Consider the following 56,484-nt stretch of genomic DNA (forward strand, 5'->3'; position numbering starts at 1 on the left):
CAGCGGGCTCTGGGTCAGCGGGGTCCGGGTCAGCGGGCTCCCGGCCGGGCCGTGGCGGAGGAGGGCGAGCGGGACGCGTGCTGCGCCCCTGCCCCCGGGCGGGAGGGAGAGCGGCGTCGGTAACGGGAGGGCGGGCGGCGGCGGTAACCGGTCAGAGGCCGGCGGTCGTGGGGAGTCGATCACCCGGTTCACGGTGTCGTGAGGCGCGCACGCACCACATCGGACCGTCAGGGACATTCGCCTCGGCACCGGTCGACCGCGGATGTAGACCCCTGGTCGGATGCCGGGCCGAGGGCTGGCGGTTACGCTCTGATCATGCAGGTCACCTCCCCCAGCCCGCTGCTGAGGCGGCTGCCGCCCGGTGGCTGGGTGGTCCTGGCCTGGGGCGCCGGGCTGGCGATCACGTTCCTGACGCGGCTACGGCTGCCCGGCGAGTGGTACTCCGCCGAGCGCCCGGCGGCGCAGTTCTTCCGGCCGGAGGGCCTGGCCGGCATGGCGGTGGCCACCGCACTCGCGCTGGCCGGGGGCGCTCTGCTGCGCCGCCGCCCGCTGCCGGCTCTGGCCCTGCTGCTCGCCGCGTCCGTCGTCGGCACGACACCCCTGGGCGTGGCGGAGATCCCGCTGCCCCAGTTCCTCGCGGCGGAGATCGCGGTGTTCTTCATCGCCATCGGACGGCCGCGCGCGACCGGCGTCGCCGCCGTTCTCACGGCCCTCGCCGTGCTTGGCGGGTATCTGGCGGTGCGGGTGCTGTGCGGGTGGCCGATCGCGGCGTCGTCCGAGACCGCCGTGGCCCTGACGACCGTGATCGCCTGGCTGCTCGGCAACTCGGTGGGCGAGTCCCGTGAGCACGCAGAGGAACTGCGCGCCCGCGCCGCGGCCCAGGCGGTCACCGACGAGCGGCTCAGGATCGCCCGTGAGCTGCACGACATGGTCGCCCACACCATCGGCGTCATCGCGCTCCAGGCCGGCGCCGCGCGGCGGGTCATCGACACCCGGCCGGAGCGGGCACGGGACGCGCTCGGGGAGATCGAGACGGCCGGCCGCCAGACCCTGTCCGGGTTGCGCCGGATGCTCGGCGCGCTGCGGAGCCCCGAGCCGGGACGTTCACCGCGGCCGGCCCTCCGGGAACCCGGGCCGGATCCGGCGTCCATGGAACCGTTCCTGGAACCGATCCCGGATGCGGGGCTGGGCCTGGCCGACGTCGAGCGGCTGGCCGCGAGGACGACGGACGCCGGGGTACGCGTCGACGTGCACTGGCGGGGCGAGCGGCGCCCGCTGCCGCCGGAGATCGACACGTCGGCCTACCGCGTCGTCCAGGAGGCCGTCACCAACGTGGTGCGTCACGCCGGTACGACGTCCTGCCGGGTCTCGATCGACTACCGGGACGACGAGGTGCGCGTCGAGGTTCTCGACGACGGGCGGGGCGGCGGCAGGGTGGGGGCCGGCTACGGCCTGGTCGGGATGCGCGAGCGGGTCGGGCTGCTGCGTGGGTCCTTATCGGCGGGACCCCGTCCGGGTGGAGGCTTCCGGGTAGAGGCCCGGCTGCCGGTTTCCGCGGCGGTTCCGTGACCGTCCGCGTGCTGCTCGCCGACGACCAGCCGCTGATCCGCGCCGCCCTGCAGATGGTCATCGCCGACGCGCCCGGTCTCGACCTCGCCGGAGAGGCGGGCACCGGCGCGGAGGCGGTGCGGATGGCGCGGGAGGTCGGGCCCGACGTCGTGGTGATGGACATCCGCATGCCGGAGATGGACGGCATCGAGGCCACCCGCCTGATCACCGCGGGCTGCGGGGCCCATGTCCTCGTCCTGACGACGTTCGACGACGACGAGCACGTCTACGGGGCGCTTCGTGCGGGGGCGTCCGGGTTCCTGGTCAAGGACATGGCCCTGGACGACATCCTCGCCGCGATCCGGGTCGTCGCCGCGGGCGAGGCCCTGATCGCCCCGCGCGTGACCCGCCGGTTGATCGAGGAGTTCGCGGAGCGGCCCGCGCCCGGTTCGCGGCCCCCCCGCGTCGCGGGGCTCACCGAGCGGGAGACCGAGGTGCTGACCCTCGTCGGACGCGGACTGTCCAACGCCGAGATCGCCGCCGAGCTGTTCATCAGCCCCGCGACCGTCAAGACGTACGTGACACGGCTGCTGGCCAAGCTCGACGCCCGCGACCGCGTGCGGCTCGTCATCATCGCCTACGAGACGGGCCTCGTGTCCCCCCGCCCGTGAGCACGCGAGCGCCCCGACGAGTGAAGCGGGAAACGCAGCGGCCCGGCGGGGGAGTGGTTCCCCTCGCCGGGCCGCTGCGTGCCGGTCAGGTCGTACCGGTCGGGTCGTGCGTCAGTGGAGTTCCTTGCGCTCGCCGGCGCCGACGGCGGCGTGCTCCTCCTCGTGGTGGCCGTTGTGGTGGCCGTCGGTGAGCGGGACGTGGTCGGTGCCGTACGCCTCGCTCATCTTGGTCCTGAGCCGGCCGATCGCGCTGCGGGCGCCCTTGGGCGGGATGCCGTCGCCGTCCGCAGAGCCGACCAGCATCGGGATCTCCTTCTTGCCGCGGATGTGCTCGGCGATGTCCTCCGCCGGCGGCGTGTGGACCTCGATGTACTGGCCGTTCGGCATCCGCTTGATGACGCCGGACTCCACGCCGTGCGACAGCACCTCGGCGTCCTTGCGCTGGAGGCCGATGCAGATCCGGTAGGTGATCCAGTACGCGATCGCCGGGCCGATGAAGACGGCGAACCGCCCGACCCAGGTGGTCGTGTAGAGGTCGATGTGGAAGACCGACGAGATCTCGTCGTTGGCGCCGAGCAGCCACAGGATGCCGTAGAACGTGATGGCCGAGATGCCGATCGAGGTGCGGTGCGGGTTGTTGCGCGGCCGGTCGCACACGTGGTGCTCGCGCCGGTCGCCCGTGACCCACTGCTCCAGGAACGGATACAGCGCCAGGCCCGTCATGATGATGCCCATCGGCACCAGGGCCGGGATCAGCACGCTGAACGTCACCGTGTGGCCGAGGAAGTTGATCTCCCACGCCGGCATGAGACGGAGCGCGCCCTCCAGGAAGCCCATGTACCAGTCGGGCTGGGAGCCGGCCGAGATGTTCGCCGGGTTGTACGGCCCGAACAGCCAGATCGGGTTGATCTGGGCGAACGTGCCGAGGAGGGCGATGACCCCGAACGTGAACAGGAAGAACGCGCCCGACTTGGCCATGAAGGCCGGGTAGAACGGCGCGCCCACGACGTTCTTCTCGGTCCGCGCCTTGCCCGGCATCTGCGTGTGCTTCTGCACCCACATCAGGATCATGTGGGCCGAGATCAGCGCGAGCAGGATGCCCGGGATCAGCAGGATGTGGATCGTGTAGAACCGCGGGATGACGTCGTGGCCCGGGTACTCCCCGCCGAACAGGAAGAACGAGATGTAGGTGCCGACGATCGGGATCGACTGCGCGACGCCCTGGGTGATCCGCAGGCCCGCGCCGGAGAGCAGGTCGTCGGGGAGGGAGTAGCCGGTGAGGCCCTCCAGCAGCGCCAGCGTGAGCAGGCCGACGCCGATGAGCCAGTTGAGCTCACGCGGCTTGCGGTAGGCGCCGGTGAAGAAGATGCGCAGCGCGTGCGCCGTCATGCCGGCCACGAACAGCAGCGCCGCCCAGTGGTGCATCTGCCGGACGAGCAGGCCGCCGCGGATGTCGAAGCTGATGTGCAGGGACGAGGCGTACGCCTCCGACATGCGGACGTCGTACAGCGGGGCGTAGTTCCCCAGGTAGTTGACCTCGCCCATGCTCGGCTTGAACCAGAACGTCAGGAACGTGCCGGTCAGCAGCAGGATGACGAACGAGTAGAGCGCGATCTCCCCCAGAAGGAACGACCAGTGGTCGGGGAAGACCTTGCGCAGGTTGCGCTTGAGGAAGTTCCCCGCTCCCAGCCGGTCGTCGAGGAACGTCGACGGGCCCGTGATGGCCTTCGGAGGAGCGTTCATCACGCCTTCTCTCTTACTTCAGCTTCGGCGTCGCCGCGCTCCCAGAAGCTGGGGCCGACGGGGACCTTGAAGTCGGACTTCGCGACGAGGTACCCCTCCTCGTCGATGCCGAGGGGCAGCTGCGGCAGCGGCCGGGCCGCGGGGCCGAAGATGACCTTGGCGCCGTCGGCCGCGTCGAAGGTCGACTGGTGGCACGGGCAGAGGATGTGGTGCGTCGTCTGCTCGTACAGCGCGGCGGGGCAGCCCACGTGGGTGCAGATCTTGGAGTAGGCGACGATGCCGTCGACGGTCCAGTTCTTGTTCGTGCCGGACTTGATCTCCTCCGGGCGGAACTTGAGCAGGATCAGCGTCGCCTTGGCCAGCGCGTTCAGGTCCTCCTCGTAGCCCTCGGGGACCACGGAGAGGATGCCGCCGGGCGAGTTGAAGTCGGCGGCGCGGATCGGCTGGCCGGTGCCCTCGACGACGAGCCGGCGCGGCTTGCCGCCCTTCATGGGCTCTCCCCAGACGGTGTGCCGCAGCGAGGTCCCCGGCAGCGGGCCGAGGTCCTTCAGCAGCACCAGCGGGGCGAGGCCGAGCGGCGCCGCGGCCAGCAGCAGCGTGCGGCGCAGCAGCCTGTGCTTGACGAAGCCGCTCTCGTCCGCGCCCTGGAGGAAGGTCTCCTTGACGTATCCGCGCGTGTCCGCGTCGGAGGCCATCAGGTGACGCTCCTGGACGAGGTTGTACTTCGGCATGATCTGCCGCACCCACACCGTGACGCCCGCGCCCAGCGAGAGCAGGGCCAGGGCCAGGGTGCCGCCGAGCGCGTAGTTCGACGCGGCCGTCTTGTCGATCGTGCCGACCTGGAAGATCACGTACGCGGCGATGAAGGCCGCGCCGGCCAGGAAGGTGATCAGGAAGAGGAACGCGACCATGCGCTCCGCCTTGCGGACCTTGACCGGGTCCTGGGGGATCACGCCCTCGACGCCCGCGGGCACGTGGATCGGGTCGTGCTCCTCGATGGGCGCGTCGGCGGGCGGCGTGCCGATCACGCGCGTCGGCACCCGGCCGCTCTCGGGATACTCGTTCTGCTCTGTCATGCCTGCGCCCGTCGCTTCTTCGCGGTGATCCAGATGGAGGCCAGGATCAGGAGGCTGAGACCCACGACCCACGCCACGAGGCCCTCGGTGACGGGGCCGATGCGGCCCAGGCCCGAGCCGCCCGGGTCGACCTGCGACCTGACGTGGGTGATGTAGGCGATCATGTCACGCTTCTGCTCCGGCGTGATCGTGGAGTCGTTGAACACCGGCATGGCCTGCGGGCCGGTGACCATCGCCTCGTAGATCTGCGTCGGCGTCGCCGGGTTCAGCGGCGGCGCGTACTTGCCGTAGGTCAGCGCGCCGCCCGCGCCCACGAAGTTGTGGCACTGGATGCAGTTGGCCCGGAACAGCTCACCGCCCTTGGCGGGGTCGCCCAGCGCGGGGTTCACCTGCTCCTCGGTCGGCCGCGTCGGGCCGCCGCCCAGCGACTGGACGTACGCCGAGAGCTGGTCGATCGCCTGGTCGGTGGCCCAGTCGGGCCTGGGCTTGCGCGGAGCCTGGGGGCCCGCGTCGGCGGCCGGCATGCGGCCGCTGCTCACCTGGAAGTCCACGGCGGCCGCGCCGACGCCGATGAGCGTCGGGGCCTTGTTTGAGCCCTCGGCGTTGAAACCGTGACAGCTCGCGCAGTGCGCGACGAAGAGGCTCTTGCCCTCCGCCGCGTCGTCGGCCTTGCCGGACGCGATCGCGGCGTCGGCGGTGCTGCCGTTCGGCGCGGCGAGCGCGTACCCGCCGCCGAGCAGGCCCAGCGCGAGCGCCACGACGGCGACTCGCGCGAGGGGATGGCGCCGTCGGGCGGTGATGGAGTTCACCGAAATCCCCGTTCCGATCATTTGATGATGTAGATGGTCGCGAAAAGGCCGATCCAGACCACGTCGACGAAGTGCCAGTAGTAGGACACGACGATCGCGCTGGTCTGCTGCTCATACGTCAAGCGCTTCGCGGCGTACGTGCGTCCCAGGATGAACAGGAACGCGATCAGACCACCCGTCACGTGCAGACCGTGGAAGCCCGTGGTCAGGAAGAACACCGAGTCGTACGGGGTGTGCGAGAGGACGTGGCCCTCGCGCGCCAGGTTCCCGTACTCGTAAAGCTGACCGCCCACGAAGAAGGCGCCCATCAGGAAGCTTACGACATACCAGAATCGCAGCTTCTTGACCTGGCCTCTTTCCACAGCCCACACGCCCAGCTGGCACGTGACACTCGACAGGACCAGAACGGTCGTGTTGAAGGTCGCGAACGGGACTTCGAGGTGCGCCTCGGGCCAGTGCGTGCCCTGGCCGAGGCTGACCGACCGGATGGTGAAGTACATCGCGAACAGCGCCGCGAAGAACATGAGCTCAGAGGACAACCACACGATGGTGCCCACCTGAACCAGGTTCGGCCGGCTGGACCCGTGCGGTCTCGTCGTCGTAGTAATTGCGGATGCTGTCGCCACGCCCAGCATTATTGCGGCTCTCCAGGTCGGGTCGCCCCACGACCCCCCGCTAGGGTCCGTCCGCGCCCGCGGAACGGGCATGCCATGGCAGGAGCCCCGGGGCTGCGAGCCTGGCAGCCGCGCCGGTAGCATCACGATGACCATACCCCGCGATTCGACAGTGAGCGTGTAATGAGGGTTCTCGTCTACAGCGACGACGCAGGCACCCGGGAGAAGGTGCGGTTGGCCATCGGGCGGCGCCCCGCCGCTGACGTGCCCCTCGTCGAGATCGTCGAGTGCGCGACCCAGCCGGCCGTGCTCAGGCACCTCGACTCGGGCGAGATCGACGTGGCCGTGCTCGACGGCGAGGCGGTTCCGGCCGGCGGCATGGGAGTGAGCCGTCAGGCCAAGGACGAGGTGCACGACTGCCCGCCGATCCTGCTGCTCATCGCCCGCAGGGACGACCGCTGGCTGGCCAACTGGTCCCGCGCCGACGCGGTGGTCGCGCACCCGCTCGACCCCGTCGTGCTCGCGGAGGCGGTCGCCGACCTCATGCGGCGCCGCCTGAGCGTCACCCGGGCGCACTGACCGCTCTTCCGGCGTTCCAGCCGGGTTTTGCCGCAAGTTTTACCCGGTTTGTACCCGGCGCCCTCTCCGGCCTGACATCTCCGACCTGACCTCGACATATCGCGGAGCCCACGATGGACACGCGCACCACCTGGCCCTCGACGCTGAACGCCCTGCTCGCGGGTGAGAACCTGACGGCCGACGAGACGGCCTGGGTCATGGGTGAGATCATGTCGGGGGCGGCGACCCCGGCGCAGATCGCCGCCTTCGCCGTCGCGCTGCGGGCCAAGGGCGAGACGGTCGCCGAGGTGACCGGCCTCGTCCGCACCATGTTCGAGCTGGCCACCCCGCTCACGGTCGAGGGGCCGGTGCTCGACATCGTCGGGACCGGCGGCGACCGGGCGCACACGGTGAACGTCTCGACGATGGCGGCGATCGTCGCGGCCGCCGCCGGAGCGAGGGTCGTCAAGCACGGCAACCGCGCCGCCTCCTCGCTGTGCGGGGCGGCCGACGTGCTGGAGCGCCTGGGCGTCGCGCTCGACCTGGCGCCGCAGATCACCGCCAGGGTGGCGGTGGAGGCGGGCATCGCCTTCTGCTTCGCGCCCCTCTACCACTCCGCGCTGCGGTTCACCGGCCCGCCGCGCAAGGAGATCGGCGTGCCGACCGTCTTCAACTTCGTGGGGCCGCTGGCGAACCCGGCGCGCCCCGCCGCCCAGGCGATCGGCGTGTTCGACGCCCGGATGCTGCCGGTGATGGCCGGCGTGTTCGCCGAGCGCGGTGTGTCGGCGCTCGTGTTCCGGGGCGACGACGGCCTCGACGAACTGTCGACGGCCGCGCCGTCGACGGTCTTCGTCGTCCGGGAGGGCACCGCGACCCAGACCGTCTTCGACCCGGCCGACCTCGGCATCCCCCGTTCCGAGCCGGGTGACCTGCGCGGCGGCGACGTGGACTTCAACGCCGCGGCGGTGCACGACCTGCTGCGCGGCAAGACCGGGCCCGTACGGGACGCCGTGCTGCTCAACGCGGCGGCCGGCCTGGTCGCCTACGACGGCCCCGGCGACGACCTCGTCGCCGACCTGCGGGCGGCGTACGCCCGGGCGGTGGAGGCGGTCGACTCGGGCAGGGCGGCGCAGACCCTGGAGCGGTGGGTGGACCTGAGCCGCACGCTCGGCTCCTCCGGCGCCTGACCCCGCTGTCCGGCTGACCGTTTCCGGCCCTCTCCGTCGCTGGAGGGATGACGCGTCCGCCTGTGTGGGGACGTGCCGGGTTCCGCCTGAGCCGTACCGTTCGGGCATGATGCGCCTGTTCATTGCCCGAGCCCTCCGCCGCTGGGCCGTCCTCACCCACGGCAGGATGGCCTCTCTCGTGCCCGTACGCTCCGCCGGCCTCCGGCCCGGTGGTGTGGGTCCCGGCCGCGGGACGGCCGAGAGACGGGGACGGGAGACGAGCGTGGAGGGCGCGGCGTCGGTCGCGCGGGAAAGCGACCTCTGCCCGGATGAGGCCGCGGCGTGGGAGCGGCTGCGCATCGCCTCGGAGCTGCACGACCTGGTGGCGCACGACCTGAGCGTGATGACCCTCGGGGTGGGCGCGGGCCGGGTGATCATGGACAAGGACCCGGAGCGGGCGCGGCAGACGTTCCGCGACGCCGAGGAGTCGGGCCGCCGGGTCCTGTCCGATCTGCGGCGCATGATCGGCCTGCTCCGCATGGACGGGCTGTCCCGAGGACCCCAGCCGGGGCTGGGCGAGCTGCCGGACCTGCTGGACGACTTCCGGGCGAGCGGGCTCGCCGTCTCCCTCACCGAGACCGGCACGCGGAGCGGGGGGCCGACGCTGGAGCTGTCGGCGTACCGCATCGTGGAGGAGGCGCTGGGCAACGCCCTGTGGTACGGCATGGCCCGCACGGCGACGGTCACGCTGCGGTGGCTGCCCGCCATCCTGGAGGTCGCCGTCCACGACGACGGGCTGCCCCGCGACAGCCTCGTCGGCACCTGGGAGCGCGCGGCGCTGTTCGGCGGCTCGGTGGCCGAGCATCCGCTGCCGGGCGGCTTCGAGGTCCGCGTCCGTCTCCTGCGCCCCGCCTGACCACGACGGTGGCCTGGGGAGGCTCAGTCGGCGTCGCTGAGGCCGATCGAGAAGGCCGCCTCCAGGTCGTGACGGGAGTAGGTCCGGAAGGCGATGTGGGTCTCGGTGTGCCGCACGCCGGTCACCTTGTTGATGCGGCCCGGCACGACCTCGGCCACCTCGTCGTACCTGGCGACCCTGACCATCGCCAGCAGGTCGAACTCGCCGGTGATCGAATACACCTCGCTGACGCCGTCGACCTCGGCGATGGCCTCGGCGACCTCGGGAATCCGGTCGACATCCGCCTTGATGTGGACGATCGCGGTGACCATTCGGGCCTCTCCTGCTGTATCGCGCCTTCGCTGTCCCACCCGACCCTAGTGCCCTCGTCAGCGCGCTCTGTTTCGGGCCGGTACTCCGATGTCACCGGGCTGTGGCGTGGGCCGGACACGGCATCATGAAGGGCGTGGACTCCTCTCTCGACACCCTGCCGAAGATCGGCGCACCGGCGACGCGGGCCTTGGCCAACGCCGGTTACACGGCCCTGCGTGACCTCGCGGGGGTGCCGCGCGCCGAGCTGGCCAAGCTGCACGGCATGGGCCCGAAAGCGCTTGGGATCCTTCAAAACGCTCTGGAGCAGCACAACCTCAGCCTGGGTTAGTCGATCGACGACCGCCGCGTCCGGCGGCCGACCGGAGCCTCCCGCGGCCAGAACCGGACCAGGAACCGCTCCCGCGGATCCGCCTCGTTGTCCGCCCACGTGTGCACCCGTACGTTCCAGGACCGTCCCGGCTCGCCGAGGAGCAGGAATCCGTCCCGGACATCCGTGTACGGCTCCATCGCGCAGATCTCTCCGGTCTCGGACCGCAGGACGCGGGAGACATCCGTCCACACCTCGCGCGGGTCCTCCGGCTCCTCGTCCCACACTTCGAGCGCGAGGCTCACGAGGTCGTCCTCCGCCGAGAGCGTGAGCCAACCGCTTTCGGGCGACTCACACGGGCCGGGGGAGAGCGACACGTCCACGACGAAGAACGTCCCGTCGTGGACATCCACCTCGCAGTCGCTGCGGGCGACCAGGGGCACGTTGATCACCTTTCTTGTGATCGGCCTGGGGGGTGGCTCAGGCCGGGGCGAATCCGAAGATGATGTGGCCCTCCTCGTCGGGTAACCGGCCGAGCAGGGTCGTGCGGCCGGCGACGGTGCCCGGCTCCGGGCCGGTGATGTCCAGGGTGGCCGCCGCCCACCAGTTCGTCTTCGCGTCCCAGGCGGTCGTGAGCAAGGACCTCTCGTCGTACCAGCCGACGTTGCCGTACGGCCGGTCGGCGTAGAGGCGGTTCGCGGGGTACGCGCCGAGCAGAGCTCCTCGCCGTGCGTCCCAGACGCAGACCTGGTCGTCGTGAGGGCCTCTGGGACAGTGGGTCACCATTCGCTCTTCCGACGGGGAGAAGGCCCCCATCCCGTACTGCCCGAGCAGCCCGACCCGTTGGAACGCCTGTTTCCTCCGGCCCCGGACGCTGAAGAACCCGACGTCGAGCGGATCTTCCTGCCCGAAGTTCCCGGCCACGCTGCCGTCCGGTCCCCACTGATAGGGGGCGGTGGCGCCCAGAGCGAGAACCGTGGGCTTCATAGCGGGCAGGCCCGCCAGCACGGCGCTCGCCCCGCGCGGATAGGTGTACTTCCCTCGCGCGTCGACCGGCGCCTCCGTGAAGAGCAATGTCGTGCTCGTCCTGTTCCATTGCGGGTTGGTGGCGAACACGGTGGCCGGCACGTCGATCACCTTCTTCTTCATGCCTGCCCGGTCCATGACGACCACGTCGGCGCCGGGCACCGCGCGCATGTCGACGCCCGCGATCCACCTGCCGTCGGGAGAGACCGCGACGTCCAGGTAGTCGCTCCCGAAGCCCACGGGAGCCGCGAAGCACCGGAGATCGGGCCGCCACAGATAGGTCCGCGGATTCGGGCGGTCCCCTCTCGGAGGCTCGAACCCGATCACCGTCGTCGGCCCGGTGAGGTCGCGGAGCAGGCTGATGCGGGACTCGGGGAACCGGGTGGCCCGGCCCGGCCGGTCGGCACGTGAGAGTTCGGATCCTCCCGGTTCGGCGGCCGGGCACGCGCCGGTGGCCGAGAAGCGGGCCGTCACCCTCGGGAGGAGGGAGACGGTGATGACGACGACGGTGACGACGACGAGAGCCGTGGTGACGACGGCCGCCCGTCGCGTGAGGCGCGGGCGGGTTCGACGGGGGACCGGTTCCGCTCTCGGAGGCGGGATCTCCGAACCCTTCGGTGGCGCCTCCGCGGGACCCCGGTAGGCGCGATTCCGTCCCAGAACGAGTGCGCCGCCGTCGTCCCGGGTGCTGAGGTGCGGCCGCGGCAGACCGCGGCCGAGCATCTCCCGCCGCAGGGCGGCGAAGACGGAACGGACGTCGAGGTACGGTCCCGCTCCGGGGATCCCGTTCTCCAGAGCCGAGATGAGGGCTCCGCTGAACGCCGTGTGGCGGTCGCCGGGATTCGCGCGGGCCCGGGCGTAGTCGGAGGTCGCCGTGAGCACGCAGGCGCCTTCGATGGGCGTCTGATGCGCGAGTTCCCGGTCCTCCTCCGAACCGTCGAGGTAGGCGTCCGAGTGCGCGCGGCCGGAATAGCAGCAGTCCAGGATGACGACCTTGCGCCGCGAGCCGGCGCCGCGCACCGCACGGCGGATCTCCTCGTACGGGAGCGCCGTGAAGTGTTCCCGTCTCTTCGTCCCCGGGAGGGCGAGCAGGAGGCTGTCGTCGTCGTCCTCGTCCAGAAAGCCGTGTCCGACGTAGTAGACGACGAGGGTGTCGGTGGCCTGGCCCGCCACCTCGTGGATCCGGCTCAGTATGGCGTTGCGGCCCAGCCCGCGCGTTCCGTCCAGGATCGCGACATTGCGGCCGGGGATGCCCCAAATCATCTCATCGCAGAAAAGGGTCTTCAATCGGCGGAGATTGGTGGGTGCGGCGGGAATTCGTGCGAAGTCCACAAATGAGGAGAATCCAATAAGAATCAGACGGGACCGCGCGGGATCAGGTATCGCCACCCCGGGGCCCCTCGAGCGTGCGTACGACCCGTTCCAGCTCTTCCCTCGAACCGCCCCGCAGTTCGACGCGCACCCCGTTCTTCTCCACGGAGACCGTCCATTTCGTGGACCGGCCGTCTCTCCAGGCGGCGATCGAGACGAGTAGCGCGCCGAGCGCGCCGGCGCTGTCGACGACGGCCAGGATCGCGTCGAGACCGGGGCCGAGCTCGTCGGCCGCCGGGGGATCGCTGTCGCAGGTCGACAGCTTCGCCAGCCGGCCCAGATCGGGATCGCGTCTGAGTGCTCGATAGAGGGCCCTGGTCTCCGCGCCGGTGTCGGCTTCGACCCGAATGAGCAAATTCGTCATAGCCGACGACCCCCTTTTTTCGTTTCGCGCTCCGCTCACACGGCTTCAGGAAATGAAATGTATCAAGACTTGACCATGCCTCGAAACGGCCTCGACGATGAGCGGTACGGACCATAGGGCCGACGACGTCCGGACCGGAGGGAAAAGAGGGTGCGGGCGCCCGGCGGAATCCCCGTAGCCGTTCTCCGGAAATCCGCCGCCGTTGAACTTCTCGCGTCATCGGAGATCGCGGTGACCCGGGGCGTGGTCCCTGGACCGGGGCGAAAGCTCAGCGCAGGGGGCGGCCCTCGCGGCGGTCGCCGCGCAGGTGCGGGTAGGCGCGCTCGATCCGGCCGACCAGCCGCCCCGCGCCGTACGCCGGGAGGCTCCAGACGCCGTCGACCTGGACCAGGCGCACGCCGGGGGAGTCGAGCCACCTCAGCACGCACTCGGTTTCCTCGGCGCTGGCGGCGGGGGTCGGGCCGGGGCCCGGCGTCACCGTCTCCGCGGTGGCGACGAGGGCGTCCACGTACGGCGTGGGGTGGGCGCCCCGCGGCATGACGCCCGCCGCGCCGAGCCTGCCGTACCGGATGACGTGGATGTCCCAACCACCGCCGAAGGCGGGGCTGGCCGCGACCATCTGGGGGATGCCGGTCAGCGACCGCAGGCGCTGCATGCGCGCCGCGGTCCGGACGTAGGCCGCGAGCCGGTCGCGGTCGACCGCCGCCTCCTCGTACCGCTGCTCGTCGGCCAGGCGCCGCATGCGCGCCTCCATCGCGGAGAAGACGGCCTCGGCGTCGTGCTCCATCGCGTGCCGGGCGCGGCCGGCGTGCCGGGAGTAGGTCTCCTCGCTCTCCCGGCCCTCGCAGGGCGCGCCGCAGCGGCCGATCTCCGCGAGCGCGCAGGCCGGCCGGCGCACCCGGGCCGACAGCCGTTCGGTGCACTGGCGCAGCGGCAGCGCCTCGTGCATCGCCGTGCGCGCGTCGTCGGCCGTGCGGCTGCTGCCGAACGGCCCGAGATAGGCCGCTCCGTCGTCGCGCACCTCCCGGACCACGCTGAGCCGCGGGAACGGCTCGTTCGTCAGCTTCAGCCAGACCACCCGCTCGGGGAAGCGGGACCTCCTGTTGTAGCGGGGCTTGGTCGCCCCGATCATCCGCAGTTCGCGGATCTCCGCCTCCAGCGCGGTGGCGCACACGATGGTCCTGACCCGCTCGGCGATGCCGACCATCTCGCGGATGCGCGAACGCGTCTCGCTCGCGGTGAAGTAGCTGCGCACGCGATTGCGCAGGTTGGAGCTCTTGCCGATGTACAGCGCCTCGCCCCTGGCGTCCTCGAAGACGTACACGCCCGGCGCGCCGGGCACGCCGTCGGCGAGGTGGCGTTTTCGCTGCTGCTCGCGCGTGGGGGCGCGCACGAAGCCGCGCAGATCCTCCAGCGTGTGTACACCGAGCGAGCCGACCCGGGAGATGAGGCCGTGCAGCACGTCGACCGTGGCCTTGGCGTCGGCCAGCGCCCGGTGGCAGGGCTCGGTGGAGCTGCGGAAGACCCGCGCGAGGGTGGCGAGCTTGCAGTTGGGGGTCTCGTCGCGGGTGAGCACCCGGCGCGCGAGGTCGGCCGTGTCCACCACGGGGTTGGCCGGGGGCGGGTAGCCGCCCGCCTGGCAGGCCGCCTTGAGGAACGACATGTCGAACGGCGCGTTGTGCGCCACCAGCGCCGCCCCCGCGATGAACTCCAGGAAGCTCGGCAGCACCTCGGGGAACTTCGGGGCGGCCATGACCATCGCGTCGGTGATGCCGGTGAGCACGGAGATGAACGGCGGGATCGGGCCGCCGGGGTCGACCAGAGTGGCGAACTCGCCGATCACCTCGCCGCCGCGGACCTTCACCGCCCCGATCTCCGTGATGGCGTGCTCCGCGGCCGATCCGCCGGTGGTCTCCAGGTCGAAGACGACGAACGTCACCTCCTGCAGGGGAGTGCCGAGCTCGTCCAGCGTGCCCTGTACCGCGTCCACGCCAAGACCATAGAGATTCCGACCGACATTTGCCTTCCGGGGCGGCCCGGCCTGGCCGGACCGCCCGGGGCGGGAACTAGCCGAAGGTCACGACGAGGCGGCCGTCGGAGGCGAAGGACCAGCGCGGCGTGCCCCGGTAGGAGGAGCAGCGGGACCCGTTCGAGCCGGACCAGAACTGGTTCGAGCCGTCGGAGTTGCCGACGATCTTGTCGTTCGATCCGCTGCCGCTGCGGCACGAGGTGTTGTTGCGGAACACCGAGGTGCCCGCGTCGAAGGAGAAGTTGCGCTCGGCGTTGTCGACGCTGACGTTGTCCGAGATCGTCATCGTGCCGAGATTGCGGTTGTAGGTGAACCCGTGGTGGCCGTTGTGATAGGCGATGTTGCGGCGGATGACGTGGTTGACCCCGATGTCCTCGCCACCGAGCTTGTAGCCGTTGCGGTCGCCGTTGCCCGCCTGGCTGCCGTCGGTGAGGGTGCCGTTGTTGTAGGCCAGGGAGTCTTCGATGGTGACCGGGCCGATTGCTCCGGTGTCCGTCTTGGTGTAGAGGTCCCAGCCGTCGTCGATGTTGTTGTGGGACACGTCGTAGCGGAAGACGTTGCCGTTGCCCACGGTGAGCTTCGCGGCGAAGCCGTCGGCGTCCTCGCCGTCGGAGTCGGCGTTGTCGTGCGACTCCGAGCTCACGACGAGGTTGTTGGACGGCCACTGGGCGCGGGGGGTGTCGGAGGCGATGCGGCCGAGTTGCAGCCCGGTGTCGCGGTTGAACCGCGTCACCGTGCGCTCGATGATGTTGTTGCTGCCTCCGACGTAGATCCCGTTGTCTCCGGCGCGCTGGACGACGACGCCGTAGACGTGCCAGTACGACCCGTACAGCGCGAGCCCCCGGTTCGACGAGGACTGGCTCTGCGCGGAGAAGTTCAGCACCGGGGTCTCGCCGGGGTAGGCGGACAGCTTCTTGCGGGCGCTCGACGTGCCGTTGTTCCCCGCCGCGATGGTGACCGTCTGCGAGAGGTTGTACGTCCCGCCGCGCAGGTAGATCGTCCCGCCTGCGGCGACGCGGGTGATCGCCGACGCGAGCGTCGTCGGGTCCGAGATCGTCCCGGACGCCCCGGCGGCGCCGCCCGGCGACACGTACAGCGCGGAGCCGGACGGTCCCGTGGGCGTGGACGTCGGTGTGGACGTCGGGGTCGACGTGGGCGTGGAGGTGGGCGTGGAGGTGGGCGTCGAGGTCGGGGTAGACGTCGGCGTCGCTGTGGGGGTGACCGTGGGGGTGGCCTGGGGAGTGCGGGTGGGGGTCGCGCTCGGGCTGACGTTGACGGTGGTGCAGGTCTCACCGTTCAGGGTGAACGCGGTCGGCTTGGGGTTGGAACCCGACCAGGTGCCGTTGAAGCCGATCATCACCGAGGCGCCGGTGGCGATGGCGGCGTTGTAGTCCATGTTCCTGGCGGTGACGTTCTGCCCGCTCTGGCTGTAGGTGGCCGACCAGCCGACGTCGACCTTCTGGGCGGGGTCGGGGAAGGCGAACCCCAAGGTCCAGCCGTTGATCGCGCTGCCCAGGTTCTGGATCGTGATGCTCGCGCTGAACCCGCCCCACCACTCGCTGTAGGTGTAGGTCACGGCGCAACCGGCCGCGGCTTGGGCGGGGGCCGTGGCCGCCAGCGCCGACGCGGCGAGGGCGACCGCCGCCGCCCCGGCGGCCAGGCGAGCCGCGCGGGCCCGGGGGATGGTGAGGCGCATCGAATCTCCTGAGTGACGGGTGACGCCGTGTCGAGGCCCGGGAGGCGCCCGCCCCGGCCGGCGACGGTGACGGCCGGGGCGGCTCCCCGTCGCCGCGGGGCCGCGTCCGAAGTGCCCGTACCGTAAAATTCACCGAGGAGTTAGTCAACGCGTCAAACTTATTCGCCGCCGTACGCTGCGGCGACGCGTGAAACGAACGGCCCGTTCTTTCATTCCGCACGGCGCCGTACGCTCCGCGCGGCTCCGTACGCTCCGCGCGGCTCCGTACGCTCCGCGCGGCTCCGTACGGCCGGAAGCGGACGGGCCCGCGTCAGGCTCGGTGCCCGGAGGAGGCGGCGGGAGAGGCCGGCCACTCGCGTGCCAGCATCGCGTAGACCAGTTCGTCGCTCCACGCGCCGGCGAAGAACTCGTTCTCGACCAGACGGGCCTCCAGGCGCATGCCGAGCCGCTCCATCAGCCGGGCGGACGGGATGTTGCGCGCGTCGCAGTTGCCGTGGATCCGGTGCAGCCCGACGCCCTCGAACCCGATGCGGAGAACCTCGCGGGCCGCCTCAGTCGCGAGGCCCAGGCCCTGGTAGGAGGGGTTGAAGACGAATCCGATCTCGCCCTGGCGGTGCTCCCGGCTGCGCAGGAACAACGTGAGATCCCCGATCACCGGGCCTCCGCCGGTCAGCGCGGCGGCCACGCTGAGCGCGTCGCCGTCCGCGGCGAGGCTCGCGCCGGTGATCTTGCGGTCGAGCGCCGCCTTCGTCTCCTCCCGCGTACGGGCGTCCCAGTAGAGATACCGCGTGACCTCGGGAAGCGATTGGAAGGCGTGCAGGTCGTCGAGGTCCGCCTCGGTGAAGGGGCGCAGGACCAGCCGGGGGGTGATGATCGGGTACGGCGGGGTGAACACGCCGCCGAGCGTACGGACCGGACCGCACGCGCGCCAGCGGACGGCCGCCTGGCCCGGTGACAGATCTTGAACAGGACATGGACACGGTGCGACGGCCGTACCCTTGAAGAAGGACAAGAACAGAGGACTGTCTCGCAGATCTTGCCGTGTGAGGGGCGCCGGGTGGGCGCGCCACGAGGCCCGGCCTCGTGGGAGCCCGCTCCCGGGCCCCCACACCCGGGGGCGACAGCTCCGCGAGGCGCCGCCGGGCGATCCCGGCAGGCGGCAGGTCTGCAGGACACGGCCGAGGAGCGACGAGATGAGTTCAGCCGGTGAAGGCCTGTCTCGTCCGTTGCCGGAGCAGGTCCGCTTACACGTGGTTGAGGTCGCGGCGCAGGTGCTGGGCACGATGCCCGCCGCGTCCGTGCCGCCGCCGCTGCGCGGCATCGCCAGGTTCGACCCGCGCAAGCGCGCCCGCCTGGGCAGCGCGCCGATCGCGGCCCAGCTGGAGAACGACAAGGAGTTCCGCGAGCAGGTCGCCGAGGCGCTGGAGGCGGCCTGGCCCGAGCTGGTGGCGAGCCTCGCCGAGGGGACGGTGCCGCCGGCGGCCGAGCCGGTGCTGGTCGCGGCGGCGGCCTACCTGACCCGTCCGCCCGGCTGGCCGGACCTGGTCGAGCAGGCGCGGACCGACCTTGAGCAGGCCGCCGCGGCGGGCACGCAGCGGGAGCAGGCGGAGACGCGGCTGCGCGAGCAGCTCGCGGCGCAGCGCGCGTCCGCCAAGGAGGAGATCGACCGGGTTCGCGAACAGCTCAAGGCGGCCCGCGCGGAGAACTCCGACCTGAGGCGCAAGCTGCACGACGCGCGTGAGCGGGTCAAAGCGGCCGAGGCCAGGGCGGCCGAGCTGGAGGCCGAGACGGCCGAGGCGCGGGCCAGGGTGGCGAGCGCCAACGGCGCCGCGGAGACCGAGCTGCGCAGGCTCAAGGAGCGCCTGGCGGACACCGAGCGGCAGCTGGAGGCCAACCGCCGCGCCGCCCGCGAGGGCCGGAGCATGGAGGACGCCCGCGTACGGGTGCTGCTGGACGCCCTGCAGGACGCCGCCGCGGGGCTGCGCAAGGAGCTCGGCCTGCCGACCACCATCAGCAGGCCGGCCGACTACGTGAACGCGGTCGTGCCGGGCGAGCCCGGCGTGACGGCGGTGCCCGCGCGGGCGCTGGCGAACGACGACCCTCAGCTCCTCGACCAGCTCCTCGCGCTGCCCAACCTGCACCTGATCGTCGACGGCTACAACGTGACCAAGACCGGCTATCCGACCCTGACCCTCGCCGACCAGCGCGCCCGCCTGCTCACCGGGCTGGGCGGCCTCGCCGTGCAGGCGCGCGTGGAGGTGACGTGCGTCTTCGACGGCGCCGAGCTGAACGGGCCCGTGCAGGTCTCCGCGCCGCGCGGGGTGCGGGTGATGTTCAGCGCGCCCGGCGAGATCGCCGACGACCTCATCCGCACGCTTGTGCGCGCAGAGCCGCCGGGGCGCGGCATCGCGGTCGTCTCCTCCGACCGTGAGGTGGCCGACTCCGTCCGCCGCATGGGCGCCCGGCCGGTGCCCTCGCTCCTGCTGCTGCGGCGTCTCGGCCGCGGCTGATCCCGGCTGATCCAGTACGGCACGCTCCGTGCGGAGACCGATTCGGTGAGTGATGACTGCCGCGAATAGCTGCGAATAGGTTGAAGCGTCAAGATCGCCTAGATAGAGTCGCGCCGCAGGTTCGTTGATCCCGAAGGGGGCCCGAGTGCGAGGGCGTGTGCCGGTGGCCGCTGGGTTGGCCGCCGTGGTCCTGCTGACGCCGCTGGCGGGCGCGCAGGCCGATCCGAAACCCACCCTTGCCCAGGCCAAGGCGAAGCTGAACCGGCTGAACGCGCAGGCGGACAAGCTCGTGGACCGCTACAACGCGGCCGGTGAGAAGTGGAAGTCGGCCAAGAAGAAGTATCTGGCGCTCAACGACGACTACAAGAAGCAGAACGCGCGGGTCGAGGCGCTGCGCTCGGGGCTGGTGACGATGGCGGTCAGCAGCTACCAGGTGGGCGGTATCGGCACCTGGGGCGTCTTCTACAACCCCGACCCCGACACCATGCTCAGCGGTCTCGCCACGTACAACCACATCTCCGCCGAGCGCATCGGACGGCTCCAGCAGTACGAGGGCGCGATCCAGGGCCTGAAGGACCGGCGCGACGAGACGAAGGCGGTCTACGCCGAGGCCGCCAAGGTCAGGAGCGAGCTCGCCGACGAGAAGAAGAAGGTCGACAAGCTCGTCAACGAGCAGATGAAGCTGCTGCGCTCGCTCGGCACGTACAACCCCGGCAATCCCAACAGCGCGGGCGTCGCCTACAAGGGCTCCGCTTCGGGCAACGCCCTGTCGGCTCTTCAGTTCGCCTACAAGCAGGTCGGCAAGCCGTACCGCTACGGGGGCAGCGGGCCGGACTCCTGGGACTGCTCCGGCCTCGTCCAGGCCTCCTGGGCGGCGGGCGGGGTCGGCCTGCCGCGGACGAGCTACGAGCAGTGGGCTTGGGGCGCGAGCCGCCGCGTGTCCCTCGACGCGCTCCAGCCGGGCGATCTGCTCTTCCACGCGGGCTTCGGCCACGTGGGCCTGTACGCGGGAGACGGCAAGGTCGTCCACGCGCCGCAGACCGGCGACGTTGTGAAGATTGTCACACTCGCGGAGTATCACGCGATCGGCGCCGTCCGTCCCTGACGGCCAAGGTGATCTTTGTTCCGGTTGGGAGCTAAGTGCCCAATTTGGGCGCTGCGGTGCCTGCTGTGAGCAGAGTCACACTTAGCCTTATGTGACGTGGGTAAGCTGCGGTTTCTCCCGCGCCACCTTCGTTATCCGATCTTTATGCGCCGGGACGGCTTTGCCGAGAGCCGCCGGATCTCGGTAGCTTCTGGGCCGCGGCGAGCACGCCTCGCCGCGGCGAGCCCGGTCCGGCCGGCCGGGCCCGCGTCATCCACCGTCGCCGGCGCCGTCCGTCTATTCACTCCCCTCAGGGGATTTCCGGGCGCCGGGGACCTGCCGAGTCCGTGCAGTCAGGAGGCACGGAGCCGGGGAACCATCGACCTTCTTCGCGAAGGTCCGGGGTGAATCGGCGCGTCCACGCGCCGTAGGGCGACTTCCCCGCCCGAACCCGTCAGCTAACCCGGTAGGCGTACGCGGAAGATCCAAGGAGAGATCCTGTCTACCACCCCCGCTAGCCTGTCCCGTCTTGCCCGAATTGCCCTTGGGGGTGCCGCTTTGACGGCATCCGTGGGAATCGCCGGCGCGCAGCCGGCGGCGGCCGACTCGGTGACGGTCACGGTCACGAAGGTGACCACGGAGACGAACACGAGGTCCGCCGCCACCGGGGCGGCCAAGAAGGCCGCGAAGAAGGCGACCAAAAAGGCCGCCGTCAAGCGGAAGAAGCTCAGCAAGGCCACGCTCCAGCTGGCCAAGGCGCAGCGAGCGGTCAGGACCGCGAGGAAGCACATCGGCGACCCCTACCGCTACGGCGCCAGCGGACCGGGCGCGTTCGACTGCTCGGGCCTGGTCACCTACGCCTGGCGCAAGGCGGGCGTACGGCTGCCGCGCACGACGTGGTCCATCCGCAGCGCCGTACGGAAGAAGGTGTCCTGGGGCCACTTCAAGCCCGGCGACCTCATCTTCACCAGCGGCGGCGGCCACGTCGGCATGTACGTCGGGCACGGCAGGATGATCCACGCCCCGCACAGCGGCACGCGGGTCAGGATCGACAAGCTCGACTCCTACCGCAGGGCGACCTTCGTGGGCGCCGTACGCCCCGGCGGCTGATCCGTCCCCCTCGCCCGGTGCCGAGCCCGTTGTCGCCGGCATCACTCCACGGCTCCGTCCTCCCGCACGGGTGGGCGGAGCCGTGGCGTTCTCCGCCGGCGGATGGGCTGGCGGCCCGGCTGACGGCTCGGCGGCGCCTGGTAGCGTGCTCGCGTCAGGTCCCGCGGGCGGGACGTCGCTGGACGGCTCGAACGCCGGTGGAGACCCGGTAAGACCCCTATGTGGCACAGGCCGGCGAAGCAGGAAGCCGCGGAAGCGCCGCACGCGCGGCACAGGCCGGATCTCCGGCGTCCACGCCGAAGCGCACACGCTCGTGACTTCGGCCCCCGCCGGTTCGTGTCCGGGGCCGTGGTGCTGGCCGCCCTGCTGGCCGGTTCGGCCGCCGCGGCGCCGCCCGACCCCCTCTCGCCCCTGCTGTCCCGGGCCCGCGCCGCCGTGCGCGAGCAGCCCGGCATGTGGACGGGCGCCTCCGTCGCCCGCGGTGAGCACGCCGTCGTCGTCGGCGCGCCGCGGCGGCTGGTCACCGAGATCGCCCGGCTGGCCGGCCGCGCCGACCGTACGGTCACGCGGGTCTGGGGAGCGCACGGCGGCGCGGTGGTCCTCGTGCCCCGCACCGAGGAGCAGGCGGCCCTCCTGGCCGCCCCGGCGGTGGTCGGCGGTCTGGCGGCGGTCGCGACCGGCGACCGGGTGATCGTGCAGCCCGCCGCGTTCGCCCGCCTGTCCGCGATCGGCCGCCAGGTCGTCGTGACCCACGAGCTGACGCACGTCGCGGCCTCCGGGCCGCGCGCGGTCCCGATGTGGCTCCTGGAGGGCTTCGCCGACTACGTGGGCTACCTCGACAGCGGCCTGCCCGTTCACGCCGTCGCCGCCGAACTCGCCGCGGACCTGCGAGCCGGCGGTGGAGCCGGAGCGGATGCCGACAGGGAGGCCGGCACAGGGGCCGGCACAGGGGCCGGTGCGCCGCTGGCCCGGCTGCCGGAGCCCGCGGACTTCGCCGCCAGGCCCGCCCAGGCCTACGAGGAGGCCTGGCTGGCCTGCCGTTACGTCGCCGCCCGGTTCGGCGAACGGCGGCTGGTCGCCCTCTACCGCGCCGCGCTGCGCGAGGACGCCGACACCGCGCTGCGGAACGTCCTCGGGCTGACCACCGCCGAGCTGACCCGCCTCTGGCGGTCCTCCGTACGGGCCGAGCTGGCCCGGCCCTGATCGCGGTCCTGATCCCGGTCCTGATCCTGGGGCGGGCGGGAGGCGGGACGGGCCTGCGAGAATGCGTTCCCGGGCGGGCCGCGTGGCCGTGGGCCGTCCGCCGCACCGATACCGGGGGTGAGGATGGCGAACAGGACGTTGATCGTCACGAACGACTTCCCGCCCAGACCGGGAGGCATCCAGGCGTTCGTGCACGGCCTCGCCTCCCGCAGGCCGCCCGGCTCGGTCGTCGTGTACGCGCCGCGGTGGAAGGGGTGCGAGGAGTTCGACGCCCGCCAGCCGTACGAGGTGGTCCGTCATCCCTCCACGCTCATGCTGCCGACGCGCGCGGTGGCGGGCAGGGCGGCGGCGCTGGTCGAGGACGGCGCCACCGTCGTCTTCGGCGCCGCCGCGCCGCTCGGCCTGCTCGCCCCCGCCCTGCGTGCCGCCGGCGCGGCGCGGATCGTCATGCTGACGCACGGGCACGAGGCGTCCTGGGCGCGGCTGCCCGGCGCCCGCGGCGTGCTGCGCCGGATCGGGGCGGGCGCCGACGTCGTGACCTACCTCGGTGAGTACACGCGCCGCCTGCTCACCCCGGTGATCCCCGCGCCCCGGCTCGTACGGCTCGCTCCGGGCGTGGACACCGGCGCCTTCCGCCCCGGCGCGGGCGGCGAGCGGGTCCGGGCGGCGCTCGGCCTGGGCGACCGGCCGGTGGTCGTCTGCGTCTCCCGGCTGGTGCCCCGCAAGGGCCAGGACGTGTTGCTACGGGCCTGGCCGCTCGTCCTGCGGCGGGTGCCGGGAGCGGTGTTGCTGTTGGTCGGCGGCGGCCCTTCCCGGCGGTCGCTGGAGCGGGCCGTCGCCGGAGCCGGGCCGCGCGGGTCGGTGGTGATCACCGGGTCGGTCCCGTGGGCGGATCTCCCGGCCCACTACGACGCCGGAGACGTGTTCGCCATGCCGTGCCGCAGCAGGTTCGGGGGGCTCGACGCCGAAGGGCTCGGCATCGTCTATCTGGAGGCGTCGGCGACCGGCCTGCCGGTGGTCGCCGGTTCCTCGGGGGGCGCCCCCGACGCCGTACGGCACGGCGAGACCGGCCTGGTGGTCGACGGAAGATCGCACACGGCGGTGGCCGACGCGCTGTGCGACCTGCTGGCCGACCCGGCCCGCGCCCGCGCGATGGGCGAGCGGGGCCGGGCCTGGATCGAGGAGGAGTGGGGCTGGGAACGCGTCGCGGCCCGGTTCGCGGCACTGCTGTGACGGCCGCCGTGAGGGCCGCGCGCGGGCACCGTGCCCCGTGGCCGACCGTTGGGGCCGTGGCGAGGGCCTCAGCCGGTGAAGACCTCGACCAGCAGGAACCCGTTCAGCGCGCTGATCACGGCGGCGACGGCGACGCCGGCGGCGGTGGTCGCCCGGTGGTTGACCAGGTCGCCCATCAGGGCGCGGCGGGCGGTGAACACGACGAGCGGGACCAGGGCGAACGGGATGCCGAACGACAGCGCGACCTGGCTCAGGACGAGCGCCCGGGTGGGGTCCGTCCCCACGGCCAGGATCGCCATGGCCGGAAGGATCGTGACCAGGCGGCGCGCCAGGAGCGGCACGCGGCGGCGCAGGAAGCCCGCCATGATCACCTGCCCGGCGTACGTGCCGACGCTGGAGGAGGCCAGGCCGGAGGCGAGCAGGGCGAGCGCGAACGCGACCGCCGCCCCGGGGCCGAGGACCTCGCCCAGACCGGCGTGGACGGCCTCCAGGCCGCCGAGGTCGCTCCCGTCGAAGGTCGCGGCGGCGACGGTGAGCATCGCCATGTTCACCAGCCCCGCCGCGCCGAGCGCGACGGCGATGTCCACACGGCTGGCCTGGAGGGCCGCCCGGCGCTGGTCCCAGGCATCGCCGCTCCGGGTGAGGGCTCGGGGCTGCCCGAGAGCCCCATGGTGCTGGGTGACGGCCCCGGGTTGCCGTAGGAGAGCCCCCTGGTGCTGCGTCAGAGCACTGTGCAGGTAGACGACATGCGGCATGACGGTCGCTCCGACGATCCCGGTCGCCAGCAGCAGGCTGTCCGGCCCGGCGAGGCGGGGCACGAAGCCGCCCGCCACGCCCGCGAGGGACCCCGACAGCATCACCTGGTAGGCGAAGCCGGCCAGCACCACGGCGAGCATCGCTGCCACGGTCACCTCGAACCGGCGGCGACCGCGCGGCGCCAGCAGGAGCAGCAGCGAGGAGACCAGCGCGGTGATCGCGGCGGCCGGCAGCAGCGGCACGCCGAACAGCAGGTTCAGCGCGACGGCCCCGCCGATGAACTCGGCCAGGTCGGTGGCGACGGCGACCATCTCGGCCTGCGCCCACAGCAGCAGGCTCACCGGCCGCGGCAGGTGGTCGCGGCACAGTTCGGGCAGGTTGCGGCCGGTGGCGATGCCGAGCTTGGCCGACAGCGCCTGCACGAACATGGCCAGCACGTTCGCGACCGCGATCACCCACAGCAGCATCGTCCCGTAGCGCGCCCCGCCGGACATGTTGGTCGCGAAGTTCCCGGGATCGACGTACGCCACGGCGACGACGAACGCGGGGCCGCACAGGCCGGCCAGCCGCGCGAGGCGTCCGGGTGACGGCGGCCGTCCTGCGGCCGTGACGGCGGTGACAGGGGTGACGGCCTCGACGGTCTGTACGGACCCGGAAGACCCGGGCTCGGGCTCGGGCCCGGACCCGGGAGCGGGCATGGGCGTGCTGCGGCGGTGGTCGGGCAAGGAAGCCTCGCTGAGGAGAGGTCTGGACGGAGGCGGCGCCTCGCCCGTCCCGGCGTCGCGCCGGAACGGGCGAGGGCGGAACGGGCGTAGGCGGGACGGGCGGGTCCGCCGGGAGGCCGGGCGGGAGCGGTCCCGGCGTCAGGTGAGCTTGTCCTTGAGCTTGCCCATGGGGCCGACCTCGGTGCCGAGGGCGGGGCCCTGCGGCTCGCCCATGCTGCCGTCGTAGGTGTCGTACAGCTTCGGGTCGGGCGGCGGGGCCTGCGCGAGACCGCCGAGCGGTTCGGGGTTGAGGAGATAGGCGAACTGGTGGCGTCCGTCGGGCTGCGGCCCGCTCGCCCAGCCGCCCGCCTGCGCCTCGATGCCGTCGGAGAGGTCCCAGATCGTCTCCGCGTGCTCGGCGTGCTCCTCATCGAACAGGTCGTCGGGCACGACGACGTCCTCCAGGCCGTCCGACTGGAGCTCCTCGATGGCCTTCAGCCACAGGTTCTGGTGCAGGGTGTCGCGGGCGAGGTTGAACTTCAGCATGTCCTTGACGCCGGGGTCGTCGGTCATGTGGTAGAGCCGGGCGGTCTGCAGCCGGCCGTGCGCCTCGGCCGCGACGTTGGCCCGGAAGTCGGCCAGCAGGTTGCCGCTCGCCACGATGTAGCGGCCGTTCCAGGGGTATCCGTTGCTGTCGGCGGGCAGCGGGCCGCCGCCGGCCACGATGGCCTGCTGGGGGTCCATCCCGCCCAGCACCGCGCCGACCACCGGGTCGGTGGTGGCCATCTTCGTGACCGCCGTCGCGGGCGCGCCCTCCAGCAGCCGCGCGACCATCGTGGCGAGCATCTCGACGTGCCCGATCTCCTCGGTCGCGATGTCCATGATCAGGTCCTTGTACTTGCCGGGCATCCGGCAGTTCCAGCCCTGGAACAGGTACTGCATCGTGACCGTCATCTCGCCGAACGCGCCCCCGATCAGTTCCTGGAGCTTGCGCGCGTACACCGGGTCGGGCTTTTCGGGCTTGGCCTCGAACTGGAGGTGCCGGGTGTGCCGGAACATAGGACTCCTCGCGTCGGAAACCGCAGGGAGCCGCAGGCCTTGTACGGGTTAAGGGCGCGACCCCGCCGATGCGGTCGGTGTTGGGCGGTGGGCCGGGGGGTCACGCATGAATCCCAACACGGGCCGCAACAGGACAGCAGGAGCGACACCTAACGAAGGACCAATGGTTGGGCTCAGTGGGTGTAGAGCTCGTCGATCTGCTTGGCGAAGTCGCGCATGACGAGGTTGCGCTTGACCTTCAGCGACGGCGTCAGGTGGCCGCTCTCCTCGGTGAGGTCGGTTTCGAGGATCACGAACTTCTTGATCTGCTCGGCCTTGGAGACCAGCCGGTTGGCGCCGTCCACGGCCTGCTGCACCTCGGCGAGGATCTCCGGGTCCGTCGCCCCGACCTCACTCTTCCCGTTGGCCTGCTTCCACTGCTCCAGCGCCTCGGGGTCGAGCGTCACCAGCGCCCCGATGAACGGCTTGTCGTCGCCGACCACCATGACCTGGCTGACGAGGCGGTGCGCCCGGATGGCGTCCTCCAGCGGCGCGGGCGCCACGTTCTTGCCGCCCGCCGTGACCAGGATCTCCTTCTTGCGCCCGGTGATGCGCAGGTAGCCGTCGTCGTCGAGGCTGCCGATGTCCCCGGTGTGGAACCAGCCCTCGGGGTCGACGGCCTCCTTCGTGGCCCGCTCGTTGTTCCAGTAGCCGTCGAAGACATGGCGGCCCTTCACCAGGACCTCGCCGTCGTCGGCGATGCGGATGCTCACCCCGGGGAACGGCTTGCCGACCGTGCCGATCTTGTTGGCGCCCGGGATGTTGACCGTCGAGGGCGCGCTGGTCTCGGTGAGCCCCCAGCCCTCGAACACCTCGATGCCCACGCCGCGGAAGAAGTGGCCGAGCCGCTCGCCGAGGGCCGACCCGCCGGAGACCGCCGCCGTCAGCGCGCCGCCCGTCGCCGCCCGCAGCTTGCCGTACACGAGCCGGTCGAAGACCGCGTGCTTCAGCCGCACGCCGAGGCCGGCCCCGCCGGAGCTCTCCGCCCTGCTCCACTCCACGGCGGCCCGTACGGCGGCGTGGAAGATCTTGCCCTTGCCCTCGTCGGTGGCCTTCTGCTCGGCGGCGTTGTAGACCTTCTCGAACACCCGCGGCACGCCGAGCAGGAACGTCGGCTTGAACTCCCGCAGGTCGGGGGCGACGTTCTTCATGTTCGGGCTGTGCGCGAGCACGGTGTGGGTCTCGATCAGGACGATCTGGATCAGCCGGGCGAAGCTGTGCGCCAGCGGCAGGAACAGCAGGGCCGCCCGTCCCCGCACCTCGAACAGAGCCTCCAGCGGCCCCTGCGAGACGTTGCGCGCGGTGAAGAGCAGGTTGTCGTGGGTGAGGCGGCAGCCCTTGGGCATGCCGGTCGTGCCGGAGGTGTAGATGATCGTGGCGAGGTCGCGGCCGCCCCGGCTCGCCCTGCGCTCGGCCAGCGCGTCGTCGCCCACCTCGGCCCCGAGCCGCTCCAGCTCGGCGAACCCGCCGCCGTCGATCCGCCACAGCGACGGCAGCCCGGGCACGGCCTCGCGTACGGTCTCCTCGTGCGCGGCCGTCTCCACGATCGCGGCCTTCGCCCCGCTGTCGGTCAGGATCCACTTCACCTGGTCGGCGGAGGAGGTCTCGTAGACGGGCACCCCGACCGCGCCGGCCGCCCAGATCGCGTAGTCGGCGACCGTCCACTCGTAGCGGGTGCGCGACATCAGCGCGACGCGGTCGCCGGGCTCGATCCCGGCGGCGATCAGGCCCTTCGCGACGGCCGCGACCTGGTTCCTGAACTCCGCGGCGGTCACCGGCGTCCACGGCGCGCCCGCCGCCGCCCCCTCGTCCTTGCGGCGGACCACGACGGCGTCCGGCTCGTCCACGCCGCGCTGGAACACCACGTCGGCGCAGTTCGCGGACGGAGGCACGTCCACCAGCACGGGAACGCTGAACTCGCGCACGGTCACTCCTTCGCGCACGGCCCCGCGGCCTCGCCGGACAGCGCCGGGACCGCGTGCGGACCATCACTCTTTGGGTCTCACTGGACGCTACCGTCCGAAGTTACGCAGGGGTAGATCCGTCACCCAGGCGTTATCCGGGGCGTCGTCCGAAGCGTCATCCGGATCGAAAACGACGCTATCAGGGTCCCTGACACCTTCCCCGGCGCGGCGGGCCGGACACCTTTCCGTGACTCGAGCGGTGTCCGGTAAAGCCGCCGTTATCATCTCGTCATGCGAATCCACGTCGTCAGCGACGTCCACGGCCGGGCCGACGCGCTCGCCCGCGCGGGCGACGGGGCCGACGCGCTCGTCTGCCTCGGCGACCTGCTCCTCTTCGTGGACTACGCCGACCACTCCCAGGGCATCTTCCCCGAGCTGTTCGGCGCGGAGAAGGCGACCGAGTACGTCGGGCTGCGCACGGCGGGGCGCTTCGACGAGGCGCGGGCGATGTCGGCCGGGCTGTGGGCGGCCCTCGGCGGCGACCCGCGCGAGCACATCGAGACGGCGGCCCGCCGCCAGTACGAGCGGATCTTCTCGGCCATGCCGACGCCGGCCTACCTCACGTACGGCAACGTGGACCTGCCGCGCCTGGGGACCGACCACCTGCGCCCGGGGCAGCGGGTCCTGGACGGGGAGGTCGTGGAGATCGGCGGGCTGCGGTTCGGGTTCGTCGGCGGCGGCCTGCGCACGCGGTACCGCACGCCGAACGAGATCGACGACGAGGAGTTCGCGCGCAAGGTCGAGGCCGTCGGCGAGGTGGACGTGCTGTGCTGCCACATCCCGCCGGCCATCCCCGAGCTGCTCTACGACGTGGTCGCCCGGCGGTTCGAACGGGGGAGCGAGGCCACGCTGGAGGCGATCAGGAGGACGCAGCCGCGGTTCGCGCTGTTCGGCCACGTGCACCAGCCGCTCGCCGGGCGCGCCCGGGTCGGCCGTACGGAGTGCGTCAACGTCGGCCACTTCCGCGGCCGCGGCACGCCGTTCGCCTTGGAATGGTGAAGTACGGTTGGCCACATGGCTGATCGCACTTCGTCGAGCATCACGATCGGCGCCGGCCGGTCGACAATCATGGCCGTCATCGCCGACTTCCCCGCGTACCCGCAGTGGGCGGGCCAGGTGAAGGCGGCGGAGGTGCTGGAGACGGACGAGGACGGCCGTGCCACCCGGGTCCGTTTCGTTCTCGACGCGGGTGTGATCAGCGACGAGTACGTCCTCGGCTACGACTGGGACGACGACGCGGGCGTGAGCTGGCGGATCGTCGACGCCGGCCGGATGGTCTCGGGCCTGACCGGCAGCTACCGCCTGACCGGGAACGGCGGCGGCACCGAGGTCACCTACGACCTCGCCGTGGACCTGAAGGTCCCCATGATCGGCATGATCAAGCGCAAGGCCGAGAAGGTCATCGTCGACACCGCGCTGAAGGGGCTCAAGCGGCGCGTCGAGGGCCGATGAGGGTCCTCCTCTTCACGGGGAAGGGCGGGGTCGGCAAGACCACCGTGGCCGCCGCGACCGCCACGCTCGCCGCCGGTCGCGGGCTCAAGACGCTGGTGGTCTCCACCGACACCGCGCACTCGCTCGCCGACGCGCTGGGCGTGCCGCCCTCGGACGCCCCGGTCGAGGCCGCGCCCGGCCTGCACCTGCAGCAGGTGGACACCCAGAGGTCGCTGGAGCGGCACTGGGGCGGGTTACGCGACTACGCCCGGGAGGTGCTGGCGGAGCTCGGCCTCGACGAGGTCACCTCCGAGGAGATCACGGTCCTGCCCGGCGCCGAGGAGGTCATCGCGCTGCTCGAACTGCGCGAGCAGGCCCGCTCCGGACGGTGGGACGTGATCGTCGTCGACTGCGCGCCGACGGCCGAGACGCTGCGCCTGCTCGCCCTGCCCGAGGCGCTCGACTGGCACGTCAACCGGCTGCTCCCGGCGGGCCGGCGGCTGCTCGGGGCGCTGTCGCCGGTCATCCGGCACGTCGCGAAGGTGAGCGTGCCCCAGGGCGAGGTCATCTCGGCGGGCGAGCGGCTGCACCGGGGCCTGCTGGAGGTGCGGGCGCTGCTCGCCGGCGACGACGCGTCCGTGCGGCTCGTCCTCACGCCCGAGGCCGTGGTCGTCGCCGAGGCCCGCCGCACGCTCACCTCCCTCAGCCTGTACGGCTACCGCGTCGACGCGGTGATCGCCAACCGGGTCTTCCCGGCCGAGGGCGCCGACGAGTGGCGGCGCCGGTGGGTGGAGGCCCAGGCCAGGCAGCTCGCCGGCGTGCACGAGTCGTTCGCGCCGCTGCCCGTCCTGACCGTTCCCTATCTTCCGGGCGAGCCCGTCGGCACCGACGCGCTCGCGCGGGTCGGCGAGGAGCTCTACCGGGACCGCGACCCGTTCGCGCGCCCGGACGTGGAGCCCCCGCTGCGGATCTCCGGCGACGAGCTGTCGCTCCGCCTGCCGCTCGCCGACCGCGACGACCTCGACCTCGCCCGCAAGGGCGACGAGCTCATCGTCACCGCCGGTTCGCACCGGCGCGTCATCGCCCTGCCCGCGGCCCTGGCCAGACGGGAGATCTCCTCGGCCGCGCTCCGGGACGGCCGGCTCCGGGTACGGTTCGAGGCAGGAGGGGCGAGATGACGGATTCGAACGACAGCACCGCCCGCCGTCAGGACCCGGTCGGGTCCGCGGCGGAAGAGGCGATGAAGCTGCTTGACGCCGTGCAGCGGCGGATGGGCCGCGAGTTCGGCAAGGGCCTGGTGAAGGGCGGCGTGAGCGGCATCGGGTCCGCGTTCGGCGGCGCGAGCGGCATCGGGTCTGCCTTCGGCGGCGCGGGCGGCGGGGCGGGCCGGTCCGGCGACGTGTGGAGCGAGGCCGTGTCGGAGGACCACGACGAGTACGTCTGCCGTGCCTGCCCGGTGTGCCGGGTGATCGCCGCGCGCCGGGAGGCCGGCGGGGACGTCACGGGCCACCTGATCGCGGCCGGCGGTGAACTTTTCGCGGCGTTCCGGGAGGCGGTCGACGCCCTGCAGCGTCCCCCGTCGCCGTCCCAGTCATCGTCCCAGTCACGGCCTGACGGGGAGCGGCGGTCCGGCGAGTCCGCGGTGGAGCACATCGATCTGGCGTGACAGGGCTGTTAACGGGACGCGTCGGCGGAATTGCCACAACCCTGCGCGATCGGCTTCAATCAGCGCGGCGTAGCGGATCGGGCGGAAGGACGACAGCATGGCGCTGACCATCGGCGTGGACGTCGGCGGCACCAAGATCGCGTTCGGGGTCGTGGACGAGAACGGCGGCATCCTGGAACGCGGCCTGCGGCACAGCCCCGCGGGCGACCCCGAGAAGATGGCGCTCACGATCGCCGATGTGGTGAACGAGCTCGCGGCGCGGCACGAGGTCGAGGCGGTGGGCATCGGCGCGGCGGGGTTCGTCGACGAGACCCGGTCGGTGATCCGGTTCGCCCCCAACCTGGCCTGGCGGGAGGAGCCGCTGCGCAAGAAGGTCGGCGAGCTGGTCGGCCTGCCGGTCGTCGTGGAGAACGACGCGAACGCCATGGCCTGGGGCGAATACCGCTTCGGCGCGGGCCGGGGCGAGAGCCACGTCGTGTGCGTGACCGTGGGCACGGGCATCGGCGGGGGCATCGTGCTCGGCGGCGACCTCTACCGCGGCCGGTGGGGGATGGGCGCCGAGCTCGGCCACATGCAGACGGTGCCCGGCGGACGCCCCTGCGGCTGCGGCAACGACGGATGCTGGGAGCGGTACGCCAGCGGCAGCTCGCTGCTGGCGGACGCCAAGGCGAACGCGGAGGCCGACCCCGCCGCCGCCACCCACCTGCTGCGGCTCGGCGGCTCGGTCGAGGGCATCCGGGGCGAGCACGTGACCGAGGCGGCACGACTGGGCGACCGCGCGGCGCTGGACGCGTTCGAGTCGCTCGCCGACTGGCTCGCGCAGGGCCTCGCGGACCTGGCCGCGATCCTCGACCCCGGGTGCTTCATCCTCGGCGGGGGCGTCTCCGGCGCCGCCGACCTGTTTGCCGGCCGGGTCCGCGACGAGTTCGCCGCGCGGCTGACCGGCCGGGGCCACCGTCCGCTCGCCGACATCCGGGTGGCCGAGATGGGCCCGTCCGCCGGCCTGGTGGGGGCCGGTGACCTCGCCAGGCTCCGCTGAGGACGTGCCGGAGGACGCGGCCGGGAGCGTGCTGCGAGTCGCGACCTACAACGTCCGCGGGCTGAAGGACGACCGGAGGGCGCTGGCCCGGGTGATCAGGGCCCTCCGGCCGGACGTGCTGTGCCTGCAGGAGGTGCCGCGCCTGCCGGTGCGGCGGCACGGGCGGCCCGTATTCAGCCGCGCCGTCCCGGTCTCCCTGACCGCCCTCGCCCGCGCCGCCGGGCTGTCGGTGGCCGCCGGAGGCCGGCTGAACGGGACCGCCGTCCTCACCTCCCCGGCCGTACGGCTGCTGCGGGGCGAGGGGCGGCGCCTGCGGTGGTTCACCGGTCTCGAACGGCGCGCGGTCGCCGTGGCGGTCGTGGAGAAGGGCCGGGACAGGTACGCCGTGTGCTCGGCCCACCTCGACCTCCTGGCCGGGGCGCGGCTGAGCCACGCCGCCGAGATCGTGCCGATCCTGGAGGGCGCCGCCCGGGAGTTCGGGGCCGCGCCCGTGCTGGCGGGCGACCTCAACGAGCCTCCCGGCGCCCCGGTCTGGCGCCTCCTCGGGGCACGGTACGCCGACTGCTTCGCCGCCGCGCCTGACGCCGGAGGTTCCCGTACGGCCGCCGGCGCGGCTGAGGGCGCCGGGGAAGGCGGGCGCGGCGCGACGTTCCCGGCCCGCGGCCCACGGGTGCGCATCGACGCGATCTTCGCGGGGCCGGGCCTGACCGTCCTCTCGTGCGGAGGGGCAGACGTGCCTCCCGGTGACCTGACCGCCGCCAGTGACCACCGGCCGGTCGTCGCCGAGATCGCGTCCGGGCATCACGTGGGGCATCACATGGGGCGTCGCTGAGGGCCCGGATTCGCGACCTGTGCGACGGAGAGGGCGCCGTTCCCCTTACGATCGTTGCCATGACCCGACGCCGCATCCGGCGTGCGGTGCCGTTGTGTGTGCTGTCCGCCGGTCTGCTGGCCGGCCTCCTCCCGTGCGCCACATCGGTCGCGCACGCGCAGACAGGCCCCGAACAGACAGGCCCCGAACAGGCAGGGCACGCACAGACAGGGACCGGCCCCGCCCGGCCGGAGCGAGGCCCGTCGGGAGACGAGGTCGCCCAGGGCCCCGGGCTCCCCACGGGGCATCTCAGGACCGACGCCTCGCTGTCCGACGTCGCCGGCCTCTCGGCCGAGGACGTCTGGGCGGTGGGCCAGCAGGAGGCCTGGGACTTCTGGCGCAACCGGGGAGTCATCACCCACTGGGACGGCTCCTCCTGGGGTGAGGTGCCGATCAGGGGCGACGCCACGGGCGCCGGGCACCTGCGGTCGGTCGCCGCCGCCTCCGCGGGGGAGGTCTGGGCGGTGGGCGACGGGCACGACGGCCTGCCGTACCTCGCGAAGGGGTCGATCGACGGCTTCGACCGGGTCAGCGTGCCGCGGCTGCGCACGGGTGACTGGCTCGGCGGGATCGCCGCGTCCTCCGGCCGGGTGGCCGCCGTCGGCAGCCGCGACGGCCAGGTGTTCCTGCTGAGCAGCGGCGGCGCCGGCAAGGGGACCGTCTGGAAGACCGGTCAGGGGCCCGGCGGAGCCCTGTACGGCGTGGCCCTGGCGGGCAAATCGGACGGCTGGGCGGTGGGCGACTCGGGCGACGGCCCCCTGGCGATGCGCCTGGCCGGCGGCGGATGGAAGCGGGCCGACCTGCCGCGAATCAAGGGCGGCTTCCTGCGGGACGTCTACGCGGAGAGCCGCAAGCGGGCGGTCGCGATCGGCGGCGTCTACCGGGACGGGAAGATCTCCCCGCTGGTCCTCGACTGGGACGGCAGGCGCTGGAAGCGGGCGAAGCCGCCGGAGCGGCACGCCGAGCTGTACGGCGTGACCGGCGACGGCGAGGGCGTGTTCTGGATCTCCGGCTACGACCCCGCCCGCCCGGCGGAGGGGTTCCTGCTCCGCTACGACGGGGAGCGCTGGACCAGGCTGCGCGGCCAGACGTCCGGCGCGGACCGCAAGGTGCGGTTGCAGGCGGTCACCCACGTCGGCGAGCTGACCATGGCCGTCGGCCACATGCTGGACGGCACGGACGGCAAGGAGCGCTACACCGACCTCGTCGAGCGGTTCGGCCCGCCGCACGCACTCGCCGCCCGGTAGGGCGCGACGTGGCAGGGGCAGGGGTCAGACGACCGCGCCGTCGTCCCAGCCGGAGTCGGTGGGCGGGCCGTCGCCCATCCGCACGACGAGGACCACGAACCCGGCGATGAAGGCCGCCACGGCGGCGAACACGATCCAGCCGTCCCTGGGCCAGTCGAGCAGGGCGGCCAGCAGCAGATAGGCGGGGCCGCCGAACAGCGCGAGCCACGACGCCCGCGTGATCGCGTCGGCCTGGGGGAGCGGCGGCGGGGGCGGCGGGACGTAGTGGTCGTCGTCCTCGCTCACCGCGACGGGGGCCGTCCGGCCGTCCGCCTCGTCCGGGCCCTCGCCGGCGTCGTCGTCCCGGGCGGTGTCCCGGGCGGTGTCCCGGGCGCCGTCGCGGTCGTCGTCGGCGCCGTCATGGGCACCGGCGGAGCCGTTGGCGGCGCCGGGGCGGGGCTCCTCGGTCACGTTCTCGCGATCAGGCCATGGCTGATCGGCCGAGGCGTCCTCGGCTTTTTCATTGAACGAGGCGACGATCTGGCGCCAGACCTCGTCCTCGTCACTTTGCGGTGTCACGTCGATCCCTGGTCACAGGTCCTTCGTCAAGGGTACCGAGGCGTGGGAGCGGATGAACTCCAGGCTCCCCTCGAAGATCGCGGGCGCGTCGTTGTCCAGGGTGGCGACGTGATAGCTGTCCGTCAGCTCCCTGACCTCCAGATTGTCCCCCAGCCTCGCCCGGAGGAACGCCACGCTCGCCGGCTTCACCACGTGGTCGTCCCTGCTGTGGAACACCAGCAGCGGCTGCGTCACCTCGCCGATGTCCCGCTGGACCAGCTTCCACAGCCGGGGGAGCGTGGCCGCGGCACGCACCGGGGTGCGCGCGTAGCCGAGCTCCGTCATGCCCTCCTTCTTGATGTCGCCCGCCACGCCGGGGACCGAGGGCACCACGTACTTCAGCGCCGGGGCGAACCGCAGCAGCGGCGCGTCGCCGACCACGGAGGGGTTGACCACCACGACCCCGCGTACGGCGTCGCCGTGGACCTCGGCCAGGCGCAGGGCCATGCAGCCGCCGAGGGACAGCCCCGCCACGAACACCTCCGAGCACCGGCCGCGCAGGTCGGCGAACGCCTTGCCCAGCTCGGCGTACCAGTCCTCCCAGCGCGTGCGGCTCATCTCCTGCCAGCTCGTGCCGTGGCCGGGCAGGCGCGGCAGCGAGACCGTCAGCCCGGCCCGGGCCAGGTGCTCGCCCCACGGCCGGAGGGACTGCGGCGAGCCGGTGAACCCGTGGCAGAGCAGGACGCCGATCTCGCCGCCGTCGTGGTGGTACGGCTCCGCACCGGGCAGCACTGGCATGGGAGACCTCCGTCGGACGGCGGCGTGTTCCGCCCGATACTCGCACGTTGGTCAGCGTTAGTGCGAGAGGGCTGGGCGTGCGAAGATGACTTCACATCTGAGCCGAGGGAGTCCGCGTGTTGTACTGGGTGGTGAAGGCCATCCTCTGGCCGCTCCTCCACTTCGTGTTCCGCCCCTGGGCGGAGGGCGTGGAGAACGTCCCGAAGGAGGGCCCGGTCATCCTGGCCGGCAACCACCTGTCGTTCGCCGACCACTTCTTCGGCGCCGGGTTCCTGCCCCGCAAGGTCATCTCCCTCGGCAAGGCGGAGTACTTCACCGGCAGCGGGATCAAGGGCCTCGTGAGCCGCGCCTTCTTCTCGGCCGTCGGCACCGTGCCGATCGACCGCTCGGGCGGCAAGGCGAGCGAGGCGGCGCTGCGCACCGGCCTGCGCATCCTCAAGGAGGGCAAGGTCCTCGGCATCTACCCCGAGGGCACCCGGTCGCCCGACGGCCGCCTCTACAAGGGGAAGACGGGCGTGGCGCGGCTCGCGCTGGAGTCCCGGGCGCCGGTGATCCCGTGGGCCATGGTCAACACGTTCGAGATGATGCCCCCCGGCCGGCCCGTGCCCAGGTTCGGCATCCGTCCCGGTGTCCGGTACGGCAAGCCGCTCGACTTCTCCCGCTACTACGGCATGGAGAACGACCGCCTGGTGCTCCGCGCCGTCACCGACGAGATCATGTACGCGCTGATGGAGCTGTCGGGCCAGGAGTACGTCGACAAGTACGCGGCGGCGGCCAAGACGGAAATGACCCGGGCGGCCCGCGAGAATTCCTAATACTTCCGGACTGGACGGGTAACGTGGCGATGTCCGCCGCGCACGTGATCCACGTTCAGATCGGAAGGCGCATGCCCGAGCCAGCACACAGGTGCCGCACGTCGACGTCGCCCGCCGTGTCACGGAGGCGCGCGGCATGAGCGTCCGCGAGGAGCAGCAGGCCGCGCCGGGATACCTGCCCCACCGCCAGATCCTGATCGTCCTGTCCGGGGTCGCCGCCGGGATGCTGCTGGCCGCGCTCGACCAGAGCATCGTCGGCACGGCCCTGCCGCGCATCGTCAGCGAGCTCGGCGGCCTCGACAAGCTCTCCTGGGTGGTCACGGCCTACCTGCTCACCTCGACCGCGGCGACCCCGCTGTGGGGCAAGATCTCCGACCTGTACGGCAGGCGGGTGATCTTCCAGACCGCGATCGGCATCTTCCTGCTCGGCTCGGTCCTGGCCGGGCTGAGCCAGGACATCGGCCAGCTCATCGCGTTCCGCGCGCTGCAGGGCCTCGGCGGCGGCGGGCTGATGTCGCTGGCCTTCAGCATCATCGGCGACGTGATCCCGCCGCGTGAACGCGGGCGCTACCAGGGATACTTCGGTGCCGTCTGGGGCACCTCCAGCGTGGCCGGGCCGCTGCTCGGCGGGTTCTTCACCGACGGCCCGGGCTGGCGGTGGATCTTCTGGATCAACCTGCCGATTGGGGTGATCTCGCTCGTCGTGACCTCGGTGGCGCTGAAGATGCCCACCGTGCGCCGCAGCCACCGAATCGACTACCTCGGCGCGACGCTGATCGTGGCCGCCGTGTCGTGTTTCCTGCTCTACCTCGACTGGGCGGGCAACAAGCTCGGCTGGACGGCTCCCGGCGCGCTGGCCCTGCTCGCCGCGTTCGTGGCGTTCACGGCCCTGTTCGTGCTGGTGGAGCTGCGGGCGCCCGAGCCGATCCTGCCGATGCGCCTGTTCCGCAACGGGATCTTCAGCGTGGGCAACGGCTTCAACTTCCTCGCGGGACTCGCGATGTTCGGCGGCATGATCTTCCTGCCGGTCTACCTGCAGGCGGTGCAGGGCATGTCGCCGACCGTGTCGGGCCTGGCCCTGCTGCCCGCGGTGGTCGGCATCTTCTCCACGTCGATCACCTCGGGCCAGCTGATGAGCCGCACCGGCCGCTACAAGATCTTCCCGATCCTCGGCGCGGCGGTCCTCCTGGTGGCCCTGTGGCTGCTGTCCACGATCCGGGTGGACACGCCGTACTGGCAGGTGGCGATCTACGCCTACTTCTTCGGCGCCGGGCTCGGGTTCACCATGCAGACGGTCGTCACCGCGATCCAGAACGCGGTGGAGCGGGCCGACATGGGCGTGGCGACCAGTTCGGCGACGTTCTTCCGGATGATGGGCGCCGCCATCGGCACGGCGATCATGGGTGCGGTCCTCACCAGCCGGCTCGCCCACCACCTGGCCGCGGAGTTCGGCGGCAGGATGCCTCCGGGGAAGGTGAACGCCGACAACGTGCAGGCGATCCAGCACCTGCCGCAGCCGGTCAAGGACCACGTGCTGGTCGCGTTCACGAACGCGATCGACGACGTGTTCCTCACCAGCCTGCCCTTCGTCGTCGCTGCGCTGGTCGTGGCCCTGTTCCTCAAGGAGATCCCGCTGGCGTCCCGGGGCGGCGAGGGCCAGGCCCAGGCCGGAGCGGCCTGACAGTGCCGGAGTTGAGGCCGGCCTGAGGCCGGAGCGGGCTGACGGCGTCGGGGTTGAGGACGGCCTGAGGTCGGAGCGGGCTCGGGTCCGGGCCGACCTGGAGCCGGGCGGGGCGAATCGTCCGTCGGCGGCTCGTCAGGTGAGGCGGGACCGGATCTCGCGGATGTGGGCGGGAGTGGTGCGGCAGCAGCCGCCCACTGATCTGGCGCCGAGCGAGACCCACCCGGCCGCCGCTTCGCCGAACTCCACGGGGTCGGCGAGGCCGAGCCAGCGGCGGTTCACTGGGTCCCACTTCTCACCCGAGTTCGGATAGACGACGGCGGCCCCGCGCCTGACGAGGTCGGGCACGAACCGGGGCGCCGTGCAGTTCACGCCGACGGCGACCACCTGGGGGAGCCCGGCGAAGATCGCGAGGCACTCCTCGAAGGGCGTCCCGTCGCTGATGTGCTCGCCGTCCCGGCAGGAGAAGGAGATCCAGGCACGCACGGACGGCGTCTCGCGCAGGAGCCGCGCCAGCGCGCGGGCCTCGGCCCGTGAGGGAATCGTCTCGCAGGCCAGCAGGTCGGCCCCGGAGCCGGCGAGGATGCCGAAGCGTTCGCGATGCCACTCGGCCAGGCCGTCCTCGTCCAGGTCGTAGTCGCCCGTGTATTCGGCGCCGTTGGCGAGGTAGGCGCCGTAGGGGCCCACGCTCGCCGCGACCAGCCCGTGCCCGGCCTCGTCCCTCGCCTGCAGGGCCAGCGTCACCGACAGCCGGATGAGGTCGCGGGCCTCCCCCGGCGACAGGCCGTGCCGTACGAACCCGGGGACGCTGGCCTGGTAGCTCGCCGTCGTGGCGACGTCGGCCCCGGCGCGGAAGTAGTCGAGATGCGCGCGGCGGATGACGCCGGGATCGTCGGCCAGGAGCCGTGCCGACCACAGGTCGTCGCTCAGGTCACAGCCGAGGGACTCCAGATGCGTCGCGAGACCGCCGTCGAGGACCATCGGATGCATGTCGGCACCCTACGCGCTTCATATTTGCGAGCCGTCAGGAGGTTCGCCCGAAGCGGACGCCGGTTCTCTGTCGGAACCGCTCGTGGATCTACTACGTTCGCCAGGTATGGGGCTTAAAGAGCTCGTCAATCGGTTGCTGCGCCGCCGGTCTCGCGTCCCCGCAGGTGGACGGGACGATCGGCCCGACACGGGAGGGGTGAGGGAGCCCCGGCGTCCCGTGCCCACCCCGCCGTCCGACGTCATCCGTCTACCCGAACCTTCGTAGGACTTCGCTCACAGCGAACCCTGTGGCCGGGCCCGGCGCTTCCGCCGGTGTCCCGGCCAGAGTCGTCCGTCCTGGGACCGTCCGTCCTGGGACCGTCCGTCCCGGGATCGCCACAGTGGCGACGCGCCTTGGGATCACCGGTGGTGACATACCCCAGGATCGCCGGTGGCGACGCTTTGGGATCGCCGGTGGCGGCGCGCCCCGGGATCGCCGGTGGTGACAGCCCCGGGAACCCAGAGGGCGTCAGGACCGCTTCCAGAAGGGGCGCCTGCCCCCCTTCTCCGCTGCGGCGCCGTGCTTACCCTCGCCGTGACCGGTGCCGTGCTCACCCTTGCCGTGCTCACCCTTGCCGGGGCCGCCGACCAGGGCGGTCAGCAGATCGGCGGTCCGCCGCCAGAGGTCGTCGAGCGAGCTGTCGGCCCACTCGGCTTTGTCGAGGTCGGCCGCCAGCGCGAGGAGATCAGGGTGATCTCCCACCATCTGGGCGACGACCCGCAGGCGGCTGGCGAGATCCGCCAGGTAGCGCCGGCGCTCCCGCTCCGGCAGCGACTCCGCCTGGCCCAGTCGCGCGAGTTCCTCGGTCAGCAGGGGCCGTACGCCGTCGAGGTTCGTCATCGCCGCGGGTGCAGGGCCGCGGCGCGACAGGAAGCCTCCGGCGGACAGGCCCCGGGGCAGCCGCGCCTTACCGCCCATCCCGCCCCGTTCGCCCTGCACCGGAGGCGGGGCGGGGGCGAGGGGTGGGGGCGGCGCGGCGGCGAAGGGCGCGCTCGGCGGGGGAGCGCCGGGGGCGCCGGGAGCCGCCCCGATGGGCGCGTCCGCCGTGCTGCTTGTGACGGCGGCCATCGTGGCCATCATCGGCGCACCGGCCACCATCATCGGCATCGCGGCCGGCATCTCCCACCCGCTCGGCAGCTCGACCGGCTGGAGGACGCGGTGCTCCGGAGCGCCCTCAGCGGTCACATGGGTGTCGACGGCCACGAACGCGGTGAACCGGCACAGCACGCCGAAGCGGAGCGAGAGGTCGACGATCTGCTGCTCCAGGGAGCGGTCACCCACTGCGTACCGGTCTTCCAGCGTGCGCAGATGCGCCCGCGCCCACACGGCCCGCGCCGCGCCGTCCCGCGCGGGACGGCCCTCGACACGCTCCTCCCAGGGACGTCCGTCGGTCGTGCGGCCGTGCACGGTGAGGGCCCCCGCCGGCCGGCCCCGGTAACGCCCGGTCACGACCAGCGGGACCCCCGCGTACAGGGAACCGGCGTGCGTGACGGTGCCGGCCACCAGGTCGACGCCGTCGGCCCGCACGGAGACGTCGGTCACCAGTGGCGAGCCGATCCGCCGGTGGATGTGCTCCATCGCCTCGTCGAGCCGGTCCTCCGACTCGACCAGTTCGCAGCGGCCGGAGCCGAGCAGGGCCAGCCGTCCGAGGAAGCCCGCGTTCACCGCCCTGTCGATGCCCACGGTGTGGACGCGGGCGCCGCCCAGCCGGGAGCCGACGCGTTCGAGGATCTCGTCCTCGTTGCCCACCTGACCGTCGGTGACCAGCACGAGCACACGATCACGCGCGGGCTCGCCGGAAAGGTCGTCGTCGCGCCCGGCCAGCAGGCGCAGGGCCTCCTCAAGAGGAGCGAGCAACTCCGTGCCGCCACGGGCGCCGAGCCCGGCGAGATGCTCGACGGCGCGGTACCGGTTGCGGTCGATCGCCTCCACCATGCCCCCGGGGAACGCGCGCTCGACCACGGAGTCGAACGAGAGCACGGCGAACCGGTCGTGCCGGGTCAGCGTGTCGACGATGCGGGCCGCGGCGCGGCGCGCCGCCACCATCTTCCATCCGGTCATGCTGCCCGAACGGTCGAGCAGCAGGACGACGTCCCGGGGCGCGGACCGTGCCGAGCCCTCCGGCGGAGGAAGGAGGGTGAGCACGAAGGTCCCCTCCGAGGTTCCCGGGGCACCGCCCGCTTCCCCTCCGGCCGCCGCTGCCTCGCGCACCGCTTCGCCTGCCCGCGCCCCCTGGCGGGAGGGTCCGCCGGGGACGCGCTCCGGTACGCCGCCCCTCAGCTCGCCGGGCACATCGCTCGGTGCGTCGTCCGGCAGAGTGTCCGGGACGAGGGCGAGGGACGAGGAGGCGTCGAACGCCAGGCGCAGGATGAAGTCGCGGTCGAGCCGTTCGCCGGGCCGCAGTGTGATCGTGTCGCCCTCCCGCTCGACCTCGTGCAGGCTGGAGCGGACCTCCCGCAGGCCGAGCCCGGCGGAGTCGATGGTCGTTGTGAGTGACAGCCGTACCGGAGACGGGAACCCGGGCAGCAGGACCGGCGGCGAGATGCGGGAGGCGTCGGGCACCGCGTCGGTGTCGGGCGCCACGCCGTCGCCCGCGGCGGGCTCCGACAGGGGAACCCCCGGGATGTAGCGCGGCGCCACGACCAGCGGGAAGCGGAACTCGGCCGCGCCGTCCTCGTAGGGGAGCGGCTGGCTCATCGTGAGCCGGACGACCACGCGCTCCCGGGGGACGATGTTGCCGACCCGGATCGTGAACACGTCGGGCCGGTCCTCCTCGGCGATCGCCGCGCGCTTTCCCTCGGCGAGCGCGCGGTCGTAGTCGGCCCGCGCCTGGCCGCGCTCCTTGAGCACACCGTCGATCACCTGGTCGTCCGCCTCCATGCGGAAGGCGGTGACCGCCGCTCGCGGCGGCAGCGGAAAGACGTACGTCGCCTCAAGCGACACGTCGAACGGGTTGCGGAAGGTCTGGACGACCTCGACACCGGCCACCAGCCCGGTGAGACGGGCGGTGACGTCCACGCTCTCCAGAGGGAGGTTGCCCTTCTCGGTCTCGAGCGCGCCGAGCCCGGCGTGCGGCACCGGCCGGCACTCCTCCGGCCGCAGAGGTGTGATGGGAACGGTCATGGAGTCATCCCCTTGCGTGTGTCGGAATCCGGTGAATTCCAGGTCGTCGTGGTCTCGGCGTCCTCGAAGGGCCCGGCCAGGCCGAGCGCGCCGAGCGCCGCGAGGAGCGGGGCGGCGGCCCGGCGCAGCGTGGCCGTCTCGTCGCCGCCCGGCATCCGGTGGGCCGATTCGAGCAGGACCGTCACCCCGGGCGCGAGCCGGACGCCGAACAGGACGTCTCCCGGAAGGCCCCTCGATGGTTCGCCGGTGGCAGTCGTCGTGACGGTGTGGAGGTCCGGCGTGCCGGACCAGCCGGGCGCGGTGCCGGGACGCGGTGCCGGGACGGGATCACCTTGTCCGGCGTCCGCGGGACCGGCGCCCGCCGGATCGAAGTGGGTGGAGCCGGCCGGCCGGGCCCAGAACCGCTTCCGGTCCGTCGGCCGTGCCACGTCGGGGACCGTGGTGGCCGAGGACCGCTCCGGCTCTGCCGCTCCCGGTTCGGTCGTTCCCGGTTCGGACGGTTCGGCGAGGGTGTGATCAGAGCCGGCCTGCGGTTGGGGCACCTCGGCGAGCCCGGCGATCCGCTGGAGCATGGCGTCGGTCGCGCCCGCCAGTTCGGCCTGGATGGCGGCGATGGACAGCCCCTCCGCCTGGCGGCGCTTGACGGCCACGAGCTGGAGCAGGTGGCGGTGGTCGTAGAGGGCGAGCCTGCCGCGCCGGGCGGCGGGCGGGTCGATCAGGCCGATCGTCGTGTACCAGCGGATGAGCCGTTCGTTGGGCACCTCGCGGACCCGTCCGTTGACGCGCGGCTCGGATCCGAGCAGGTCCGCCGCCCGCTCCGCCAGCTCAACGATCGTCCAGGTCCCGCTCATGCCTCCACGATGACACTGTCACGATGACACTGTCAATGTCGCACCCTGCTTCGTGTGGCGGCGAGAGGGGTTCTCGGAGCGTTCGCCTCGATGGGAGATGTCCATTCCCTCGTCGTTCACGCGTTGCCGATCCACTGGGCGTCCACGTGTGCGCACCCGCCGTCCGGGAGAGAACGACCCGGTCGGATGCGATCCAGGCGGGGTAGGGAAAGCGGGCGGCGTCAGGCGGCACGGTCACGAGCCGCTCAGGGGGCCCCGGGCGGCGCCCGGGCGGGGCAGCGTGAGAAGGCGTGCGTCCGTCCCCGCGGACCGCAGGTGAAGCGACACCGCCCGTCAGGGCGGGCCGAAGTAGACCAGATGCATGACCGAAGGCATGACCAGGGGCAGGTCGGGAAGGCGGGTCAGCGGTGCGGGGTACTTCCTTGTCGGCGGCCGTGTCGGCGTTGCCGGGATCGCTCTGGCGTACGGCGTCCCCTCATGGAGGCGAGCCGTACGGGCCCGGCGAGAACGAGCCTCCCGAGCGGATCGATGCGGCCGGCCTGTTGACGCGGCACATGTCGAGTAGCCTGCCGCCGGGGTTCACCGGCCGGATCGTGGCGTCGTCGGGGGAGCGTACCGGTGGGGTGGTGTGGCACGCCGCGCCCGACGGGGGCGGATGTTTCCCGGACGGCGACGGCTGGATCTACGTGTCCAACTGCGCGCTGCCGCTGCTCGGCGGTGTCACCGCACTGCGCTTCGCGCCGGACGGGAGCCTGCGCAACGGCTACCGGGTGCTGTCCGGTGCGGACCGGAACGGGGCCGGCGCCGCGACCCCGTGGGGCACCTGGCTGTCGGGCGAGCGGACGCCGCACGGCACGGTCTTCGAATGCGACCCGTACGGCCTGCGCGCTCCGATGCCCCGGCTCGCGATGGGCCTGTTCACCCACGGGGGCATGGTCTGCGACCCCGACCGGGGGTTCGTCTACCTCACCGAGGAGGAGCCGGACGGGTGCCTGTACCGGTTCCGCCCCGACGACTGGGGCGACCTCACCACCGGCGTCCTCGACGTGATGACCGGCGCTTCCGGTGAGGCCCTGGAGTGGGAGCCGGTGCCGTCCCCGGCCGCGTCCCGCGCGCCCGTACGTGACCAGGTGAAGGGAGCACGGCGGTTCGCGGGCGGCGGTGCCTGCCACTACCACGACGGCGTGTTGCGGTTCGTCAGCGAGGGCGACGGCCGCGTATGGGCCTACGACGCCAGGTCCGAGCGCCTTCATGTTCTCCACGCCCGCAGCACCTCCAGCACCCCTGGCGGCCCCGGCGCCCCTGACCTCGCCGGCGCCCCTGGCACTCCTGCCGGTCTCAGCACGCTCGGTGCCGGGAACGCCCCCGGCGCTTCTCCCACGCCCGGCACTCTCGGCACCCCCACTCAGCCGCGCGGCGTGGGCTCCGCGACGGCCGGAGGCGGCGACGACGAGGAGGTCGTCCTCGTCGCGGAGGGCCGGGTGGTGCCGTTCCTGCGGATGCCGGACGGCTGGACGGTCACGGGTCCGTCCATGTCCCCGGCGGGCGACAGGCTCTACTTCTCCTGCCGCCCGCCCGCCGAGGGGTCCGGCGCGGTGCCGGTGACCGTCGAGATCACCGGGCCGTTCGAGGACCTCGTACGCGCCTGAGCCCGCCAGGGGCCGGCGGCTCAGTCAGAGGTCGCGGGTCCAGATCTCCTCGGTGATGGGGATGCCCGACTCCTCGCCGGGATAGCTGTCGGCCAGGGTGAACCCGGCCGCCTGGTAGATCCGGCGGGCGCTGACCAGCACGTCCCGGGTCAGGAGGTTGATCCTTTGGTATCCGGCCGCGGCGGCGAAGCGCAGGCACTCCTCGACCAGCCGTCCGCCGATCCCCATGCCCCGGGCGGACGGCTCGACCAGCAGCAGGCGCAGCCGCGCCGTGGTCTCGTCCTCGCGCGCGCAGAAGACGCACCCCGCGGGCTCGCCCGCGACCTCGGCGATCCAGCCCGCCTCCCGCCGGGGATCGTGATCGTCCACGTAGGCGGCGAGGATCCTGACGACGTACGCCTCGAACGACACGCCCCAGCCGTACTCCTCGCTGTAGAGGGCCCCGTGCCGCTGCACGACCCAGCCGAGGTCGCCCGGCCGCGGGGGCCGGATCACGTACGGCTCGCGCGTCGCGGCCGGCGGCTCCAGCAGGCGCCTGACCGTGTCCATCGCGGAGACGAGCCGGCGGCGTTCGGGGTCGGCGAGCTTCTCGACCAGGGCCTCGATCTCGACGGCCGAGCGCCGGTCGATCATGGCGAAGGTCTCCCGGCCCTTCGGGGTGAGCCGTACGACCTGGCGGCGGGCGTCCTCCGGCGACTTCTCGCGGGAGACGAGCCCGTCGGTCTCGAACCTCGACAGGATCCGGCTGAGATAACCGGCGTCGAGGCCGAGCATGCCCCTGATGTCCGCCGCGTCGGCCGCCCGCTCCCGGGTGCCCAGTTCGAACAGCACCCGCGCCTCCGTCAGCGAGTAGGGGGTGTCGTGCATCCCGGCGCCGAGCACGCCGATGACGGAGGTGTAGAAGCGGTTGAACGCACGGACTTGCGGCACTATATCCATTTTTGGTTGCCCGTCTCAAGGAAATACTTGACTCAGTCAAAGATAGAGCCGCCGCGTACGGTTGGGAAGACGGGTCTCCCGGCGGGTGCGGTCTCGCCGTGCGAGACTGTTTTGGTCGTGGTCGGCCGGGTGGCGTAGCCTCTCTTGTTGGTCTAGACCATTGTCGCGAGGCTTGGGCAGAATGCGGTGCGGTGAGCACCGGGGTCTGCGTCGGGCCCGGCCGCGCCATTCCGCGTATCCAAGATGGAGGAATACCCGTCATGCGTATTGGAGTCCTGACCGGCGGCGGCGACTGCCCCGGTCTGAACGCGGTGATCCGCGCCGTCGTCCGCAAGGGGATCGGCGTGTACGGGCACGAGTTCGTCGGATTCCGCGACGGCTGGCGTGGGCCCCTTGAGGGCGACACCATGCCGCTCGACATCCAGGCCGTCCGCGGGATCCTGCCGCGTGGCGGCACGATCCTCGGGTCCTCCCGCACCAACCCGATCAAGATCGAGGGCGGTGTCGAGCGGATCAAGGAGAACCTGGCCGCGCAGGGCGTCGACGCGCTCATCGCGATCGGCGGCGAGGACACCCTCGGCGTCGCCAAGCAGCTGTTCGACCGTGACGTCAAGGTCGTCGGCGTGCCCAAGACGATCGACAACGACCTCAACGCGACCGACTACACCTTCGGCTTCGACACCGCGGTGAACATCGCGATGGAGGCCATCGACCGGCTCCACACCACCGCCGAGTCCCACCACCGCGCGCTGATCTGCGAGGTCATGGGCCGCCACGCGGGCTGGATCGCGCTGCACGCGGGCATGGCCGCCGGCGCCAACGTGATCCTCATCCCGGAGAAGCCGTTCGACATCGACAAGGTCTGCTCCTACGTCGAGTCGCGGTTCAAGACCCGCTACTCGCCGATCATCGTCGTCGCCGAGGGCGCCCACCCCATGGAGGGCCAGATGGCGCTCCAGGCCGGCGAGCTCGACGCGTTCGGCCACGTGCGTCTCGGCGGCATCGGCGAGCTCCTGGCCAAGGAGATCGAGAAGCGCACCGGCAAGGAGGCCCGCACCACGGTCCTCGGCCACATCCAGCGCGGCGGCACTCCGACCGCCTACGACCGGGTGCTCGCGACCCGCTTCGGCCTCGGTGCGATCGACGCCGTGCACGACGGCGACTTCGGCAAGATGGTCGCGCTGCGCGGCACCGACATCGTCCGCGCCGGGCTCGACGAGGCGACCTCCGAGCTCAAGACGGTCCCCGCCTCCCGCTACTCGGAGGCCGAGGTCTTCTTCGGCTGATCCCACCGATCGGCCGGCCCGCCGATCCGCGACGGCCCGCTCCGGCGGTCGTCCACCGTCCGTCCGTACGGCTCCCGCGTCGCTGCGCGGGAGCCGTACGCATGAGAGGCCGGAACCCGCCGGATCGCCGGCCGGGATCGCCCAGTATGTGAGCGGAGGGGCCGGTCCTCCCGGCTCAGTCACGAGAGGGCGCCGCGCGATGGGCATCGAGGGACCGTTCTGGCGGGCGATCGCGGTCTACCGCGTCGCGTCGCTCGCGTACGCGGTGCTGTTCGTGCTGGGGGCGGGAGGGTACGCGCGTCCGGTCGTGTCCTGGTCGGTCATCGGGGTGATGGCCGTCTGGACGGCCGCCACGCTCGCCCTGTATCCCGCCGCCCGGCGCGTGCCGCTGCTGGCCGCCGACCTGCTCGTCACGGTCGCCTGCCTGCTGGCCACGCCGTACGCGCAGGGCCCCGCCGACGCGGCGGCCGGGGTGATGCCGCTGACGGCGACCTGGGTGGCCGGGCCGGTCCTCGCGTACGGCGTGGCCGGAGGACGCCGCGCGGGCGCGGCCGCCGCCGCGGTCGTGTCGGCGGCCGACCTGTGGCTGCGCAGCGGGAGCGGGGTCGAGCTCGCCTCGCTGCAGGTGAACGGCGCGGTGCTGCTGTTCCTGGCCGGAGTGGTCGTCGGGCACGTCGCCCGGCTCGCGCGGGAGGCGGAGGAGCGCATGCGGCGCGCCGTGCTGATGGAGGCCGCGGGCCGGGAGCGGGAGCGCCTGGCGCGCGGCATCCACGATTCGGTGCTCCAGGTGCTCGCCCTCGTGCAGCGCCGGGGTGCGGAGATCGGCGGCGAGGCGGCCGAGCTCGGCAGGCTCGCGGGGGAGCAGGAGGCGGCGCTGCGGGCGCTGGTGCAGGCCCCGCCCATCACGCGGGCGCCGGATCTCGCCCCCACTGGCCTGCGCGGACGCCTGCGACCGGCGTTCGCGGCGCGCGGGACGCGTGCGGAGCGCCGCCCCGGCCGGCTCCGTCGCCCCGGCCGGCTCCGTCGCCCCGGCCTGCCCAGCCGCCCGGGCGCGGAGTCCGGGGCCGAGGCCGAGCCGTACGCCGACCTGCGCGACCTGCTGCGGCCGTACGGCACGGCCCGGGTGACCGTGTCCGCGCCCGCGACGCCGCTGCCGCTGCCCGCCGCGACCGCCCGGGAGATGGCGGCGGCCGTCGGGGCGGCCCTCGACAACGTCGTACGGCACTGCCCGGAGGGCACCCGGGCGTGGATACTCGCGGAGGAGGACGACGACGCGGTGGTCGTCACCATCCGCGACGACGGGCCGGGCATCCCCGACGGGCGGCTGGAGCAGGCGGCCCGCGAGGGACGCATGGGCGTCGCCCGCTCGATCCGGGGACGCGTGACCGACCTCGGCGGCACGGCGGCCATCACCTCCTCGCCGTCGGGGACGGAGATCGAGCTGTCCGTCCCGGCGGGGGAGTGAGGGCGATCTCGGTCCCCGGGCGGAGGGAGCGGGCGGCCGGGACGGGCCTGGACCTGGTGAGGGCGGAGCGTGCGTCCTGGCGGGAACGGTCGCTGGACGCGGGCCGGGCGGAGCGTGCGGGCGGGCGTGAAGGGCGGCGGACAGGCCGTGGACGTGGTGAGGGCGGAGGAAGGCCGTGGAGCAGGGCGTGAGTGTGGCCGGAGGCGAGGGGGCCGGGCGGCCCCCGGTGCGGGTCATGGTGGTCGACGATCACCCGATGTGGCGGGAGGCGGTCGCCCGCGACCTGACCGAGGCCGGATACGAGGTGGTCGCCGAGACGGGCGAGGGCCGGCAGGCGCTGCGGGTGGCGGCGGCGGTCCGGCCGGAGGTGGTGGTGCTCGACCTGCGCCTGCCCGACCTGCCGGGCGTGGAGGTGGCCCGCGGCCTGGGCGCGTCGTCGGCGCCGCCGCGCGTGCTCGTCCTGTCGGCCAGCGCGGAGGAGGCCGACGTGCTGGAGGCGGTCAAGGCGGGCGCCTCCGGATATCTGGTGAAGTCGGCCGGCCGGGAGGAGTTCCTCGACGCGGTCCGGCGGACCGCCGAGGGCGACGCGGTGTTCACCCCCGGCCTGGCCGGGCTCGTCCTGGGGGAGTACCGCAGGCTCGCGCACCGGCAGCCCGGCGCCCAGGAGGAGGATCAGGAGGACGGCCCCCGGCTGACCGAGCGGGAGACAGAGGTGCTGCGCATGGTCGCCAAGGGCCTGTCGTACCGGCAGATCGCCGAGCGCCTGGTGCTGTCGCACCGCACGGTGCAGAACCACGTGCAGAACACGCTGAGCAAGCTCCAGCTTCACAACCGGGTCGAGCTGGTCCGCTACGCCATCGAGAAGGGCCTGGCCGACCTCGACTGAGGGAGTGCGCCGCTCGGCGGCGGCGTTACAGTGGGAAGCCCCCACGTGGGCGACGCGTTGTCTTCCAGCAGCGAACCCTTCCCCGGCCGCGCCTCACCCCGGCGCCGCGGCCGTCCCTGTCCGTCCGGAGGTTTCCACCCATGACCATGACCGCCCTGGGAGAGCCCTGTGTGCTGCTCAAGTTAGGCGAGGTGGTCCTGAAAGGCCGGAACCGCGAGATCTTCGAGATGCGCCTGCGGGCCAACATCAAGCACGCGCTCAAGGACCACCGCGTCGACATCCGTCAGCGGCACGGCGTGATCGCCCTGTTCCTGCCGCCCGGCACCGAGGTCGAGGTGGCCGAGGCGGTGGCGGCCCGCGTGTCCGACGTGCCCGGCATCGTGCTGGTCCACCTCGCCTGGCGGGTCCCGAAGGACCCGGACACGATCACCAAGGCCGGCATCGAGCTGATCAGGGACAGCGACGAGGTCGCCCGCCTGGCGCGCTTCGCGGTGCGTTCGCGCCGCCGAGACAAGCGGTTCCCGTTGCGCTCCAACGAGCTCGACCACCTGGTCGGCGGTGCGATCAACGACACCTTCGGCCTGCCGGTGGACCTGAGCCGCCCGGAGCTCACCGTGCACATCGAGGTGGACAAGGACGAGGCGTTCCTGTTCACCGACGGACGGCCGGGCCAGGGCGGGCTGCCGGTCGGCTCCAGCGGGCGGGGGCTCGTGCTGCTGTCCGGAGGCATCGACTCGCCGGTCGCGGCCTACCGGATGATGCGGCGCGGCCTGCGGGTCGACTTCCTGCACTTCTCCGGCATCCCGTTCACCACCTCCGAGTCGATCTACAAGGCGTACGCGCTGGTGCGCAACCTGGACAGGTTCCAGGGCAAGTCGCGGCTGTGGGTGGTGCCGTTCGGCAAGGCGCAGCAGTCGATCAGGAACTCGGGGCAGGACCGGCTCGCGGTGATCGCCCAGCGGCGGCTGATGTTGAAGACGGCTGAGGAGGTCGCCCACCGCATCCACGCCGAGGCGCTGGTCACCGGTGACAGCCTCGGGCAGGTGTCCTCGCAGACCCTCACCAACATCACCGCGCAGGACCACGCCGTGGACATGCCGATCATGCGTCCGCTGATCGGCCTGGACAAGACCGAGATCATGGCCGAGGCGCGCAGGATCGGCACGCTGCAGATCTCCGAACTGCCCGACGAGGACTGCTGCACGCTCCTGTCGTCCCGGCAGGCCGAGACCCGCGCGAAGATCGAGGACCTCAAGCTGATCGAGCGGCGCCTGGACGCCGAGGACCTCGCCTCCCAGCTCGCCGACTCCATCCAGCCGTACAAGCTGGAGGTCTGAGCCCGGTACGGCCCGCGTGCCGCGGGCCGTACCGGACCCGGCGAGGTCAGGCCAGAGCGGGAGCGGCGGCCGCGGCTCCCCCGCTGGTGGCTGCGGTACGGCCGACCAGCGGGGGGAAGTCGCGCATGATCGCCGCGAGCCGGTCCAGGTCGCCGTCGACCAGGGCCTGCGGGCCGTCGCAGAGCGCCTGCTCGGGGTGCGGGTGCACGTCGATGATCACGCCGTCGGCCCCCACCGCGACGGCCGCCCGGGTCAGCGGAAGGACGAGGTCGCGCCGGCCGCCGGAGTGCGACGGGTCGACGATCACCGGCAGGTGCGACAGCCGCTGGACGACCGGGACCGCGGAGATGTCCAGGGTGTTGCGGGTGGCGGGCTCGTAGGTTCGGATTCCCCGCTCGCACAGGACGATGTCCAAGTTGCCCCGCTGGGCGACGTACTCGGCCGCCATCAGCCACTCCTCGATGGTCGCGGTCATGCCGCGCTTGAGCATGACCGGCTTCCCGGCGGCGCCCACGGCCTGCAGCAGCGCGAAGTTCTGCGCGTTGCGGGTGCCGACCTGGAGCATGTCGGCGTACGACGCCACGAGCGCCACGTCGTGGGCGTCCACGACCTCGGTGACGATCGGCAGCCCGGTCTGCTCGCGCACGTCGGCCAGGATGCGCAGGCCCGCCTCGCCCAGCCCCTGGAAGGCGTACGGCGAGGTGCGCGGCTTGAAGGCACCGCCGCGCAGCAGCGTCGCGCCCGCCGCCTTGGCCATCAGCGCGGCCTCCAGGGTCTGCTGTGTTGTCTCCACCGCGCACGGGCCCGCGATCAGCGTCACGGTGTCGGGCCCGATGGGCACGCCGCGCACGGTCACCGTGGAGCGGTCGGGATGGTTCTCCCGGCTCACCAGCTTGTACGGCGTGGAGACCCGCACGACGTCCGCGACACCCGGCATGGCGCGCAGGTTGAGCGTGGCGAACTGCTCGACGTCGCCGATGAGGCCGATGATCGTGCGGTTCACGCCGCGGCTCGCGAACGCCTCTCCTCCCGCGGCGGCGATGAGGTCGGTGATCACCTCGATGTCGTCCTGGGTGGCCTCGGGGGTCATGACGATGACCATGGTGTCTCCTCGTGCTCGATTCGGTCCGAACGGACGGTGCTAACGGATGGTGCGGCTGGATGGTGCCGGTCCGGAAAACGACGAAGGCCCCGGGTCCGTGGGACCCGGGGCCTTCGTTCTCCTTGGCTGTCAGCGCAGCGCTTGGAGGCGATCGGTCCTCACGGGTCCGTCGCCATACCAAAACGACCAAGCGGTACGCATGTGACGCAATATAGCGCACATCCCGACGCTCGCGTCGACCTCTCCCGTCCCGGGCGTGTTCCGTACGGCTCCCGGCGGGCTCCCGGCGAGCGTGGCCGCAGGGGAGGCCGCGCGCCCGGGATCCGGTGCGGGCCGTCTTTCCGGCGGGTGGCAGGATGGCCTGCGTGCCGGAGACACCTGAGGAGGAGAAGCGACTGCCCCCGGGCCAGTACGTCCCACGCGGACGGCCCGTCGTCCACTACGGCAGGGTGCCGGCGTTCCGCCCGGAGACGTGGCGTTTCCAGGTGTTCGGCGAGACGGCCACCGGTCAGATCCACGAGTTCTCGTGGGAGGAGTTCTCCTCGCTGCCCCACACGACCATGGTGTCCGACTTCCACTGCGTCACCAAGTTCTCGATCATGGGGAACGAGTGGGGCGGCTTTCCCGCCTCGGCCCTGCTCGCCCGCGTCCCGCCGGGGCCGGGCGTACGGCACGTGATGATCTGGGCGGAGTACGGCTACAGCGCGAACCTCCGCCTGACCGACTTCGACCGCCCGACGACGCTGTTCGCCACGCACCTCGACGAGAAGCCGCTGTCGGCCGAGCGCGGCTTCCCCGTCCGGCTCGTCGTGCCGCACCTGTACGCGTGGAAGAGCGTGAAATGGGTGCGTGCCATCGAATACCTGACCGAGGACCGGCGTGGTTTCTGGGAGGAGCGCGGCTACCACAACGTGGCCGACCCCTGGAAAGAGCAGCGCTACTCATACCAGGAGGAGCCGGGCGAGGGCCCGCCGTGAGGCCGCCGAAGGGCTACGGTGTCCGGCGTGTCGACAGCCGTGTGGGTCACGCTGTGCGCGCTCTGCGGAGTCTGCGGCGGCGTGCTCGGCCGCGCCCTGCCGCGTAGCGGGCCGCCGCCGGGAGAGGGTCGGGAGCGGGACGAAGGGCCGGGTGAGGCGGCGTTCCGCGCCCTGCGCGCCGCCGGTCTGGCCGCGCGCTCGCTGCGCGCCGCCGGGCTCACCCGGGCCTCCGCCCGCCACGCCGTACGGCACCTGCGGACGCTGCTGGGCACCTCCGGGCTTGTCGTGGCGGCGCCCGACCGGGTGCTGGCCAGGGACGGCGCGGACGTGCCGGGGGACGAGGCGGTCCTCGCCGAGGTGCGGGCGGCGACGGCCGGGGGCAGGCCGCGCGTCGTCCCGGCGTTCCGCGGCGGCGGCCGGCGCGGGGTGGTCGTCCCCCTGGCCGTGGAGGGCCGGGTGGTCGGGGCCCTGGCGGCCTACGACGCGCGGGTGAGCACGGCGCTGGTGCGCACCGCGACCGAGGTGGGCCGCTGGCTGTCGGGCCAGCTCGAACTCGCCGAGCTCGACGCCTCGCGCAGGCGCACGCTGGAGGCGGAGGCGCGCGCCCTGCGAGCCCAGATATCCCCCCATTTCGTCTACAACTCGCTGACCACCATCGCCTCGTTCGTCCGGACCGATCCGGAGCGCGCCCGCGAACTGCTGCTCGACTTCGCCGACTTCATCCGGTACGCACTGCGCCGGGCGGCCGACTTCACCACCCTCGCCGACGAGCTGACCTGCGTGGACCGTTACCTGCTGCTGGAACAGGCGAGGTTCGGCGACCGGCTGCGGTTCACCGTCCAGGTCGCTCCCGAGGTGCTGCGGGTCGACGTGCCGTTCCTGTGCCTGCAGCCCCTGGTCGAGAACGCGATCAAGCACGGCATGCCGGGGGAGGTGCGGGTCGTGATCAGGGACGCCGGGTCGGAGGCGCACATCTGGGTCGAGGACGACGGCGTCGGGATGAATCCCGAGCAGCTGCACGCCGCGCTGCGGGAGCAGCGGACCGGCATCGGGCTGAGCAACGTCGACGTGCGCATGCGGCACATCTACGGCCCGGGTTACGGCCTGGTCGTCGAGACCGCGCCGGGCAAGGGGACCCGCATCCGGCTGCGGATCCCCAAGACCCGGCCCCGCACCCGTCCCGGTGCGAGCCCGGCCCGGCCCTGATCGGCCGCCGCCGTCGTCGTCACGCGACCGTGCTGTCCGGCGCTTCCCGGCCGGGGGAGACGGCGGGGAGGAGCGGCAACCTCAGGACGAACCGCGCGCCGCGCGGGGACTCCTCGATGCGGAGGCTGCCCTTGTGGGCGACCGCGATCGCCCGGCAGAGGGCCAGGCCGAGTCCGCTGCCACCGGGGTCGAGGCGCCGCGCCGCGTCGAGGCGGACGAAGGGCTCGAACACCCGCTCGCGGTCCTCCTCGGCGACGCCGTCGCCGTCGTCCAGCACTGTGACCAGCGCCTGGCCGCCGACGGGCTCCGCGGTCACGTCCACCTTGGAGATCGCGTGCCGCTGCGCGTTCACCAGCAGATTCGTGACGACGCTGGCGAGCTGGACGCGGCTGCCGAGGACCCGAAGGCCGGGCTCGGTCCTGGCGTGCACCGGGACCTCTCCGCCGCGCGCCGCCACCTCGGCGCGTACGAGAGCCCCGAGGTCGACCGGCTCGGACACGCAGGGGGCGTTGCGGAGCCGGGCGAAGGCCAGCAGTTCGTCGATGATCTGCTGCAGGCGCTCGGCGACCGGCAGGGACCTGGCGATCGCCTCGCGCGCGTCGATCTCCGGGTAGAGCAGCGCCTCCTCCAGTCCGGTGCGGAGCCCGGTGAGCGGCGACTTCAGCTCGTGCGAGACCACGGCGGCGAAGTGCCGCTGCTGCGTGACCGCCGATTCGAGCCGGTCGAGCGTCTGGTTCGCGGTGCGGGCGAGCCGGGCGATCTCGTCCCGGCCGGGAGGCTGCGGCACCCGCAGGGACAGGTCGTGGGCGGTGATCTCCGAGATCCGCTGCCCGATCACCGTGATCGGCCGCAGGATGCGGCCCGCCGCCCGCCAGGTCGTCCACGTCCACAGCCCGGCCAGCAGCGCCCCGCTGGAGCCGACGAGGAGCTCCAGCCGGTGCCCGCGGATGGCGGGCGGCTGGTCCGTTCCGGCGTAGACGTAGTGGGGCTCGCCCCGCCAGATCTCCATCGCCTGCAACGACGGGACCCGGGCGGCGGTGAGCATGACGCACCGGTCGCCGGAGCACTCGGTCACGTCCTGGAAGCGGTCGTCGCTGGCGGGCCGGACGGCGCTCAGCGGCCGCCCGCCGGCCATGGGGCCGGCCAGCACGACCCGGCCGCGCGAGTCGGTGAGCTGAACGAGGGGGACGCGCGCCGTCGGATCCGGCGGCGGTATGTGGCCGCGCCGAATGGAGCCGATCCATTCGCTCGCGACGCGGCGCGTCTCGTTGAAGATCTCGGTCTCGACCCGGGCACGGATCAGCAGGCACAGCCCGGCTGCGATGACGCCGACGAGGAGGACGGACAGCGCCGCCACCGTCAGCGTCACCCGTGCCCGGATGGAGCCGGAACGGGGAAGAGGGAGGGCGCCCCGCCTGATGCCCATCGACCTTCCTTGCTCGGCCTGACTTCTTTCGCCATCGTAGGCAGCCGTGTGGGACGGATAGGCCGATAAAAGGACAAATGGGAACAGATGCCCCCTAACGCATTCCTGGGCTTGACCTGGGCTTTCCGGGCGGGCGGTGGTGACGCCTCAGCGTATCGGGATCGTCACCTACCGTCCGGTCACCCCTTGCGCGGGAAGGCGGGCGCACGGCACGGTGGACGCCATGCTGCGTGTCCTCGCGGTGGACGACGAGGTCCCCGCCCTGTCCGAGCTCGCCTTTCTGTTGCGCCAGGACGCCCGGGTGGAGCACGTGAGCACGGCCACCGACAGCGGGGCCGCCCTCCGCGACATGGTCCAGATGATCGCCGACGGCGAGCGTCTCGACGGGGTGTTCCTCGACGTGCGCATGCCGGGGCTCGACGGCCTCGACCTGGCCCGGCTCATCGGCGGGTTCCCCACGCCGCCGAAGCTGGTCTTCGTCAGCGCCCACGACTGCGCCGTGCAGGCGTTCGAGCTGGAGGCCGTCGACTACCTGCTCAAGCCCGTGCGCCCCGAACGCCTGGCGGAGGCCGTGCGCCGCCTGTCGGCCGCCGTGGCGCCCCCCGGCGCGGACGAGGATTTGGAGACGATCCCCGTCGAGCTGGCCGGCCGCACGAAGTTCGTCGCCCGGCAGGACGTGTGCTACGCCGAGGCGCACGGCGACTACGTCCGCCTGCACACCGCCGAGGCCGTCTACCTCGTACGGATGTCCCTCGCGGCGCTGGAGCGGCGCTGGGCGGGGTCGGGGTTCGTCAGGGCCCATCGCAGCACGCTCGTCAACGCCAGGCACGTGAGCGAGTTGCGCTTCGACGCCGGGCGGGTGGTCCTCCAGGTGGGCGGGGAGACGCTGCCGGTGAGCCGCAGGCTGACCCGGCAGGTGCGTGAGCAACTCGTCCGGCAGTTCCGCCCCTGACTTCTCAAATCGGACATACCACAACATAAGTGGTATTGATGGTCTGATGCGTGTCATATTAAGATAAGGCTAGATAAAGCGCATCAACTCCTCGTTTGTGGTGCGACGTCGCAGGCAATCAAGAAACCGCGAGAAGGTGGCCCCGAAGCGGCCGTGAATACTTCGGGGTGATTTGCTCGCCGATCTGGCGCAATGAAAATCCTGTCGAGGAGGACGCGCAATGCCTGCTTTCACGAGGATTCTTGCCGGGCTGGCCCTGGGAACCGCTCTCACCGGCGGATCGCTCGCTCTCGCCGCCGCCG

Annotated in this window: 51 protein-coding genes and 1 riboswitch (1 of these 52 only partly in view); of the genes, 29 read left to right on the top strand and 22 right to left on the bottom strand. The window is 72.4% G+C overall.

The window, feature by feature from the left end; genetic code table 11:
• Positions 1–315: 315 nt before the first annotated feature.
• Both Mam01_RS01200 and Mam01_RS01205 read left to right on the top strand, forming a co-directional pair.
• The gene (locus Mam01_RS01200; RefSeq protein ID WP_204283487.1) at positions 316–1,569 is read left to right on the top strand and encodes a sensor histidine kinase; all 1,254 of its coding nucleotides are present in this window, start codon (positions 316–318) and stop codon (positions 1,567–1,569) included.
• Positions 1,566–2,219, top strand: coding sequence for a response regulator (locus Mam01_RS01205; protein WP_204283490.1), 654 nt, complete (start codon positions 1,566–1,568; stop codon positions 2,217–2,219). The genes Mam01_RS01200 and Mam01_RS01205 overlap by 4 nt, the downstream gene beginning before the upstream one ends.
• Before the next feature lie 111 nt (positions 2,220–2,330).
• On the opposite strand, the gene qcrB is transcribed toward Mam01_RS01205, so the two are convergent.
• From qcrB to ctaE, 4 genes are read right to left on the bottom strand one after another with little or no spacing between them, the layout of a single operon-like run.
• Complete coding sequence (gene qcrB, locus Mam01_RS01210; protein WP_204283492.1) at positions 2,331–3,962, bottom strand: cytochrome bc1 complex cytochrome b subunit; 1,632 nt, start codon at positions 3,960–3,962, stop codon at positions 2,331–2,333.
• Positions 3,962–5,038, bottom strand: a complete 1,077-nt coding sequence (gene qcrA / locus Mam01_RS01215; RefSeq protein ID WP_150932972.1) for a cytochrome bc1 complex Rieske iron-sulfur subunit — start codon at positions 5,036–5,038, stop codon at positions 3,962–3,964. Before qcrA ends, qcrB begins: the two co-directional genes overlap by 1 nt.
• Positions 5,035–5,847: a cytochrome bc1 complex diheme cytochrome c subunit gene (gene qcrC, locus Mam01_RS01220; RefSeq protein ID WP_204283494.1), complete on the bottom strand. Its 813-nt coding sequence runs from the start codon at positions 5,845–5,847 to the stop codon at positions 5,035–5,037. The genes qcrA and qcrC overlap by 4 nt, the downstream gene beginning before the upstream one ends.
• A 17-nt stretch (positions 5,848–5,864) precedes the next feature.
• Positions 5,865–6,404 carry an aa3-type cytochrome oxidase subunit III gene (ctaE, locus tag Mam01_RS01225; RefSeq protein ID WP_225311295.1) on the bottom strand — a complete coding sequence of 180 codons (540 nt, stop codon included), beginning with the start codon at positions 6,402–6,404 and terminating at the stop codon, positions 5,865–5,867.
• Positions 6,405–6,644: 240 nt separating this feature from the next.
• Between ctaE and Mam01_RS01230 the strand changes: the two genes are divergently transcribed.
• The 3 genes from Mam01_RS01230 to Mam01_RS01240 all read left to right on the top strand — a co-directional run bounded on the left by Mam01_RS01230 (position 6,645) and on the right by Mam01_RS01240 (position 9,101).
• A complete protein-coding gene (locus tag Mam01_RS01230; protein ID WP_117409187.1) occupies positions 6,645–7,040 on the top strand; it encodes a response regulator transcription factor in 396 nt (131 codons plus the stop codon).
• A gap of 113 nt (positions 7,041–7,153) precedes the next feature.
• Positions 7,154–8,206: an anthranilate phosphoribosyltransferase gene (trpD, locus tag Mam01_RS01235; RefSeq protein ID WP_204283496.1), complete on the top strand. Its 1,053-nt coding sequence runs from the start codon at positions 7,154–7,156 to the stop codon at positions 8,204–8,206.
• 106 nt (positions 8,207–8,312) lie between these two features.
• Complete coding sequence (locus Mam01_RS01240) at positions 8,313–9,101, top strand: sensor histidine kinase (RefSeq protein WP_204283497.1); 789 nt, start codon at positions 8,313–8,315, stop codon at positions 9,099–9,101.
• A 23-nt stretch (positions 9,102–9,124) separates the two neighbouring features.
• Here the strand turns inward: Mam01_RS01240 and Mam01_RS01245 are convergent, their stop codons facing one another.
• A complete protein-coding gene (locus Mam01_RS01245; protein ID WP_150932978.1) occupies positions 9,125–9,412 on the bottom strand; it encodes an Lrp/AsnC family transcriptional regulator in 288 nt (95 codons plus the stop codon).
• 134 nt (positions 9,413–9,546) lie between these two features.
• Between Mam01_RS01245 and Mam01_RS01250 the strand changes: the two genes are divergently transcribed.
• Complete coding sequence (locus Mam01_RS01250; protein ID WP_239100941.1) at positions 9,547–9,741, top strand: helix-hairpin-helix domain-containing protein; 195 nt, start codon at positions 9,547–9,549, stop codon at positions 9,739–9,741.
• On the opposite strand, the gene Mam01_RS01255 is transcribed toward Mam01_RS01250, so the two are convergent.
• The 6 genes from Mam01_RS01255 to Mam01_RS01280 form a co-directional block, all read right to left on the bottom strand.
• Positions 9,738–10,172, bottom strand: a complete 435-nt coding sequence (locus Mam01_RS01255; RefSeq protein ID WP_204283500.1) for a hypothetical protein — start codon at positions 10,170–10,172, stop codon at positions 9,738–9,740. The two genes, Mam01_RS01250 and Mam01_RS01255, sit on opposite strands and share 4 nt — an antisense overlap.
• Positions 10,173–10,200: 28 nt before the next feature.
• On the bottom strand, positions 10,201–12,135 hold the full coding sequence (locus Mam01_RS01260; RefSeq protein WP_425563077.1) for a caspase, EACC1-associated type: 1,935 nt from the start codon (positions 12,133–12,135) through the stop codon (positions 10,201–10,203).
• The gene (locus Mam01_RS01265) at positions 12,122–12,481 is read right to left on the bottom strand and encodes an effector-associated constant component EACC1 (RefSeq protein ID WP_204283502.1); all 360 of its coding nucleotides are present in this window, start codon (positions 12,479–12,481) and stop codon (positions 12,122–12,124) included. Before Mam01_RS01265 ends, Mam01_RS01260 begins: the two co-directional genes overlap by 14 nt.
• A 268-nt stretch (positions 12,482–12,749) precedes the next feature.
• Complete coding sequence (locus Mam01_RS01270; RefSeq protein ID WP_204283503.1) at positions 12,750–14,471, bottom strand: DEDD exonuclease domain-containing protein; 1,722 nt, start codon at positions 14,469–14,471, stop codon at positions 12,750–12,752.
• Between the two features lie 76 nt (positions 14,472–14,547).
• Positions 14,548–16,206 (bottom strand): cellulose-binding domain-containing protein, encoded by a 1,659-nt coding sequence (locus Mam01_RS01275; protein WP_204283504.1) that lies wholly within the window; start codon positions 16,204–16,206, stop codon positions 14,548–14,550.
• A 310-nt stretch (positions 16,207–16,516) separates the two neighbouring features.
• Positions 16,517–17,101 (bottom strand): GNAT family N-acetyltransferase, encoded by a 585-nt coding sequence (locus Mam01_RS01280; protein ID WP_204283505.1) that lies wholly within the window; start codon positions 17,099–17,101, stop codon positions 16,517–16,519.
• A gap of 298 nt (positions 17,102–17,399) precedes the next feature.
• Between Mam01_RS01280 and Mam01_RS01285 the strand changes: the two genes are divergently transcribed.
• From Mam01_RS01285 to Mam01_RS01305, 5 genes are all read left to right on the top strand, one after another.
• Positions 17,400–18,716 carry an NYN domain-containing protein gene (locus tag Mam01_RS01285; RefSeq protein WP_150932984.1) on the top strand — a complete coding sequence of 439 codons (1,317 nt, stop codon included), beginning with the start codon at positions 17,400–17,402 and terminating at the stop codon, positions 18,714–18,716.
• Between the two features lie 163 nt (positions 18,717–18,879).
• Positions 18,880–19,821: a C40 family peptidase gene (locus Mam01_RS01290; protein WP_239100942.1), complete on the top strand. Its 942-nt coding sequence runs from the start codon at positions 18,880–18,882 to the stop codon at positions 19,819–19,821.
• A gap of 306 nt (positions 19,822–20,127) precedes the next feature.
• Positions 20,128–20,288: riboswitch (cyclic di-AMP (ydaO/yuaA leader) on the top strand.
• A gap of 70 nt (positions 20,289–20,358) precedes the next feature.
• Positions 20,359–20,910 carry a C40 family peptidase gene (locus tag Mam01_RS01295; RefSeq protein ID WP_239100943.1) on the top strand — a complete coding sequence of 184 codons (552 nt, stop codon included), beginning with the start codon at positions 20,359–20,361 and terminating at the stop codon, positions 20,908–20,910.
• A gap of 336 nt (positions 20,911–21,246) precedes the next feature.
• Positions 21,247–22,113 carry a hypothetical protein gene (locus Mam01_RS01300; protein ID WP_204283506.1) on the top strand — a complete coding sequence of 289 codons (867 nt, stop codon included), beginning with the start codon at positions 21,247–21,249 and terminating at the stop codon, positions 22,111–22,113.
• Positions 22,114–22,236: 123 nt separating this feature from the next.
• Complete coding sequence (locus Mam01_RS01305) at positions 22,237–23,346, top strand: glycosyltransferase family 4 protein (protein ID WP_204283507.1); 1,110 nt, start codon at positions 22,237–22,239, stop codon at positions 23,344–23,346.
• A 68-nt stretch (positions 23,347–23,414) separates the two neighbouring features.
• On the opposite strand, the gene Mam01_RS01310 is transcribed toward Mam01_RS01305, so the two are convergent.
• From Mam01_RS01310 to Mam01_RS01320, 3 genes are all read right to left on the bottom strand, one after another.
• Positions 23,415–24,827, bottom strand: a complete 1,413-nt coding sequence (locus tag Mam01_RS01310; RefSeq protein ID WP_239100944.1) for an Nramp family divalent metal transporter — start codon at positions 24,825–24,827, stop codon at positions 23,415–23,417.
• A 138-nt stretch (positions 24,828–24,965) separates the two neighbouring features.
• Positions 24,966–25,865, bottom strand: a complete 900-nt coding sequence (locus Mam01_RS01315) for a manganese catalase (RefSeq protein ID WP_204283509.1) — start codon at positions 25,863–25,865, stop codon at positions 24,966–24,968.
• 173 nt (positions 25,866–26,038) lie between these two features.
• Positions 26,039–27,829 (bottom strand): AMP-dependent synthetase/ligase, encoded by a 1,791-nt coding sequence (locus tag Mam01_RS01320; protein WP_204283511.1) that lies wholly within the window; start codon positions 27,827–27,829, stop codon positions 26,039–26,041.
• 270 nt (positions 27,830–28,099) lie between these two features.
• On the opposite strand from Mam01_RS01320, the gene Mam01_RS01325 reads away from it, so the two are divergent.
• The 7 genes from Mam01_RS01325 (at position 28,100) to Mam01_RS01355 (ending at position 34,122) form a co-directional block, all read left to right on the top strand.
• Entirely contained in the window at positions 28,100–28,867 is a 768-nt protein-coding gene (locus Mam01_RS01325; RefSeq protein WP_150932991.1) for a metallophosphoesterase family protein, read from the top strand.
• Positions 28,868–28,882: 15 nt separating this feature from the next.
• The gene (locus Mam01_RS01330; protein ID WP_150932992.1) at positions 28,883–29,320 is read left to right on the top strand and encodes an SRPBCC family protein; all 438 of its coding nucleotides are present in this window, start codon (positions 28,883–28,885) and stop codon (positions 29,318–29,320) included.
• Positions 29,317–30,477, top strand: coding sequence for an ArsA family ATPase (locus tag Mam01_RS01335; RefSeq protein WP_204283512.1), 1,161 nt, complete (start codon positions 29,317–29,319; stop codon positions 30,475–30,477). The genes Mam01_RS01330 and Mam01_RS01335 overlap by 4 nt, the downstream gene beginning before the upstream one ends.
• Positions 30,474–30,965 carry a DUF5304 family protein gene (locus tag Mam01_RS01340; RefSeq protein WP_204283513.1) on the top strand — a complete coding sequence of 164 codons (492 nt, stop codon included), beginning with the start codon at positions 30,474–30,476 and terminating at the stop codon, positions 30,963–30,965. The genes Mam01_RS01335 and Mam01_RS01340 overlap by 4 nt, the downstream gene beginning before the upstream one ends.
• Before the next feature lie 97 nt (positions 30,966–31,062).
• Positions 31,063–32,004 carry an ROK family glucokinase gene (locus Mam01_RS01345; RefSeq protein ID WP_150932995.1) on the top strand — a complete coding sequence of 314 codons (942 nt, stop codon included), beginning with the start codon at positions 31,063–31,065 and terminating at the stop codon, positions 32,002–32,004.
• A 4-nt stretch (positions 32,005–32,008) separates the two neighbouring features.
• Positions 32,009–32,836, top strand: coding sequence for an endonuclease/exonuclease/phosphatase family protein (locus tag Mam01_RS01350; protein WP_204283514.1), 828 nt, complete (start codon positions 32,009–32,011; stop codon positions 32,834–32,836).
• Positions 32,837–32,895: 59 nt separating this feature from the next.
• Positions 32,896–34,122 carry a hypothetical protein gene (locus tag Mam01_RS01355; protein ID WP_204283515.1) on the top strand — a complete coding sequence of 409 codons (1,227 nt, stop codon included), beginning with the start codon at positions 32,896–32,898 and terminating at the stop codon, positions 34,120–34,122.
• A gap of 24 nt (positions 34,123–34,146) precedes the next feature.
• Here Mam01_RS01355 and Mam01_RS01360 read toward each other — a convergent pair whose 3' ends face one another.
• Positions 34,147–34,680 (bottom strand): hypothetical protein, encoded by a 534-nt coding sequence (locus Mam01_RS01360; RefSeq protein ID WP_204283516.1) that lies wholly within the window; start codon positions 34,678–34,680, stop codon positions 34,147–34,149.
• Between the two features lie 12 nt (positions 34,681–34,692).
• Entirely contained in the window at positions 34,693–35,457 is a 765-nt protein-coding gene (locus Mam01_RS01365) for an alpha/beta hydrolase (protein ID WP_204283517.1), read from the bottom strand.
• Between the two features lie 116 nt (positions 35,458–35,573).
• On the opposite strand from Mam01_RS01365, the gene Mam01_RS01370 reads away from it, so the two are divergent.
• Both Mam01_RS01370 and Mam01_RS01375 read left to right on the top strand, forming a co-directional pair.
• Entirely contained in the window at positions 35,574–36,272 is a 699-nt protein-coding gene (locus tag Mam01_RS01370) for a lysophospholipid acyltransferase family protein (protein WP_150932999.1), read from the top strand.
• Positions 36,273–36,408: 136 nt separating this feature from the next.
• Positions 36,409–37,953 carry an MDR family MFS transporter gene (locus tag Mam01_RS01375; RefSeq protein WP_204283518.1) on the top strand — a complete coding sequence of 515 codons (1,545 nt, stop codon included), beginning with the start codon at positions 36,409–36,411 and terminating at the stop codon, positions 37,951–37,953.
• Between the two features lie 135 nt (positions 37,954–38,088).
• On the opposite strand, the gene mmuM is transcribed toward Mam01_RS01375, so the two are convergent.
• The 3 genes from mmuM to Mam01_RS36230 all read right to left on the bottom strand — a co-directional run bounded on the left by mmuM (position 38,089) and on the right by Mam01_RS36230 (position 42,957).
• Positions 38,089–38,943: a homocysteine S-methyltransferase gene (mmuM, locus tag Mam01_RS01380; RefSeq protein WP_204283520.1), complete on the bottom strand. Its 855-nt coding sequence runs from the start codon at positions 38,941–38,943 to the stop codon at positions 38,089–38,091.
• Between the two features lie 508 nt (positions 38,944–39,451).
• Positions 39,452–42,106, bottom strand: coding sequence for a VIT domain-containing protein (locus Mam01_RS01385; protein ID WP_239100945.1), 2,655 nt, complete (start codon positions 42,104–42,106; stop codon positions 39,452–39,454).
• On the bottom strand, positions 42,103–42,957 hold the full coding sequence (locus tag Mam01_RS36230; RefSeq protein WP_239100946.1) for a helix-turn-helix domain-containing protein: 855 nt from the start codon (positions 42,955–42,957) through the stop codon (positions 42,103–42,105). The genes Mam01_RS01385 and Mam01_RS36230 overlap by 4 nt, the downstream gene beginning before the upstream one ends.
• 407 nt (positions 42,958–43,364) lie before the next feature.
• On the opposite strand from Mam01_RS36230, the gene Mam01_RS37190 reads away from it, so the two are divergent.
• A complete protein-coding gene (locus Mam01_RS37190) occupies positions 43,365–44,606 on the top strand; it encodes an alkaline phosphatase PhoX (protein WP_275408880.1) in 1,242 nt (413 codons plus the stop codon).
• Positions 44,607–44,630: 24 nt separating this feature from the next.
• Here Mam01_RS37190 and Mam01_RS01400 read toward each other — a convergent pair whose 3' ends face one another.
• Positions 44,631–45,545: a bifunctional helix-turn-helix transcriptional regulator/GNAT family N-acetyltransferase gene (locus Mam01_RS01400; RefSeq protein WP_204283521.1), complete on the bottom strand. Its 915-nt coding sequence runs from the start codon at positions 45,543–45,545 to the stop codon at positions 44,631–44,633.
• A 260-nt stretch (positions 45,546–45,805) separates the two neighbouring features.
• On the opposite strand from Mam01_RS01400, the gene Mam01_RS01405 reads away from it, so the two are divergent.
• The 4 genes from Mam01_RS01405 to thiI all read left to right on the top strand — a co-directional run bounded on the left by Mam01_RS01405 (position 45,806) and on the right by thiI (position 50,519).
• Positions 45,806–46,831, top strand: a complete 1,026-nt coding sequence (locus Mam01_RS01405; protein WP_117409215.1) for a 6-phosphofructokinase — start codon at positions 45,806–45,808, stop codon at positions 46,829–46,831.
• 199 nt (positions 46,832–47,030) lie between these two features.
• Entirely contained in the window at positions 47,031–48,296 is a 1,266-nt protein-coding gene (gene macS, locus Mam01_RS01410) for a MacS family sensor histidine kinase (RefSeq protein WP_239100948.1), read from the top strand.
• 235 nt (positions 48,297–48,531) lie between these two features.
• Positions 48,532–49,182 (top strand): response regulator, encoded by a 651-nt coding sequence (locus Mam01_RS01415; protein WP_204283941.1) that lies wholly within the window; start codon positions 48,532–48,534, stop codon positions 49,180–49,182.
• A 140-nt stretch (positions 49,183–49,322) separates the two neighbouring features.
• Positions 49,323–50,519 (top strand): tRNA uracil 4-sulfurtransferase ThiI, encoded by a 1,197-nt coding sequence (gene thiI / locus Mam01_RS01420; RefSeq protein WP_204283523.1) that lies wholly within the window; start codon positions 49,323–49,325, stop codon positions 50,517–50,519.
• 46 nt (positions 50,520–50,565) lie between these two features.
• Here the strand turns inward: thiI and aroF are convergent, their stop codons facing one another.
• On the bottom strand, positions 50,566–51,621 hold the full coding sequence (gene aroF / locus Mam01_RS01425; RefSeq protein WP_204283525.1) for a 3-deoxy-7-phosphoheptulonate synthase: 1,056 nt from the start codon (positions 51,619–51,621) through the stop codon (positions 50,566–50,568).
• 356 nt (positions 51,622–51,977) lie between these two features.
• Here aroF and Mam01_RS01430 point away from each other — a divergent pair, with 356 nt between their 5' ends.
• Positions 51,978–52,598 carry a sulfite oxidase-like oxidoreductase gene (locus Mam01_RS01430; protein WP_150933006.1) on the top strand — a complete coding sequence of 207 codons (621 nt, stop codon included), beginning with the start codon at positions 51,978–51,980 and terminating at the stop codon, positions 52,596–52,598.
• A gap of 27 nt (positions 52,599–52,625) precedes the next feature.
• The gene (locus Mam01_RS01435) at positions 52,626–53,804 is read left to right on the top strand and encodes a sensor histidine kinase (protein ID WP_239100949.1); all 1,179 of its coding nucleotides are present in this window, start codon (positions 52,626–52,628) and stop codon (positions 53,802–53,804) included.
• A 19-nt stretch (positions 53,805–53,823) separates the two neighbouring features.
• On the opposite strand, the gene Mam01_RS01440 is transcribed toward Mam01_RS01435, so the two are convergent.
• Positions 53,824–55,230, bottom strand: a complete 1,407-nt coding sequence (locus tag Mam01_RS01440) for a sensor histidine kinase (RefSeq protein ID WP_204283527.1) — start codon at positions 55,228–55,230, stop codon at positions 53,824–53,826.
• A 223-nt stretch (positions 55,231–55,453) separates the two neighbouring features.
• Here Mam01_RS01440 and Mam01_RS01445 point away from each other — a divergent pair, with 223 nt between their 5' ends.
• Together Mam01_RS01445 and Mam01_RS01450 are read left to right on the top strand one after the other, a co-directional pair.
• The gene (locus Mam01_RS01445) at positions 55,454–56,182 is read left to right on the top strand and encodes a LytR/AlgR family response regulator transcription factor (protein WP_204283530.1); all 729 of its coding nucleotides are present in this window, start codon (positions 55,454–55,456) and stop codon (positions 56,180–56,182) included.
• Positions 56,183–56,402: 220 nt separating this feature from the next.
• Positions 56,403–56,484 carry the 5' portion of a hypothetical protein gene (locus Mam01_RS01450; protein WP_204283532.1) on the top strand. Its footprint extends 413 nt past the window's final position, so only the first 82 of its 495 coding nucleotides appear in the window; its start codon is at positions 56,403–56,405; the stop codon falls past the right edge of the window.

Source organism: Microbispora amethystogenes (assembly GCF_016863015.1).
In the GTDB taxonomy this organism is placed as follows: Bacteria; Actinomycetota; Actinomycetes; order Streptosporangiales; family Streptosporangiaceae; genus Microbispora; species Microbispora amethystogenes.

Excerpts from the sequence above, each read along its gene's own strand:
- Mam01_RS01400 (WP_204283521.1), bottom strand. The coding sequence starts at position 45,545 with ATGGATATAGTGCCGCAAGTCCGTGCGTTCAACCGCTTCTACACCTCC.
- Mam01_RS01245 (WP_150932978.1), bottom strand. The coding sequence starts at position 9,412 with ATGGTCACCGCGATCGTCCACATCAAGGCGGATGTCGACCGGATTCCC.
- Mam01_RS01415 (WP_204283941.1), top strand. The coding sequence starts at position 48,532 with ATGGTGGTCGACGATCACCCGATGTGGCGGGAGGCGGTCGCCCGCGAC.
- thiI (WP_204283523.1), top strand. The coding sequence starts at position 49,323 with ATGACCATGACCGCCCTGGGAGAGCCCTGTGTGCTGCTCAAGTTAGGC.
- Mam01_RS01200 (WP_204283487.1), top strand. The coding sequence starts at position 316 with ATGCAGGTCACCTCCCCCAGCCCGCTGCTGAGGCGGCTGCCGCCCGGT.
- Mam01_RS01275 (WP_204283504.1), bottom strand. The coding sequence starts at position 16,206 with ATGCGCCTCACCATCCCCCGGGCCCGCGCGGCTCGCCTGGCCGCCGGG.
- macS (WP_239100948.1), top strand. The coding sequence starts at position 47,031 with ATGGGCATCGAGGGACCGTTCTGGCGGGCGATCGCGGTCTACCGCGTC.
- Mam01_RS01240 (WP_204283497.1), top strand. The coding sequence starts at position 8,313 with ATGATGCGCCTGTTCATTGCCCGAGCCCTCCGCCGCTGGGCCGTCCTC.
- Mam01_RS01430 (WP_150933006.1), top strand. The coding sequence starts at position 51,978 with ATGGCCTGCGTGCCGGAGACACCTGAGGAGGAGAAGCGACTGCCCCCG.
- qcrA (WP_150932972.1), bottom strand. The coding sequence starts at position 5,038 with ATGACAGAGCAGAACGAGTATCCCGAGAGCGGCCGGGTGCCGACGCGC.
- Mam01_RS01365 (WP_204283517.1), bottom strand. The coding sequence starts at position 35,457 with ATGCCAGTGCTGCCCGGTGCGGAGCCGTACCACCACGACGGCGGCGAG.
- Mam01_RS01405 (WP_117409215.1), top strand. The coding sequence starts at position 45,806 with ATGCGTATTGGAGTCCTGACCGGCGGCGGCGACTGCCCCGGTCTGAAC.
- Mam01_RS01315 (WP_204283509.1), bottom strand. The coding sequence starts at position 25,865 with ATGTTCCGGCACACCCGGCACCTCCAGTTCGAGGCCAAGCCCGAAAAG.
- aroF (WP_204283525.1), bottom strand. The coding sequence starts at position 51,621 with ATGGTCATCGTCATGACCCCCGAGGCCACCCAGGACGACATCGAGGTG.
- Mam01_RS01440 (WP_204283527.1), bottom strand. The coding sequence starts at position 55,230 with ATGGGCATCAGGCGGGGCGCCCTCCCTCTTCCCCGTTCCGGCTCCATC.
- Mam01_RS01330 (WP_150932992.1), top strand. The coding sequence starts at position 28,883 with ATGGCTGATCGCACTTCGTCGAGCATCACGATCGGCGCCGGCCGGTCG.
- Mam01_RS01285 (WP_150932984.1), top strand. The coding sequence starts at position 17,400 with ATGAGTTCAGCCGGTGAAGGCCTGTCTCGTCCGTTGCCGGAGCAGGTC.
- Mam01_RS01335 (WP_204283512.1), top strand. The coding sequence starts at position 29,317 with ATGAGGGTCCTCCTCTTCACGGGGAAGGGCGGGGTCGGCAAGACCACC.
- Mam01_RS01340 (WP_204283513.1), top strand. The coding sequence starts at position 30,474 with ATGACGGATTCGAACGACAGCACCGCCCGCCGTCAGGACCCGGTCGGG.
- mmuM (WP_204283520.1), bottom strand. The coding sequence starts at position 38,943 with ATGCATCCGATGGTCCTCGACGGCGGTCTCGCGACGCATCTGGAGTCC.
- Mam01_RS01230 (WP_117409187.1), top strand. The coding sequence starts at position 6,645 with ATGAGGGTTCTCGTCTACAGCGACGACGCAGGCACCCGGGAGAAGGTG.
- Mam01_RS01355 (WP_204283515.1), top strand. The coding sequence starts at position 32,896 with ATGACCCGACGCCGCATCCGGCGTGCGGTGCCGTTGTGTGTGCTGTCC.
- Mam01_RS01265 (WP_204283502.1), bottom strand. The coding sequence starts at position 12,481 with ATGACGAATTTGCTCATTCGGGTCGAAGCCGACACCGGCGCGGAGACC.
- Mam01_RS01385 (WP_239100945.1), bottom strand. The coding sequence starts at position 42,106 with ATGACCGTTCCCATCACACCTCTGCGGCCGGAGGAGTGCCGGCCGGTG.
- Mam01_RS36230 (WP_239100946.1), bottom strand. The coding sequence starts at position 42,957 with ATGAGCGGGACCTGGACGATCGTTGAGCTGGCGGAGCGGGCGGCGGAC.
- Mam01_RS01325 (WP_150932991.1), top strand. The coding sequence starts at position 28,100 with ATGCGAATCCACGTCGTCAGCGACGTCCACGGCCGGGCCGACGCGCTC.
- qcrB (WP_204283492.1), bottom strand. The coding sequence starts at position 3,962 with ATGAACGCTCCTCCGAAGGCCATCACGGGCCCGTCGACGTTCCTCGAC.
- Mam01_RS01445 (WP_204283530.1), top strand. The coding sequence starts at position 55,454 with ATGCTGCGTGTCCTCGCGGTGGACGACGAGGTCCCCGCCCTGTCCGAG.
- Mam01_RS01375 (WP_204283518.1), top strand. The coding sequence starts at position 36,409 with ATGAGCGTCCGCGAGGAGCAGCAGGCCGCGCCGGGATACCTGCCCCAC.
- trpD (WP_204283496.1), top strand. The coding sequence starts at position 7,154 with ATGGACACGCGCACCACCTGGCCCTCGACGCTGAACGCCCTGCTCGCG.
- Mam01_RS01305 (WP_204283507.1), top strand. The coding sequence starts at position 22,237 with ATGGCGAACAGGACGTTGATCGTCACGAACGACTTCCCGCCCAGACCG.
- Mam01_RS01345 (WP_150932995.1), top strand. The coding sequence starts at position 31,063 with ATGGCGCTGACCATCGGCGTGGACGTCGGCGGCACCAAGATCGCGTTC.